Here is a 56,782-nt window from a genome sequence, read left to right on the forward strand (position 1 = left end):
CGTTCTCGGTGTTGAAGTCGGCGAGGTCGTCGTGCAGCCAGCAGGAGCGGGAGTCCTCGCCCTCCCAGTTGCCGATCCAGCAGGTGTGGTAGAGCGCCTTCGGGAACATTCCCGAAGTGGGGCTGGGCCACTGGCAGTTGTAGATGCGGTAGCCCTCCGGTGAGGTGTGCCCGGTGGGCGTGCCCCAGCCCACGCAGGTGTTGCCCGTCGGCTCGGCCGTGGACCACAGGTCGCCGTTGTAGTACGACTTCCCGGACTTGGGCTCGACGGTGAGGCCGTCGTACGTGAACCCGTCGTTCTTCTCGTCGTAGTACCAGCTCCACTGCGCGTCGCGCACCCCGTACGCCTTCGGGGTGAACAGGCCCTTGGCGCCCCACCGTGAGGAGTGGTTGTGGACGACGTCCTGGTAGATCTTCATGCCCTTGGCGTGGGCCGCGTCGATGAGGTCCTGGTAGGAGGCTCCGGCGGACTCCAGCCTCGGGTCGACCTTGTAGAAGTCGTAGCCGTGGTAGCCGTGGTAGTCGTAGTCCGACCGGTTGAGCACGACCGGGGTGATCCAGACCGCGGAGAAGCCGAGCCCCTTGATGTAGTCGAGCTTCTGCACCAGCCCCTTGAAGTCCCCGCGGAACATGGGGTCGTCGTTGGCCGCGTTGCCGGACTTCTCGTGCTGGCGGCCGCCCCGGTTGTTCGTGGGGTCGCCGTCGTTGAAGCGGGCGGTGAGCACGAAGTAGATCGGGTCCTTGCGGGGATCGGTGCCCAGCGGAGTGCCCGTGGCCGGGGCAGTGGGCTTCTCGCCGGTGGTGGCGGAGGCCGGGGCTGACTCGGCCGAGACGTTTCCGGCGGCGTCGACGGCCCGGACGGTGTAGCGGTAGGCGGTCTTCGCTTCAAGTCCCGTGTCGGAGAAGACGGTCGAGGTCGTGTCGGTGACCACCGTGCCCTTCGTCCCACCGGTCCTGGCGACTTGGTACTTCGTCACTCCACTGTCATCCGTGGCGGGTTCCCAGGTGACCACGACCGCCACCCCGTCGGCGGTGGCTTTCACCGCGGTGGGCACGGACGGTGCCTCGGTGTCCGGTTCCTCGGCGGCGCACGGGTCCTTGGCCGAGGCCGTCACCTTACGGTCCTTCACCGTGGTGAGCCCGGCCGCCAGGGTGTAGTCGCTGCCGTTGTTGTTGTCCCAGACGCCGTTGCCGTTGTTGAACGCGGCCTGGAGCCCTGCGGCGCTCCCGAGGTCGACCGTGCGTTTCACCCAGCCCGTACAGACGGCTTCCATGCCGATGCCGGGGACGGCCGTCCACGCCCCGCCGTGCGGTCGGTAGTGGAGGTTGACGGTGGACCAGCCGACGGTGGAGGTCGCGTAGAAGACGGAGGCCGTGTTCGGCCCACTCGGCTCCTCCGGCTCCTCGGGACCCGTACCCGCGCACGGGTCGCTGTGCGCCACGACCCCGTCCTGGACCGTGATGTTCCCGGTGCCCAGGTCGTAGTTCCTGCCCGCGTTGTTGTCCCAGGTGCCCGAGCCGTTGGTGAAGGTCGCTTTCAGCCCGCCCGCGCTCCCGAGCGGGACTGTCAGCTTGACCCAGTCGGCGCAGGCGGCCTGCATCCGGGTGCCGGGGACGGTGGTCCAGGAGCCGCCGTCGGGGGAGTAATGCAGGTAGTACGCCGACCAGTTGCGGGTCTTCGTGGAGTAGAAGACGGTCGCCGTGTTCTCGGTGGCGGCCGAGGAGGCGACGGGTTCGCTCGCCGGGGCGGAACGCGCTTGCGGTACGGCGGTCAGAAGTCCCAGCAGCCCGGCCGCTGCCACGGCCGCCGCGAGCGGACGGCGCAGCAGCCGGTGAGGAGTGCGTCTCATGCGTGTCTCCAGGGGAGGGGAGAACCCTGACGCGCCTCGGGGTTCGGTTGAGTGAACACGATCCGACGGCAAGCTCTGCCGGAATGTTGCTGCAATTCCTTGCGGGGTGGAAGTTACCGGTGCATGACAGGTGCGTAAAGGGATCCGGCACCCCCGGTCCGCCCGGAATGGACGGCCGGGCCCGGTTGTTCGCACGGTCATGACCTTCTCCGTTGATGTGACCGTGCGCGGCTACGAGCTCGACACCCAGGGACACCTGAATCAGGCCGTCTACCTCCAGTACGCGGAGCACGCCCGCTGGGAGCTGCTGCGCGCCGCGGGACTGCCCCAGGAGAAGCTGCTGGCCGGCGGAATCGGCCCGGTGCAGCTGGAGGTGACGGTCAAGTACCGCCACGAGCTGCGCGGCGGCGAGCGCGTACGGGTCACCTGCCGGTTCGACTACGGCACGGGCAAGACGTTCACCATGGAGCAGCAGATCGTCAAGGAGGACGGCACGGTGGCCGCGGAGATCACCGGAGTCGCCGGCGTCCTCGACCTGACCGAACGCCGCCTCGTCCCGGACCCGCAGGGCCGCCTGGCCGCGCTGGCGGGCAACCCGGACCTTCTGACGGGCTGAGCGCGGGCAGGGAGGGCGGAGGCTGCTTCCCCCGCCCGCACGGGAAGGGAGGGCGTCCCGTCCATCACGGGCGGGACGCCCTCCACCAGTCCGTTATGGGTGTCCGGTCAGACCGGCGTACCGACGACCAGGTGGTCCCCGGGGATACCGGCCTTGCCCGGGGCGTAGTAGTCCTTGATCCCGGTGACCCAGGTCTCCACCCGGATCCGGTCGCCGTCCGTCGGCTCGAAGGCGTCGAAGAGCGCGTCGATGTTCCCGGGCTCGAACCCGATGGCCCGCATCAGCGCCATGAACAGCGGGCGCTCGATCAGACCGTCGCCGTCCGGGTCGCCCAGGGCGGCCAGCGCCTCGGCGAACACGGCGATGGTGGCGTCGAACCGCTCCGGCGACAGCACGCACGCCGTGAACTCCTCGAAGCTGATCTCGCCGTTCCCGTCGGCGTCCAGCTCGGTCAGCAGGGTCGTCCAGTACCGCCTGAACGCCGCGCGCATCGCGTCCTTCGCCTCTTGGTCCGACGCGTGCGCCTCGCGGACGACCCGCTCGGCCATGAGATCGAAGTCGTCCTGCTCCAGGACGCCGTTGGCATTGGCGTCGAACAGGGAGAAAACGAGCGCGACCCGCCTGGTGGCCTCAGTGCCCATGAATCCGTCACCCTTCTCCGCACGTCACGTTCCACCGGCCACGGCCCTGTTGCCGGGCCGGCCCACCCACTGTCCGGCCGGGCGAGGGCGTACGCGGCGAAAGAGGTGATCCCTTCACCTGAAGGACGTACCCGGGCCCGCGTAAACGTCGAGTCGAGGCAGACGGAGGGGCTCACGATTCCCGCACGCCCCCCGGTGGGTGCCGAACGGAAGGCTCTACCCTGGGCGGATGCGTCACCCGTCCGCCGCGAGCGGTTCCCGTACCGTCCAGGGCCGCCTCCCATGACCAGAAAGACCCGCACGCTGCCCGCGCTCGCGCCCGGCTCGGTGGAGACGCCGTTCGTCATCCAGGACTATGGCGAGGTCGTCTCCCACGACACGCACTGGGACGCGCACTCCCACCCCTTCCACGAACTGCTCTGGAACGAGCGCGGCGCCTCCACGGCGGTGGTCGGTGAACGCGTCTGGACGATCACCCCCACGCTCGGCCTCTGGATGCCCGCGGGCACCCTGCACACCGGCGCGGCGACCGCCGGCACCTGGCTGCGCGCCAGCTTCTTCGGCTTCCGCACCACCGCGTCGATTTCCGACACCCCGGTCGCCGTCGAGATCACCCCGCTGCTGCGCCTGCTCCTCGAACGGCTCGGCGAACCCGGCCTCGCCGCGTCCTCGCGGGCCGCGACCGAGGCGCTGGTGCTCGACGTGCTCACCCCGTCGCCCCGCGAACTGCTCGTCCGGGTCCCGGTCTCCGACCTGCTGCGCCCGATCGCCGACGCGGTACGCGAGGACCCGGCCGACCAGCGGACGCTGAGCGACTGGGCGTCCGCCCTCGGCGTCAGCACCCGTACGGTCGCCCGGGCGTTCACCGCCGAGACCGACATGAACTTCGTCCGCTGGGTCGCTGCGGTCCGCGCCCAGCACGCGATCGGCCTGCTGGCCCGCGGATGTGATGTGGAGAGCGTGGCCGAACAGGTCGGCTACCGCTCGGCGAGCGCGTTCGGTGTCGCCTTCCGGCGTACGACGGGACTCACCCCGGGGACCTTCCGGCCGGCCTGACCGCCGACCTGGATGTCCGTATCGCTACAGCGGATGTCTCAAACGCTTGATTGCGACAGTCGGGCCCCTCTCATAAGGTTCCAAGGCAAGCCTTACCTAAGCCAGCGAGGATCGCGTCAGCCACTGACGTACGCGTCCCGCCGCGGCCCCGACATCCGGAAAGCCGGGTACACACCCATGTCTTCACACCGCCTTCGCCTGCTCGTCGTGGCGGCCGCCCTCGTCGGCGTGTCCGCCTGCGGCGGGTCCTCCGACGCCGGGAGCAAGGACGACGAGAGCCGCTCCGGCGGCGCGTTCCCCCTGACCGTCGAGCACGCCCTGGGCAAGACCACCATCCCCGCCAAGCCCAAGCGCGTCGCGACCGTCAACTGGGCCAACCACGAAGTGCCGCTCGCGCTCGGCGTCGTACCGGTCGGCATGGCCGCGGCAAACTTCGGCGACGACAACGGCGACGGTGTGCTGCCCTGGGTCGAGGAGAAGCTCGACGAGCTGAAGGCCAAGACGCCGGTGCTGTTCGACGAGACGGACGGCATCGACTTCGAGGCCGTCGCCGACACGAAGCCGGACGTCATCCTCGCCGCCTACTCGGGTCTGACCAAGAAGGACTACGAGACCCTCAGCGAGATCGCCCCCGTCGTCGCCTACCCGGACGCCGCCTGGGCGACGCCGTGGCGCGAGATCATCCGGACGAACAGCAAGGCGATCGGGCTCGCGGACGAGGGCGAGAAGCTGATCAAGAAGCTCGACGGCGACATAGCCAAGACCGCCGCCAAGTACCCGCAGCTCCAGGGCAAGTCGGCGATGTTCATGACGCACGTCGACCCCAACGACGTCAGCGAGGTCGGCTTCTACACCACGCACGACACCCGTACCCAGTTCTTCCAGGACCTAGGGATGAAGATCCCCGGCTCCATCGCGAAGGCGTCCGAGGGCACGGACAAGTTCGCCCTCACCAAGAGCGCCGAGCAGATCGACGCCTTCGACGACGTCGACATCATCACCGGCTACGGCGACGACACCGGTGAGCTGCTGAAGACCATCACCAAGGACCCGCTGCTCTCGAAGATCCCCGCCGTCGAGCGCGGCTCCACCTACCTCCTGCCCGGCAGCAGCCCGCTGGCCACCGCCGCCAACCCGACGCCGTTGTCGATCAGTTACGTGCTGGACGACTACGCCGCCGCCCTCGCCGAGGCCGCGGACAAGGTCAAGTGACCACGCTCGACACCCGCACCCCGCCGGACGCCGTCACCAGGCGTCCGGCGGGCGTGCGCCTGCTGTGGGTCCTGCTCTCCGTGCTCGCCCTGGCCGCCGTCATGGTCGCCTCCGTCGCCTTCGGCTCCCGCGACGTGCCGTGGTCCGACGTCGTCGCGGCGTTCGGCGGCTCGGACGACACCCTGGGGCAGGCGGCCGCGACCAAGCGCATCCCCCGTACGGTCCTCGCCGTCGTCATCGGCGCGGCGCTCGGCCTCGCGGGCGGCGTCATGCAGGGCGTGACCCGTAACCCGCTCGCCGACCCGGGCATCCTCGGCGTCAACATGGGGGCCTCCCTCGCCGTCGTCACGGCCGTCGCGTTCTTCGGGCTCACCTCGCCGACCGGCTACATCTGGGTCGCCATCGTGGGCGCCGCGCTGTCCGCCCTGTTCGTCTACACCGTCGGCACGCTCGGCAGGGGAGGGGCGACCCCGCTCAAGCTGGCGCTCGCCGGAGCCGCCACATCGGCCGCCTTCGCCTCGCTGGTCAGCGCGGTCATCCTGCCGCGCAACGACATCGCCGGAAGCTTCAAGCTCTGGCAGATCGGCGGCGTAGGCGGCGCGTCCTTCGAACGCATCGGCCAGGTCGCGCCGTTCCTCGCCGTCGGCTTCGTCGTCTGCCTGCTCTCCGCCCGGGCTCTCAACTCCCTGGCCCTCGGCGACGAGTTGGCCGCCGGTCTCGGTGAACGGGTCGCCGTGGCACGGGCGGTGGCCGCCCTCGGTGCCGTACTGCTCTGCGGAGCGGCCACCGCCGTCGCCGGGCCGATCGGCTTCGTCGGTCTCGTCGTCCCGCACACCTGCCGGCTCCTCGTCGGCGTCGACCACCGCTGGCTCCTGCCGCTCTCCACCGTGCTCGGCGGGGTCCTGCTCACCGCCGCCGACGTCGTCGGCCGGATCGTGGCACGACCCTCCGAGATCGACGTCGGCATCGTCACGGCCCTGATCGGGGCCCCGTTCTTCATCTACATCGTCCGCCGACAGAAGGTACGTGCCCTGTGAGCGCGCCCGTCCTCACCCGGCCCGCCTCCGTCGAGGCCGCCACCCGCCGCCGCGTCCGGGGCGCCTCGCGCCGCCGCCGCGTCGTCCTGGTGCTGGTCCTCCTCGTGGCCGCCGCGTTCGCCGTGACCCTGATGGCGGGCCGCACCTACTACCCGCCCGGCGACGTGCTCCGGGTGATCCTCGGCGAGCAGGTGCCCGGCGCGTCCTTCACCGTGGGCCGGCTGCGGCTGCCGCGCGCGGTCCTCGCCCTGGTCGCCGGATTCAGCTTCGGCCTGGCCGGCGTCACCTTCCAGACGATGCTCCGCAACCCGCTCGCCAGCCCCGACATCATCGGCATCAGCTCCGGGGCGAGCGCCGCGGCCGCCATCGCCATCGTCACCCTCTCCCTCGGCGAGGTGCAGGTCTCCGTCCTCGCCATCGCCGCCGGACTCGGCGTCGCCCTGCTGGTGTACTCGCTGGCGTTCAAGGGCGGAGTCGCCGGCACCCGGCTCATCCTCATCGGCATCGGGATCTCCGCGATGCTCGACAGCATCACCTCCTACGTCCTGTCCCAGGCCGCCGAATGGGACCTCCAGGAGGCCATGCGATGGCTGACCGGCAGCCTCAACGGCGCCACCTGGGACCAGGTGATCCCCGCCCTCGCCGCGGCCGCCGTCCTCACCCCGCTGCTGCTGGGGCAGGCCCGTAACCTCTCCGCGCTCCAGCTCGGCGACGACACCGCCTCCGCCCTCGGCGTACGCGTGGAACGCACCCGGATCACCGTGATCGTCGCCGCCGTCGGGCTGATCGCCTTCGCCACGGCGGCGGCCGGACCCATCGCGTTCGTGGCGTTCCTCTCCGGGCCCATCGCCGCCCGCATCGTCGGGGCGGGCGGCTCGCTGCTCGTGCCCGCCGGGCTCGTCGGCTCGCTGCTCGTCCTCGTCGCCGACTTCACCGGCCAGTTCGCCTTCGGCGAGCGCTACCCCGTCGGCGTCGTCACCGGCGTCCTCGGAGCCCCCTACCTCGTCTACCTGATCATCCGCACCAACCGGGCGGGAGGCTCGCTATGACCACGCACCACCGACTGACCGCCGAAGGACTCACCCTCGGCTACGGCGACCGCACGGTCGTCGACTCCCTCGACCTCGCCGTACCGCCCGGCCGGATCACCGTCATCGTCGGCGCCAACGCCTGCGGCAAGTCGACCCTCCTGCGCTCCATGTCCCGGCTGCTCGCCCCCAGGGCGGGCCGCGTCGTCCTGGACGGCAAGGAGGTGCACCGGCTGCCCGCCAAGGAACTGGCCCGCACCCTCGGACTGCTCCCGCAGTCGCCGATCGCACCCGAGGGCATCACCGTCTCCGACCTCGTCGGCCGCGGCCGCCACCCGCATCAGGGGATCTTCTCCCGCTGGAACGAGAAGGACGACGCCGCCGTCGCCGCCGCACTGGAGGCCACGCACACCGAACCGCTCGCCGAACGGGCCGTGGACGAACTCTCCGGCGGCCAGCGCCAGCGCGTATGGATCGCCATGGCGCTCGCCCAGCAGACCGACCTGCTGCTCCTCGACGAGCCGACCACCTTCCTCGACGCAAGCCACCAGATCGAGGTCCTCGACCTCCTCACCGACCTGAACCGCTCGCGCGGCACCACCATCGTGATGGTCCTGCACGACCTCAACCTCGCCGCCCGGTACGCGGACCACCTGATCGCCCTCGCCGACGGCGGCCTCCACGCCTCCGGCACCCCGGCCGAGGTGCTGACCGAGGAGACCGTCCGGGCGGTGTTCGACCTCGACAGCCGCATCATCGATGACCCCGTGTCCGGGCGGCCCCTGATGCTCCCGATCGGCCGCCACCACGTGCTCGACGGCGCGGACCTGGCCGCGTCACCGGTCCCTCAGGAACCGAGCAGCGCCGAGCCGTACCAGTCCGAGGCGTCGGCCACCCCCGGCAGCACGAGGAAGTAGCCGCCGCCCGTCGTGGTGCTGAAGTCCGCGAACCGCTCGCCCTCGAGCCGCTTCTGCACCGTCGCGAACTGCCGGTCGACATCCCGCTGGTAGCAGCAGAAGACCAGCCCCACATCGAGCGTCCCGTCGGGCGCGAGGCCCCGGTCCACGTTGTAGCTGCGGCGCAGCAGGACCGAGTCCTCGCTCCCGGGGGTACGGGGGTTGGCCCGGCGGATGTGGGAGTCCAGCGGTGTCACCCGGCCCTGCGGATCGCGCCCGTAGTCGAGCGGGTCGCTCTCCTTCTTCCCGTCGAGCGGCGCGCCGGTCGACTTGCGCCGGCCGAAGATCCGCTCCTGCTCGCCCAACGGGACCCGGTCCCACGCCTCGGCCCCCAACCGGATCGTCCGCAGCACCTGGTAGCTCCCGCCCCGCGCCCAGTCCGGCCCCTCCGGCCCGACCCAGACCAGCCGGTCCATCTCCCGCGCCGACGTCGTGTCCGGGTGCGCGGTGCCGTCCTTGAAGCCGGTGAACGACCGGGGGCTGCCCTCGGGGCGCGGCGGGTTCACGAACCCGTCGGCCCGCCACCGGGCCTGCAGCAGCCCCGAGGTCTCCCGCGCCAGATCCCGTACGACATGGAGGACGGCGTCCGGGTGCTGCGCGCAGACCTGCACCGAGAGATCTCCGTGGCAGGCTTCCGGTTCGAGTTGGTCTCCGGGGAAGCGCGGCATCCGGGTGAGGCCGGGCGGCCGCGCCCCGGCCAGCCCGAAACGCCCGTCGAACAGCGAGGCACCCACCCCGACGGTGATGGTCAGCCGGTCCTCCGGGCCCCGCACCGCCGCCACGTCCGGATCCTTCGGGGTGACCCCGGCGGTGAGGACACGGGACCGCACGGTCAGCTTCCGGAAGAGCGCCGCCAGCTCCTTCCGGTCCCGTGCGAGCACGTCGAAGGCGGCGAAACCGCCGAACCGCTGCTGCGGGGTCAGGATCCCCGCCTGGTGCGCGCCGTGGAACGGCACCCGGTCCTCGTCCGAAGCCACTGCGGGGGCACCGGCAGCGGCGCCCGCCGACACCGTGCCGATCAGTCCCGCGCCCCCCACCACACTCGCGGCACCCCGCACGAAGGTTCGTCGGCCGAGACGCGCGTCCCGGTATTGGTCACTTTCCGTCATGGCCGTTCTCTTTTCGCGAGGCGGACGGACTGCTCTGTCCCTCTCACCCCTACCGCACGGAGCACCAGCTCAGCGCCGCTTCCTCCGTGCGGGGCGGTTCGCCTGGGCCGGGAGGCCGAGCGCCGGGGCGTGCGCCCCCCTGATCGGCTGACTGCGAACAGTGAGTGACATGTTTCGCGGCGCGGCGGGGCACACAGGGGAGGTCTGTTCCCGGGCCTGGCACCGGGATGTCCTGAACACCCCGAACCGGCCATGGGGAGAACCTCGGTGGAGAACACCTCGGTGCAGCACAAGGAAACCGTACGGACCTGCCCGTTCGACTACGCGCAGCAGCTCGAGTTCGACCCCCAGCTCAGGCAATTGCTGACCGAGGAGCCGGTCTCCCGCATCCGGATGGCGTACGGCGAGGGCGAGGCCTGGCTCGTCACCCGCTACGAGGACGTCCGGACGGTCACCACCGACCGGCGGTTCAGCCGCAGCGCCGTCCTCGGCCGTGACTTCCCCCGGATGACCCCGGAGCCGATCGTCCAGGCCGAGTCCATCAACCTCATGGACCCGCCCGCCAGCAGCCGGCTGCGCAGCCTGGTCGCCAAGAGCTTCACCCCCCGCCGCGTCGAGCAGATGCGCGGCGGGACCCAGCGGGTGGTGGACCGGCTGCTGGACGAGATGGCGGAGGAGGGCGCACCGGCCGACTTCGTGGCCCGGGTCTCCTCGCCGCTGCCGCTGATCACCATCTGCGAGGCCCTCGACATCCCCGAGGCCGACCGCCCCTGGCTCCGCGCCCACGCCATGACCATGATGAACGTCGGGGCCGCCGGCAAGCAGGACGCCGTACGCGCCAAGGCGGAGCTGCGCGGCTACTTCCAGGAGCTGACCGCCGACCGGCGCCGCTCCCCGGGCGAGGACCTCATCAGCACCCTGGCCACCGCGCGGGACGGCGCCGAACTGCTGGACGACGACGAACTGGCCGTCATGGCGATGGTCCTGCTCATCACCGGCCAGGACACCACCACCTACCAGCTCGGCAACATCGCCTACACCCTGCTCACCCGCCCGGAACTCCTCCACTCCCTCCAGGCCGAACCGGCGCGGCTGCCCCGCACCCTGGAGGAGCTGCTGCGCCACATCCCCTTCCGCAAGGGCGTCGGCATCCCGCGCATCGCGTTGGAGGACGTGGAGCTCGGCGGTGTCCTCATCAAGGCCGGGGACGTGGTGCACGTGTCCTATCTGACGGCCAACCGGGACGCCGCCAAGTTCGACCGTCCCGACGAGCTGGACCCCGACCGCCCGTCCATCCCCCACATGACGTTCGGCTGGGGCGCCCACCACTGCCTGGGCGCGCCGCTCGCCACCATGGAGCTGGAAGTCGCCTTCTCCACGCTGCTGACCCGCTTCCCGGCCCTGCGTCTGGACGTGCCGCCCGAGGACATCGAGTGGAACACGACGTCCATCTGGCGTTACCCGCTCGCCCTGCCCGTCACGTGGTGACGAGAGCCTCCGCTCCGAGATACGAGGAGAACCCATGGCGACCCTGTGCAGACCCGCCATCGCTGTGCCCGAGCACGTCATCACGATGCAGCAGACCCTGGACCTGGCCCGCGAGACCCACGACGGGCACCCGCAGCGCGATCTCGTCCTGCGGCTCATCCAGAACACCGGCGTCCAGACCCGGCACCTCGTGCAGCCCATCGAGGAGACCCTGAAGCACCCCGGATTCGAGCTCCGCAACCGGGTGTACGAGGCCGAGGCCAAGAGGCGGGTGCCCGACGTCGTCCGGCAGGCCCTCGCCCACGCCGAGACCGACGCGTCCGAGATCGACCTGATCGTCTACGTCTCCTGCACGGGCTTCATGATGCCGTCGCTGACCGCGTGGCTCATCAACACCATGGGCTTCCGGCCCGGGACCCGCCAACTGCCCATCGCCCAGCTCGGCTGCGCGGCGGGCGGCGCGGCCATCAACCGCGCGCACGACTTCTGCGTGGCCTACCCCGAGGCCAACGTCCTCATCGTCTCCTGCGAGTTCTGCTCGCTGTGCTACCAGCCCACCGACATCGGCGTGGGCTCGCTGCTCTCCAACGGGCTGTTCGGGGACGCCCTCTCCGCCGCCGTCGTCCGGGGACAGGGCGGCACGGGGATGCGGCTGGAGCGCAACGGCTCGCACCTGGTGCCCGACACCGAGGACTGGATCTCCTACGCGGTCCGCGACACCGGATTCCACTTCCTGCTGGACAAGCGGGTCCCCGGCACCATGGAGATGCTCGCCCCGGTTCTCCAGGATCTGGTCGACCTGCACGGCTGGTCCGTCCCGGACATGGACTTCTTCATCGTGCACGCGGGCGGGCCGCGCATCCTGGACGACCTCTGCCACTTCCTGAAGCTGCCGCCGGAGATGTTCCGCTACAGCCGGGCCACCCTCACCGAACGCGGCAACATCGCCAGCTCCGTCGTCTTCGACGCGCTGGCCCGGCTCTTCGACGACGGCGGAGCCGCCGAGTCCGCGCAGGGCCTCATCGCCGGTTTCGGACCCGGCATCACCGCCGAGACGGCTCTGGGCACCTGGACCGTCGACGACCTCCGCCCGTCCGTCGCGTCCGGTCTCGACGAGCTGGAGCTCACCGCCGGCGTTGCGCTGTCCGGCTGAACCGGCTAAGGCGACCGGCGGGCGGGGACGAAGGAACGGGTGTTCGCGCTTCGCGGATGCACTCGCTCCGCGAACGGATCCCCATCCCGAGGAGAATGCATGCGCCTGCCCGCCCGATGGGCCACGGCCGCCCTGCTGCTGATCGCCCCGATGATCGCCATCCCTGCCCCGGCCTCGGCCGACAGCGGACCGGAAGGGGTCGTGGTGGAGCAGTCCACCCGGGCCGTACCCGGGCAGTACATCGTCACCCTGGAGCCCGAGCTCTCGCCGGACACCGTCCTGCGGGAGCTCGGGCTCGACCCGTTGTTCCGTTACGGGAACGTCCTGCACGGCTTCGCCGCCACGCTCACCGCCGCCGAACTCGAAGCGGTACGCACCGTTCCCGGCGTCCTCGCCGTCGAGGAGAACGCCGAGGTGGCGGTGGAGGCCCCCCGGGCGGGAAGCCTCTTCCGGGCTCCCGCGGCCGGCTGGGGCACCGACCGCATCGACCAGCGCGCCCTGCCGCTGGACGACACCTTCACCACCACGGCCACCGGCGACGGCGTGAAGGTCTACGTCGTCGACACCGGGATCGACGCCGCGCACAGCGAGTTCGGCGGCCGGGTCGTGAAGGGGTACGACGCCGTGGGCGACGGCCGCGACGGCATGGACTGCAACGGACACGGCACCCATGTCGCCGGCACCGCGGGCGGTGCGACCTCCGGCGTCGCCGAGGACGCCTCGCTGGTGAACGTACGCGTCCTGAACTGCGAGGGCCGGGGCACCTGGGCCGGCATCCTCGCCGGGTTCGACTGGGTCGCCAAGGACGCCGAGCGCACCAAGGCCCCCGGTGTGCTGAACGCCTCGCTCGGCGGGGCCCGCTCCAGCGCGGTCGACGCGGCGGTCGAGGCCGTCGCGGACGCGGGCGTGCTGCCCGTCGTGGCCGCCGGGAACGACGACCGGGACGCCTGCGACGTCTCCCCGGCCGCCGCCGACGGCGTGGTCACGGTCGGCGCGAGCGACCGGCAGGACCGGGAGACCTCCTTCAGCAACTGGGGCTCCTGCCTCGCGCTGTACGCCCCCGGGGCCGACATCGTCTCCGCCCGGCTCGGCGGCGGCACCGTCTCGCTGAACGGCACCTCCATGGCCAGCCCGCACGTCGCGGGCGTCGCCGCGCTCTACAAGGAGGAGAACCCCTCCGCCTCGCCTGCCGCCGTCGCGCGGTGGCTCAACGACACGGCCACTCCCGACGTGCTCTCCGGCCTCGGCCAGGGCTCGCCCGACCGGCTGCTGTACACCGGCGGCCTCTGACGATCCCTCAAACGGCCTGCCCGGCCCCCCGAAACCGGGCCGGGCAGGCCGTCTGGCTGTTGTCGGAACGGTGGACTGTCTCTCATTTCTCTGCAACTCTCTGACGGCACAACGCAAAACAGGCCGCAGCATACGCAGAATTCCGTGTTCCCTGGCTGCGGTCACAGAGCCGCGCCCTCGGCGCGCCCCGCGCCGAGGCCGAAGATCGGGGAGCTATGAGAGCCCAACACTGGAGATGGCGGGCGATATCCGCCGTCATCACGACCAGTCTTCTGATGATCGGCATACCGTCGTTCGCCGCCGCTGCGGCCGACGGACCCAACCTCGCCGCGGGCCGGGCCGCGGCCGCCAGCAGCGCCCACGCCGAGTACGGCGCGGCCAACATCACCGACGGCAACCGGTCGACGTACTGGGAGAGTGGCGGAGGCGGACTGCCCCAGTGGGTCCAGACCGACCTGGGCGCGGGCACCCGCGTCGACGAGGTGAAGCTGACCCTTCCGGCGGGCTGGGAGACCCGCACCCAGACCCTGTCCCTCCAGGGCAGCGCGGACGGCACCAGCTTCGCGACCCTGAAGAACTCCGCGACGTACAGCTTCGCCCCCGGAGCCGCGAACGAGGTCACCATCGCGTTCCCGGCCACCCTGACCCGCTTCGTACGCGTCAGCATCACCGCCAACACCGGCTGGCCGGCCGCCCAGCTCTCCGAGCTGGAGGTCCGGGGCGCCGGGGACTCCTCGGCAGACCTCGCCGCGGGCAAGACCCTCACCGCCAGCAGCAGCAACGGCTCACAGACCCCGGCCAACGCCAACGACGGCAACCGTGACAGCCACTGGGCGAGCCGCAACGACCAGTTCCCGCAGTGGATCCAGGCGGACCTGGGCGCGTCGCTGGGCGTGGACCGGGTGGTGCTGCGGCTGCCCGACGGCTGGGCGGCACGCAGCCAGACCCTGAAGCTTCAGGGCAGCGCCAACGGCACGGACTTCACGGACCTCACCGCGTCCAAGGCCTACCGCTTCGACGCGGCGGGCGGACAGTCGGCGACGATCAGCTTCGACGCCACGACGACGCGGTACGTCCGTGTCCTGTTCACCGCCAACACCGGTGCACAGGCCGCCCAGTTGGCCGAGCTGGAGATCTACGGTCCCACCACCGGGGACACGCAGGCCCCGACCGCGCCGGCGAACCTCGCCTTCACCGAGCCCGCCACCGGCCAGATCCGGCTGACCTGGAAGGCGTCGACGGACGACAAGGGCGTCACGGGCTATGACGTCTACGCGAACAACACCCTGCTCACCAGCGTGGGCGCTGACGTCACCACGTACACCGACACCCGGCCGGCCGGGCAGAGCGTCAGCTACTTCGTCCGCGCCAAGGACGCGGCGGGCAACGTCTCGGCCAACAGCAACACCGTCACCCGCGCGGGAGACTCCGGCGACACCCAGGCCCCCACCGCCCCCTCCGCGCTGGCGTTCACCGAACCGTCCGCCGGCTCGGTCAAGCTGACCTGGCAGGCGTCCACCGACAACAAGGGCGTGACCGGCTACGACGTCTACGCCAACAACGTGCTGCGCGGCAGTGTCGCGGGCAATGTGCTGACCTACACCGACACCCCGTCGGCGTCCACCACGGTCAGCTACTTCGTGCGTGCGAAGGACGCGGCGGGCAACGTCTCCGGCGACAGCAACACCGTCACCCGCAACGGGCAGAGCGGCTCCGCGTCCAACCTCGCCGTGAACAAGCCGATCACGGCCTCCTCCGTGGTCCACACCTACGTCGCCGAGAACGCCAACGACAACAGCACCTCCACCTACTGGGAGGGCGCGGGCGGCAGTTACCCCAACACGCTCACCGTGAAGCTCGGCTCCAACGCCGACACGGAGAACGTCGTCGTCAAGCTCAACCCCGACAGCAGCTGGGGACCGCGCACCCAGCGCATCGAGGTGCTCGGCCGGGAACAGAGCTCCTCCTCCTTCAACTCCCTCTCCGCAGCGAAGGATTACGCCTTCAGCCCGGCGTCCGGAAACACGGTGACCATCCCGGTCTCCGCCCGCGTCGCGGACGTCCAGCTGAAGTTCACCGCCAACAGCGGCTCCGGCGCCGGCCAGGTCGCCGAGTTCCAGGTCCTGGGCGCCCCGGCGGCCAACCCCGACCTCCAGGTCACCGGTATCACCGCTGCTCCCGCCGCCCCGGTCGAGACGGACGAGATCACCCTGACCGCGACCGTCCGCAACGCCGGAGCGCTCGCCGCCCCGGCGAGCAAGGTCGAGCTGCGGCTCGGCTCCACCAAGGTCGCCACCGCCTCGGTCGGCGCCCTGGCATCGGGCGCCTCCACCCAGGTCAGCGCGTCCATCGGGGCGCGGAACGCGGGCAGTTACCAACTGAGCGCGGTCGCCGACCCGGCGAATGAGGTCATCGAGCAGAACGAGACCAACAACACCTGGACCAGCGCCTCCCCGCTGGTCGTGAAGCCGGTCTCCAGCTCCGACCTGGTGGCCGCCGCGGTCACCACCTCGCCCTCGGCCGCCTCCGCCGGCGACACGGTCACCTTCTCCGTCGCCCTCAAGAACCAGGGCACGGTGGCTTCGGCGAGCGGTGCGCACGGCATCACGCTGACCCTCGTCGACAGCAAGGGCGCCACGGTGAAGACCCTGACCGGCGCCCACAACGGGGCCATCGCGGCGGGCGCCACCACCACACCCGTCTCGCTGGGCACCTGGACCGCGGCCAACGGCTCGTACACCGTACGGACCGTGATCGCGGCCGACGCCAACGAACTCCCGGTCAAGCGCGAGAACAACACCTCCACCCAGGCCCTCTTCGTCGGGCGCGGCGCCAACATGCCGTACGACATGTACGAGGCGGAGGACGGGACGACCGGCGGCGGCGCCCAGGTCGTCGGCCCCAACCGGACCGTCGGCGACATCGCGGGCGAAGCTTCCGGCCGCAAGGCCGTCACCCTCAACAACAACGGGAACTACGTCGAGTTCACCACCCGGGCCTCCACCAACACGCTGGTGACCCGGTTCTCCATCCCCGACGCCCCGGGCGGCGGCGGTATCGACTCCACGCTGAACGTCTACGTCGACGGTGTCTTCCTCAAGGCGATCGACCTCACCTCGAAGTACGCCTGGCTGTACGGGAACGAGACCGCTCCCGGCAACTCCCCGGGCTCCGGGGCGCCCCGTCACATCTACGACGAGGCGAACGTGATGCTGGGCAAGACCGTCCCGGCGGGCTCGAAGATCCGGCTCCAGAAGGACAGCGCCAACACCTCGACGTACGCGATCGACTTCATCAACCTGGAGCAGGTCGCCCCGGTCGCCAACCCGAACCCGGCGACGTACACCGTGCCGGCCGGCTTCACCCACCAGGACGTCCAGAACGCCCTGGACAAGGTCCGCATGGACACCACCGGCACCCTGGTGGGCGTCTACCTCCCGGCGGGCGAGTACAGCACGGCCAGCAAGTTCCAGGTCTACGGCAAGGCCGTGAGGGTGATCGGGGCCGGGCCCTGGTACACCCGCTTCAACGCACCGGCCACGCAGGACAACACCGACGTCGGCTTCCGGGCCGAGGCCAGTGCCAAGGGGTCGTCGTTCGCGAACTTCGCGTACTTCGGCAACTACACGTCCCGGATCGACGGGCCGGGCAAGGTCTTCGACTTCTCGAACGTCTCGGACATCGTGATCGACAACATCTGGAACGAGCACATGGTGTGCCTCTACTGGGGCGCGAACACCGACAACATCACCATCAAGAACTCCCGTATCCGCAACATGTTCGCCGACGGCGTCAACATGACCAACGGGTCCACCGACAACCTCGTGACCAACAACGAGGCGCGGGCCACCGGAGACGACAGCTTCGCGCTGTTCTCGGCGATCGACGCCGGGGGAGCGGACATGAAGAACAACGTCTACGAGAACCTGACCTCGATCCTCACCTGGCGTGCGGCGGGCATCGCCGTCTACGGCGGGTACGACAACACCTTCCGCAACATCCACATCGCCGACACCCTCGTGTACTCCGGGATCACGGTCAGCTCGCTGGACTTCGGCTACCCGATGAACGGATTCGGGACCGCACCGACGACGATCGAGAACGTCTCGATCGTGCGCGCGGGCGGTCACTTCTGGGGATCGCAGACCTTCCCCGGCATCTGGCTGTTCTCGGCGTCGAAGGTGTTCCAGGGGATCCGCATCAACAACGTGGACATCGTCGATCCCACCTACAGCGGGATCATGTTCCAGACGAACTACGTCGGCGGACAGCCCCAGTTCCCGATCAAGGACACCGTGCTCAGCGACATCTCCATCTCGGGGGCGCGCAAGAGCGGTGACGCGTTCGACGCCAAGTCCGGCTTCGGACTGTGGGCCAACGAGATGCCGGAGGCCGGACAGGGCCCGGCCTCCGGCGAAGTCACCTTCAACGGGGTGAAGTTCAGCGGCAACGCCCAGGACATCAAGAACACCACGCCCGGCTTCAAGATCAACATCAACCCGTAGGTGAGGAGAGGGGTCGCGGAGTGATCGCAAGGGGGCGCTTCCCGATGGCTGGGAAGTGCCCCCTGTGCGTGCAATCCTTGCGTTGATAAGTCAAGTCTTTGCGCTACTTGCGCTAACCTTGCGGCATGACGCGACGACTTGCTCAGGTTGCCAAGAAGGTTGGGGTCAGCGAGGCCACGGTGAGCCGGGTGCTCAACGGAAAGCCCGGGGTGTCCCGGGCCACCCGGCAGTCCGTGCTGACGGCCCTGGACGTCCTCGGCTACGAGCGCCCCACCCAACTGCGGGGCGAGCGCGCCCGGCTCGTCGGCCTCGTCCTGCCCGAACTGCAGAACCCGATCTTCCCCGCCTTCGCCGAGGTGATCGGCGGCGCCCTCGCCCAGCAGGGGCTCACCCCCGTCCTCTGCACCCAGACCAAGGGCGGGGTGTCCGAGGCGGACTACGTGGACCTTCTGCTCCAGCAGCAGGTCTCGGGGGTGGTCTTCGCCGGCGGCCTGTTCGCCCAGGCCGACGAGGCCCACGAGCACTACCACCGGCTCGCCGAGCGCCGTATCCCCGTCGTACTGATCAACGCCCCCATAGAGGGGCTGGACTTCCCCTGTGTCTCCTGCGACGACGCCGTCGCGATCGAGCGCGCCTGGCGCCATCTGGCCTCCCTCGGCCATGAGCGCATCGGCGTGGTGATGGGCCCCTCCGACCACGTTCCCTCCCGCCGCAAGCTCGCCGCGGCCCGGTCCGTCGCGTCGGCCACCGGCGGTGAGCTGACCGAGGCGCACGTCGAGCGCTCGATGTTCTCCCTGGAGGGCGGCCAGGCGGCGGCCTCCCGGCTGCTTGAGCGAGGCGTCACCGGCATCATCTGCGCCAGCGACCCCCTCGCCCTCGGCGCCGTCCGCGCGGCCCGCAGGCGCGGCCTCGGCGTGCCGTCCGACGTCTCCGTCGTCGGCTACGACGACTCGGCGTTCATGAACTGCACCGAACCCCCGCTCACCACCATCCGCCAGCCCATCGAGGCCATGGGCCGGGCCGCCGTCGAACTGCTCTGCGCCGGCATCCAGGGCGGATCGCTCCCGCCGGACGAGCTGCTGTTCGAGCCGGAGCTGGTGGTCCGGGGCTCCACCGCGCAGGCGCCCCGCTGAGCCCGGAGCACCGGTCCATCCACCGCCGACGGGGCACGCCAGGATCGCGGGGTGCGTGCGGCTGCGGCACAGTGGGGCACATGGACGACCTCAACGCACTCGCCGAGGAACACCTGACCGCCGCCCGCGCCTCCGCACACGGCCGCAGCGCCCACCTCGTGCTCCAGGAGCCCCCCTTGCGGCAGACGGTGATCGCCCTCACCGAGGGGACCGCGCTCGACGAGCACAACGCGCCGCCCGCCGCCTCGCTCCTCGTCCTGCGCGGCGGCGTCCGCCTCACCGCCGCGTCCGGCGACGCGGAACTGCCCGCCGGAACCCTGCACCCGATCCCGCAGGAACGGCACGGGCTGCTGGCGCTCAGCGACGCCGTGGTCCTCCTCACCGCCGTCAACGACTGACCGGACACCGATCGCCGGACACCCCCAGGTGTGTCCCGGCCACGACGTGGCAGGAGAGGATCGAGCGGGGTCGGCACGTCCGGGAACGGGCAGGTCACCCCGGTCACCACAGCCACCCACGTCCCCGGAGTACCAGCTTGCCCACCCAGACCGCGTCCGCCGCGGACAGCACCGCCCCCGCCGACGGGCACGCCTCCCCGCCCCGCTCCTGGCTCACCGCTCTGCGCCGTACCCCGGTCTCGCTGTGGAACGACGACATCACCGACTGGGCCGCGGCCCTCACGTACTACGCCATCCTCGCCCTGCTCCCGGCGCTCCTGGTCACCGTGTCCGTGATCGGCCTCGCCAATCCCGACGCGACCAGCGCCCTGATCTCCGACATCACCGCGTTCGCGCCCGCCGAGTCGGGGGAGGCGCTGCGCAGGCCGCTGGAAGCGGCGACCGAGCAGCGCTCCGCCGTCTGGCTGCTCGTCGCGACCGGGTCCGTGAGCGCCGTCTGGTCCGCGTGCAGCTACCTCGCGGTCTTCCGCCGCGCGATGCACGCGATGCACGGCGTCCGGGACAACCGCCCGCCCCTGCGCCAGGCGCACATCATCGTCGTCTCGGCGATCGGCCTGCTCCTCCTGCTGATGACCAGCGCCTTCGCCCTCGTCATGACCGGCCCGCTGGCCCGCTGGCTCGGACGTCGCGTCGGCCTGCCGCACGAGGGGGAGACCCTGTGGGCGGCGCTGAAGTGGCCGCTGCTGGTCCTCCTCGTCGCCTGCCTGATCATGGTCCTGTTCAGCACCGGCCCCCGCTCCGCACGGGGTGTCCGCCGGGGCCTGCCCGGCGGGATACTGGCCGCGCTCTGCTGGCTCACCGCATCGGCGCTGTTTGCCCTCTACGCGACCCAGGTCGGCAGCTACAGCCGGCTGTACGGATCGCTCGCCGGGCTCGTCGTCTTCCTGATCTGGGTCTGGTTCGCCAACCTCTCCCTGCTGGCCGGAGCCCAGTTCAACGTCGAGCTGCGGCGTCCCGAACCGCAGCCGGATCCCGGCACGGACGCGGACGGGTCCGCCCCGGCCGCAGGCTGAGCCGGGCCGGGCGCGTTCCCCGGCTCACCCCTTGGTGCGGTACCCGGCGACGACCGGCATGGTCTCGCGCAGCACCCGTACGCCGTCGTTGTCCGCGTCGCCCAGCCGGTGGCCCTGCCACGTCCCCGTCGCGCTGGAGAACCGGCTGATACGGCGGCAGTGGTCCCCGCACGCGGAGCGGTACGCCATGATCGTGTAGTGGGTGCCGTCCGCGGTGACCCAGCCGGTGTTGTACGGGCGGTTCCGGCTCACGCTCATCGAGCCGTCCGGGTTGCCCGCCAGCGTCGTACGGTCGTGGGCGAGGCCGAGGTTGTGGCCGATCTCGTGGCTCGCCGAGTCCAGGTCGATCCCGTCGACGTCGACGACCGCGTAGGCGTACTCGTCCGTGGAGCTGTCGAGGGCGGGCGTGTAGTCGGCCGTGCCGCCGCCCCGCTCCGGCCGGTCGACGACCAGCGTGACCAGATCGGCGCCGTACCGCGCCCGCTGCTCGTGCGCCTCGCGTCCGACCCCCGCCGACGTGTGGTCCTTGAGGAGGGCGTGCGCGGCACGGAACTCCTCCGACCCCTCGTAACCGGTCACCGTGTGCGGGTGGACGACGCGGATGATGCCGCAGAGCCCGCCACCCGCCAGGGACCGGTTCATCCGTGTCGCGATCCGCTGGGCCGAGGCGGGCACCCGGTGCTCGCCGCCCACCTGCCGCGCGGCCTTCGGTGTGTAGAGGACCAGCACGTCGACCACGGGGCAGGGGGCGGCCCGCGGCGCTTCCGCCGCGGCGCGCCCGGTGGCGGAGGCCGCGCAGAGCGACGCACCGATGCCGACGGCCAGAACTGCCTTCACGAGGTTCGCGCGCATGGGGAGTCGACTCCGTCCGTGAGGGGCGCCGCCCGATAGCTGAAAGTGACTCACTTTTAACACTCCGTGACGTTGCGCGCCTGTTGGGCCCGCCCCCGGCGACGGGCCGTTTATTCGCTGGCCAGAGGGGTGTGGCGGTGAGGAGGTGGGCAGGTACACGTGTACGAACTCGCACGAATGGAACGGCAGTCGGCGGCAGAGGGGCGTGTGTGACGTGACGGAACAGAGCGAATGGCGGTTCTCCGACGACCGGGGTCAGCAGTCGACGGCGCCCCGGCCGCCCGGGCGGGTGCTGGCCTACATCCAGGCGGGGGCGACCCTGTGGGACCTCGGGATCCGGCCGGTGGCCATCTTCGGCTCCGACCACGACGGACCCGACCCCGACACGGCGAAGACCGGCACCCTGCCGCTCACCGACGTCGAGTACGTGGGTGCGGGCAGCGCCCTGGGCGTCGAGCGGCTGCTGGGCGCCGAGCCGGACCTCGTGGTGGCCGTCAGCTACGGCGGCGGCCATGTCTACGGGCTGGCCCCCGAGACGGCCAAGCCCCTGGAGGAGCGGGTCCCGGTGGTCGTCCTCGACGTCAGCCAGGCCCGTACGTTCGGTGAGATCGGCGACCGGTTCGCCGAACTGGCCCGCTCGCTCGGCGCCACCGGGCGGCCGGACGCGGACCAGGACCTCGACGCCGCCCGGGAGCGGCTGCGCGCCGTCGTCGCCGCCACCTCCGCCGACGCGCCCCGGGTGCTCGCCCTCTCCCCGGCCGGCCCGGACCAGGCCCATGTCGCGCGCCCCAGGATGTGGCCCGAACTGCGGGTCCTCACCGAACTGGGCGTCCGGCTCGTGGAGCCCGCCGAAGGCCCGGGGGCCAATTGGTCCACGCTCGACCGCGCCGACACCTTCGCGCTGCGCCCCGAGGTGATCCTGACCGACATCCGCGCCCACGCCGCGCCCCTGGAAGAGCTGCGGGGGAGTGAGGGCACGCCGACGCCCGTCGTCCCGTGGAACCCCGAGCCCCTCTACGGGCCCCGCGACCACGCCCGCTTCCTGGACCTGGTCGCGGACGCCCTGGAGGCGGCGCGGGCGAGCTGAGCCGAGGCTCTACGGGGCGGGGACGAGGCCGTCGGCGACCAGTCCGGCGAGCACCGCCTCGCCCAGCGCCTGTACGGCGGAGGCGGGGCGGACCATCACGGTGAACTCCTTGATGCGTCCGTCCTCGTCCAGATGCACCAGGTCGATGCCGTGGATCTCCTTGCCCGCGACCGTCGCCCGGAAGAGCAGGACCGCCGACGGGGCCTCGGTCCCGTCGGCGCTCGTCTGCGAGGAGCCCGCGAACTCGCCGACGTAACGGAAGTCCTCGAAGGTGCGCAGCAGGACGCCGAACAGTCCCAGGACCGCCGCCCGGCCCTCGAACGGCGTGAACTTCACCGGGCTGTAGAGCCGGATGTCCTCGGTGAACAGATCGTCCAGGGCGCCGAGGTCGCGGTTGTCGACGGCGGCACGGAAACGGTCCACTGCGGTGGTCATGTGTCCTCCTCATAGTCAAGAAAGTGACTAGTCAGTTTCTTGACTATCATGAGGGCCGGTGTTCCGGACAGGGGTGGACGGGGATCTGTCCCGGCCCGGTGGAGAGGGAGGCGGTCCGATGGCGTTGCGCCATGCGGTGCTGGCGGCGCTGCTCGACGAGGAGCTGAGCGGCTACCAGGTGACGAAGGCCTTCGCGGCGGGCGTCGCGAACTTCTGGCACGCCCTGCCGCAGCAGGTCTACGCGGAGTTGGCCAGGCTGGAGAAGGAGGGCCTGGTCGCCGGGCGCGAGGTCGTCCAGGAGGGGCGTCCCAACAAGCGGCTGTTCCGCGTGACCGGCGAGGGGCTGGCCGAGCTGGAGGGCTTCGCGTCCGCCGCCGCCAAGCCCGCGTTCCTGCGGGAGGACCTGCTGGTCCAGGTCCAGGCGGCCGATCATCTCGACGCCGACGTGCTGATCGAGCGGCTCACCGAGCGGTACGCGTTCGCCGAGGCCAAGGCCGCGCTGTTCGAGGAGCAGCTGCGCAGGATGCGCGGCGGCCTGGGCGAGGCGGAGTTCCTGCTCCGCGGGGCGCGCGTCGGTCCGTATCTCACCTGCCGCCGCGGGCGGGATTTCGAACGCGCCAACCGCGACTGGTGCCGGGATGTGATGGAGGTGCTGCGGGCGCGGCGAGCGGCCGGAGGGGAGGTCTGACGACCGACTCCCCAACTTTCCCAAAAATATTCTGCAAAAACTCTTTGGGAAAGTGCTTCCGTCAGCCTACGCTGCTGCCATGGACAGCGAAGACAGCGGTCGCGTACTCGATCCGGCGCAGGACGGGGCCGCCCTCAAGGCCCTCACCCACCCCCTGCGCCTCACCCTGCTCGGACTGCTGCGCCAGCACGGCCCGGCCACCGCCAGCGAGCTCGCGGTCAGGACGGGGGAGTCCTCGGCGTCCACCAGCTACCACCTGCGGGTGCTCGCCAAGTACGCGTTCGTCGCCGAGGCCGACCACCGAGACAGCAGGGAACGCCGCTGGAAGTCCGTGCACGACGTCACCTCGTGGAGCAACGAGGCGATGCACGCCAGCCCCGGCGGCAGCGTGATCCTGAGCGTCCTGCACCGCCGACAGATCGAGCACCTCCAGCAGTCCCTGGACCGCCACGAGGCGGACCTGGACAGCGGCCGGCTGGGTGAGGAATGGCAGGAGCCGTCGGGGCTCAGCGACCTGATGCCCCGGCTGACCCCGGAGTCCCTCGCCGAGCTGTGGGAGGTGTTCCGCGCGAAGACGGCCGAGCTGACCGCCCGTGACGCCCAGGATCCCCGCGCCGAACAGGTCGTCCTGTTCACGGCAGGGCTTCCGCTGGCCCCGGAGGCCACGGATGCCGGAGAAGGCTCATGACCGGCCGGCCGGTCCCCGCCGCCGTCTCCCCGGGCCACGGCGGCCTGGACGGCGCGACCGCGCGCCGCCGTTACGTCACGGTCTCCTTCCTCTTCTGGCTCCCCATCGGCATGTCCATCGCGACGGGCGTGCTCCTCTTCACCGAACGCGGCATGGGTCTCGCGGCCATCGCCGGCTTCTACGCCGTGCACTCCCTCACGGCCGCCGCGATGGAGCTGCCCACCGGCGGCCTCTCCGACGTCATCGGGCGGCGCCCCGTCCTGGCCATCGCCGGGCTGCTCAACCTCACCGCCTTCACCCTCATCGGCCTCGGCGCGGCGGGCTGGGCCATCGCGCTCGGCATGGGCCTGATGGGTCTCGCCCGCGCCCTGTCCAGCGGACCCGCCGAGGCCTGGTACGTCGACACCGTCCACACCCACGCCGGACCCGACGCCGACCTGCGTACGGGCCTGGCGCGCGGCAGTTCCGCCACCTCGGCCGCCCTCGCGCTCGGCACCCTCCTCGGCGGCGGGCTGCCCTGGCTGCTCGGCCTCGCCCCCGGCCCGGGGGAGTGGCTGGCCGACACGACCGTCGGCCTGGTCATCCCGCTCTCCCTGCCCGCCCTGCTCGGCGCCCTGGTCGAAGGCGTCTTCGTGCTCTACGTGCTGAGCGCCCTGCCCGAACCTCCCCGGCCCCGGACGACCCTGCGCCGGGTCATGGGCGGTGTGCCCGCTGCCATCGCCGCCGGGCTCCGGCTCGGCGCCCGGGACGCCCTGATCCGCCGCATCCTGCTCACCGCGAGCGCCGCCGGGGCCGCCCTCGCCGCCGTCGAACTCCTCACCCCCGGCCGGGCCGCCGCCCTCATGGGCACCGCCGAATCCGGCGCGCTGGTCTTCGCCGGGCTCGCCTGCGCCGGGTTCCTCTGTTCCGCCCTCGGCAGCCAACTCGCCCCGCTCGTAGCCCGGTTCACCGGAAGCAGCGAGCGCGCGGTGCTCGCGAGCCTCGGGCTGGTGGCGCTGGGGCTGACCCTGCTCGGCCTCACCACGCACACGATGAGCCCCCTCGCCACGACGGTCGCCGTCACCGGCTACGGACTCGTCTACCTGGGCCTCGGAGCCGCGGGCCCCAACGAGAACGATCTGCTGCACCGCCGCGTCGACGCCTCGGGCCGCGCCACCGCCCTCTCCGTCCAGTCGCTCTCCCTGCAACTGGTCGCCGCCGGCGCCGGACTGGGCGCGGGCGCCCTGCCCCCGGGCCCGCTGCCCTGGCTGCTGGCCGCCACGGCCGTACTGGCGGGCGCGCTGCTCTGGGTCAGGCGCGCCGCCCCGGCCCCGCCCCACCACGGCCCCTCGGCGACCGGGGGCCCGGTCGCCGCCCCTGTTCCCGCCGGGCCGCTCCACGACACCGCACCCGAGGAGATCCACCCCCATGCCCGACCGACTTGAGCCGCTGGTCATCGGCGAATGCGTCGCCGACATCGTCCGGCAGCCGGACCGGGCCGACCGGGTCCACCCCGGCGGCAGCCCCGCGAACGTCGCGTACGGACTGGCCAGGCTCGGCCACCACCCCACTCTGCACACCCAGTTGGGCGCCGACGGCCACGGGCGGCTCATCCGTGACCATCTGACCGCCGCCGGGGTCGAGGTCCGTACCGACGACGCCACCGGGCCGACCCCCTCGGCCGTGGTCACCCTGGACGGCCAGGGGCACGCCACGTACGCCTTCGACGTCGGCTGGACCCTGGGTCCCGTCCCGCTCGACCGGGTGCCGGGGCATGTGCACACCGGTTCCATCGCGGCCGTCGTCGAACCCGGGGCGGCGACGGTCCTGGCCGCCCTGGAGTCGCTGCGGGCCGCCGCCACCGTCAGCTACGACCCCAACGTGCGGCCCGAGTTGATGGGCGAGCGCGCCCGGGCCGTGGATCGCGTCGAGCGCTGCGTCGCGCTGAGCGACGTCGTCAAGGCCAGCGACGAGGACCTGCGGTGGCTGCACCCGGACGAGGAGCCGGAGCGGATCGCCGGGCGGTGGCTCGCCGCCGGACCCGCCCTCGTCCTCGTCACCCGGGGCGAGGCGGGCGCGTCCGCCCTGTTCCGCGGCGGCCGGATCACCGTCAAGGCCCCGGCGGTCGAGGTCGCCGACACCGTAGGCGCGGGCGACGCCTTCATGTCGGGGACCCTCCACGCCCTCGCCGCGCACGGGCTCCTGGGCCCGGACGCCCGGGACCGGCTGCACGCCGTGGACCGGGGCACCGTCGCCGACGTCCTGCGCCACGCGGTCGCCTCCGCCGCCGTGACCGTCTCCCGGGCCGGGGCCAACCCGCCGGGGCCCGACGAGCTCCGCGAGGCGCTCGGCGTCAACTGACGCCACGTCATGACCCGTTCGGCGCAGTCGAACGCACCCTCGTGAGACGTTCCACCGTTCGTCAACCCGATGCAGTACGACAACGGGATCGGGGCGACGGGTGGCAACGGGGCGACGGGTGGCGAGGAGCGGGACGGAGCCGGGGACGCGGGCGGGCGTCTTAGCGGCCGGGGCGCGCACGGCGGTGCTGCAGGGCGTGGCGGGCTGGGTGCCGGGGGAGCCGGTCGGCAACGAATGGCTGCCCGCCGACTGGGGCGTGGACGACGCCTGGGTCCGCCGCCGCACCGGCATCGGCAGCCGGCACCGTGCCGGAGAGGGCGTCGCCACCGGCGACCTCGCGTTCGAGGCGGCCGCCCGGCTGCTGGCCCGCGCCCCGGCGGCGGGTGAGGTGGACGCGGTGGTCCTCGCCACCGCGACCCCCGACCACCTGTGCCCCGGCACCGCCCCCGCGCTCGCGGCCCGGCTGGGGCTCGGCACCGTACCGGCGCTGGACATCGCCGCCGTGTGCAGCGGCTTCGTCTACGGACTCGCCGTCTGTCACGGTCTCGTCACCTCGGGCCTCTACGGGCGGATCCTGCTCGTCGGGGCCGACGTCTACTCGACCTGGCTCGACCCCGCCGACCGTTCGGCGGGTGTCGTCTTCGGTGACGGGGCGGGCGCCGCCCTGGTCGCGGCCGGGCGCCGCGGCGATCCCGGGGAGCTGCTCGCGTTCGACCTGGGCAGCGACGGTACGGGCTACGACCTGATCACCGTCCCGGGCGGCGGGGCCCGCGCGCGGGCGAACGGAAAGCCGGCGGGCCTGACCGACGGCTTCTTCCGGATGCAGGGCGGCACCGTCTACCAGCACGCCGTGGAGCGGATGACCGGCTCCTGCCGGACGCTCCTGGACCGGGTCGGCTGGGACCCGGCCGAGGTCGACCGCTTCGTGCCGCACCAGGCCAACGCCCGGATCCTGCGCGCCGTCGCCGAGCGGGTCGGCATCGCGCCCCAGCGCTGCGTGACCCATCTGGAGCGGGTCGGCAACACCGGCGCCGCCTCCATCCCGCTGGCCCTCGCCGACGCGGCCGACGACGGGCTTCTGCACCCCGGCGACCGGGTGCTGCTCACCGCCTTCGGGGGCGGACTGACCTGGGGTTCGGCGGCACTTCGCTGGCCCGGGACCCCGCAGACCATGTGCACGGAATCTATGGAAGGAACACAGCATGTCGCTCCCCGCTGATCAGGGCACCGAGGCCCGAGCCGGCACCGCCGTCGCGGTGACGGGGGTCGGCCTCGTGACACCCGCAGGGGCGGACGAGCACAGCTTCTGGGAGGGGCTGTGCTCCGGGCGGTCCACCGCCCGGCGGATCGAGGAACTCGCGGGCCTGCCAGTCGACTTCGCCTGCCCGGTCGACGGCATCGACCTGGACGCGGCGGTGGGCGGCCGGTCGGTGTGGCGGATGGCCCGGTTCGTGAAGCTGGCGCTGGTCGCCGCCCGGCAGGCCGTCGCCGACGCCGGCCTCGACCCGGCCCGATGGGACGGCACCCGGGTCGGCGTGGTGCTCGGCGTGGGCGTCGGCGGCGTCTCCGTACTCGTCGACAACGCGGCCAAGCTGGCCGCCTCGGGCCCCGAGGCGGTCTCCCCGCTCCTCGTGCCGATGATGATCCCCAACGCGGCGGCGGGCGAGGTCGCCATCGCGCTGAAGGCGGGCGGCCCGAGCCTCGCCCCCGCCACCGCCTGCGCCTCCGGGGCCACGGCCGTCGCCGTCGCCCGCGATCTGCTGCTCGGCGGCAGCTGCGACGTGGTGGTCGCGGGCGGCGCGGAGTCGGTGCTGACCCCACTGGTGGTGACCGCGTTCGCCCGGATGGGGGCGCTGTCCACCCGTACCGCCGAACCGGCCGCCGCCTCACGCCCGTTCGCCGCCGACCGGGACGGCTTCGTCATCGGCGAGGGCGCCGCCATGCTCGTCCTGGAGCGCGAGGAGGGGGTACGCGCCCGGGGCGGCAGGACGCGCGCCCTGCTCGCCGGGGCCGGCTCCAGCACCGACGCCCACCACCCCACCGCCCCGGCCCCCGACGGTCACGGCGCCGAGCGGGCGGTACAGGCGGCGCTCGACCAGGCGGGCTGGACGCCGGGCGATGTCGACCACATCAACGCCCACGGCACCTCCACCCCCCTCAACGACGCCATGGAGACCACCCTCATCTCCCGGCTCTTCCCGCACCGGCCGCCGGTCACCGCGCCCAAGGGCGTCACCGGACACACCCTGGCGGCGGCGGGCGCGATCGAGGCGGTGGCCACCGTCCTGACGCTGGAACGTTCCGCCGTCCCCCCGATCGCCAACCTGGACGCGCTCCCCGACGCTTTCCCCCTCGACTGTGTGACGAAGGAACCCCGTCTCCGGCGGGTCGAGACGGCGCTCAGTCACTCCTTCGGCTTCGGCGGCCACAACGTCGTACTGGCCTTCCAACGAGCCTGATATACGGGGGCATTTCGGGACGGCGGGGGTGTCCTCGCCGTTCCTTGATCGTTACTTTGTTGTGACCGTACCCACGAACGACGCGGCCTCGCCGTCCACGAACGATTTGCTCACCGCAGTGCTCTTCGGGCCGAACTTCCGCCAGGAGCACGGATTCTGGCGCGGCCTGCTGACAACAGAACCGTTTCGCCGCCCCGGCGGCGGCACCCCCGACGAACGACTCGCCCTCTCCTACCACCGGTTGCGCATCCTCAACAACGCGCTCGACAGCGGCGCGCGGCTGGCCGCCGACCCCCGGGCGCTGGCCGCCCTCCACGAGTGGCTCGGCCCCGCCGACCCGGCGCTGACCACCGTGGCGGGCATCCATTACAACCTCTTCCTCGGCAGCCTCCTCGACCACGACGCCGACACCCGGCGCGACTTGTCGGACTTCCTCGCCCTGCGGCGGGTGGGCACCTTCCTCTGTACGGAGGTGGCGCACGGCAACGACGCCGCGGCCATCGAGACGACCGCGACGTACGACCGCGAACGCGAGGGCTTCGTCCTGCACACCCCGCACGCCGGGGCACAGAAGTTCATGCCCAACACCAGCCCCGCCGGGGGTCCCAAGTCCGGTGTGGTGGCGGCCCGGTTGCTCGCCGACGGCGCCGACCACGGCGTCTTCCTCTTCCTCGCCCCGCTCACCGACGCCCACCGCGCCCTGCCCGGCGTCCGGGTGCGGCGGCTGCCCGCCCGGATGGGCTCCCCGGTCGACCACTGCCTGACCTCCTTCGACCGCTGCTTCGTCCCCCGCGATGCGCTCCTCGCCGGACAGCACGGGCGGATCGGCGACGACGGCCGGTTCCGCAGCGAAGTCCCTAACCGCAGAAGGCGGTTCCTCGCCTCCATCGGTAGGGTCACCCCCGGCAAGCTCTCCATGAGCGCCTGCGCGGTCGGCTCCGCCCGGGTCACCCTGGCCATCGCCGTCCGGTACGCCGGCCATCGGATGATCTCGGGATCGCGTGCCGCCCGGCGGATCCCGGTGTACGCGCACCGCACCCACCACGCCCCCCTGGCCGGAGCGATGGCCACCGTCTACGCGATGAGCCTGCTGCACCGCAGGGCCCTGGACGGCTGGGAGTCGGCCTCCGAGACCGACCGGGGCGAGGCGGAACGCCTGGTGGCCGTCGCCAAGGGGTGGATCACCTGGCAGGCCCGCGACGTCATCGTCGAATGCCGCGAACGGTGCGGAGCCCAGGGGTTGTTGGAGAACAACGGAATGACCGAGCTGATCACCGGCATCGAGGGCGCGATCACCGCCGAGGGCGACAACCTCGCCGTCCACGCCAAGGCCGCCGCCGAGATGCTCTTCAGCGCCACCGACCGGGACACGGCCGACGACGACGGCCCCGGCGACCTGGACGACCCCGCCTTCCTCGGCCGGCTGTTCGCGGCCGTCGAGGACCTCTGGTTCGACCGCGCCCGGACGCGGATGAGCGCCGCCCCGCCCGGCGACCCGCTCGGGCGCTGGAACGCCGCGTCGTCGGCCGCGCTGCGCGGCGTCGAGGCGTACGCCTACCGGCAGGCGGACGAAGCGTACGCCGAGGCGGTCGCCACCCTGCCCGGGGGCGCGGCGCGCGATCGGCTCACCGAGCTGCGCCGGCTCTTCGCCCTCCGGTGGATCGCCCGCAACAGCGGCGACCTGCTCGCCTCCGGACGGCTGACCGCCGATCAGGTCACCTTTCTGCCCGACGCGGTGGAGGAGGCGACCGTCGTCGTGGCCGGACACACCCCCGCCCTGGTGGCGACCTTCGCCCTGCCCGAGCGCCTGATGTCGGACTGGCCGATCGCCGGACCCCGGTACGCGGACGTCTACGACGACCCCGATGGGGCGTGGCACCGGAGCCGCAGGGCGGGAATCCGGGGGCGGGCGGCGGAGTTCCGGCGGCCCGTCTGCGGCAGCCGGAGGCGCCCACTGCGCGAGAAGGTCGCGGCGCTCGGCACCCGTGGGGTCCTCCTGGCGTACTGGGGAACCACATCGGTGCTCTCCCGATGGTTCGAGAAGCCGCAGGTGAGCGTAGATGAATCGGTTCGCCGGAAGGCGTAACCGGAAGATCGTCATCCAGTTATTTCGGGCGGTGGGCGGCACCGGTTTTCCCGCCGCTCGGACGATCTCGACGAACCCGATGAGAGGAATCGCCATGAAGACCATTCACCCCAAGATCACCGAGGTGCTGACCGGGACGTTCAAGGTGCCCGCCCACGAGGTCCTGCCGGAGTCCACCATGGACAGCCTGGAGATGGACTCCCTCGCGGTCGCCGAGTTCGCCGTCATCATCAAGGAGACCCTGGGCGTCGACGCCGACTCCGAGAAGCTCTACAAGGACGCCACGCTGGCCGACATCTCCGCGTACATCGACGAGGCCGTCGGCAGCACGGCGGCCGAGGCGACGGTGCCGGTGAGCAACACCCGATGAAACGACCCGCCATCGCCGTGACGGGACTGGGGATGATCACCCCGGTCGGCCACACCACCGACACCACCTGGGACGGAGTCCGCGCCGGCGTCTCACCCGCCCGCACCGTCCCCGAACTGCAAGGCTGCGCCGTCGACTTCGCCTGTACGGTCTCCGGCATCGACCTCGACGACGCGGTCGGCGGCCGGTCCGCTTTCCGCATGGGCCGGTACGTCAAGTTCGCCCTCCTGGCCGCCCGGGAGGCGGTCGCCGACGCCGGGCTCGACCCGGCGCACTGGGACGGGGCCCGGGTCGCCGTCGTGGTCGGCACCAGCAGCGGAGGATCCGCCGGACTCACCGAACAGGCCGTCGCCCTGGAGCGGCGCGGCCCCGAGGCCACCTCGCCCTCGGGCATCCTGCTGACCATCCCGAACATGCCCGCGGCCGAGATCGCCATCGCGATGAAGGCCACCGGGCCGAGTCTGGCCCCGTGCACCGCCTGCTCGTCCGGGGTGACCGCGCTGTCGGTGGCCCGGGACATGCTCACGCTGGGCCAGTGCGACATCGCCATCGCCGGGGCCACCGAGTCGATCGTCTTCCCCGTCGCCATGACCGGCTTCGCCCGCTCCGGCGCCGCGGCACCGCGGGACGGCGACCCCGCCCGCCTCTGCCGCCCCTTCGCCGCCGACCGGACCGGGATCGTCATGGGCGAGGGCGCGGCGATCATGGTCCTGGAGCGGGCCGATGAGGCCCGCGCCCGAGGAGCCTCCGCCCGAGCGCTGATCGCGGGCGCCGGGGCCACCACCGACGCCCATCACCCCACCAGCCCGCACCCTTCGGGGGAGGTCGCGCGGGCGGCCGTCGACGCCGCGCTGCACGACGCGGGCTGGCGGGCCGAGGACGTCGACCACGTCAACGCGCACGGCACGTCGACCCCGCAGGGCGACGCCACCGAAGCCGCCCTCATCGGCCGGGCCTACCCGCACCGGCCGCCTGTCACCGCCCCCAAGGGCGTACTGGGCCACTGCATGGGGGCGGCCGGCGCCATCGAAGCCGGCCTGACGATCCTCACGATCCAGCACGGGGTGATCCCGCCGATCGCGAACCTGGACGCCCCCGAGCCCGGGTTCGCCATCGACTGTGTCACCAAGACCGCGCGCGAGGTCCCCGTACGACGGGCCGTCAGCCACTCCTTCGGTTTCGGCGGCCAGAACGCGGTGATCGCCCTCCAGACTCCGTAGGGCCTGTCCGAGCGGAATCCGCACAGCCGGTACGGCGGGCCGACCCCGCGCCGTACCGGCCCCGCGGCCGTGACCCGCCGCACCGCGCCCGAGCTGCGAGAAGACGCGTGATAGCTTGCCGGGGCCAGTCGAACCCCAGCGACGGGGTCAGGGAATCCGGTGCGAATCCGGAACTGACGCGCAGCGGTGAGGGGGACGGGCGGGGCCACGGCCACTGGAGCACACGCGTGCTCCGGGAAGGCGTCCCGCCCGGACGAACCCGAGTCCGAAGACCTGCTGGCACCCGCGCCCGCACCGGGGCACGGGAACCGTACGACGGGCTCCGCGGCTGGGCCCAGAGACACAGAGGTCCTTCGTGCTGTCCACGGCCACCCCCGCCCCGATACGTACCGCCGCCCTTCTCGCGGCCGGGCTCCTCCTGCTGACCGCCTGCGGCGAGAGCGGGAGCACCGGAGCCGCCGACGGGAAGAAGGCCGAGGGCTTCCCGCTCACGCTGAAGAACTGCGGGCGCACCGTCACGGTGAAGGCCCCGCCCCAGCAGGCCGTCTCCGTCGACCAGGGGTCCACCGAGATCCTCCTCTCGCTCGGCCTGGCCGACCGGCTCGCCGGGACCGCCACCTGGAGCGACCCGGTGATGAAGGGGCTGGAGAAGGCCAACGCGGGCGTCGAGCGGATATCGGAGAACCGGCCCTCTTCGGAGAAGGTCCTCGACAAGGAGCCCGACTTCCTCTCCGCCTCCTTCGCCTCGACCCTCGCCAAGGGCGGCGTCGCCCCGCGCGAACAGTTCGAGAAGCTCGGCGTCCCGACCTACGTCTCGCCCGCCGACTGCGTCGGCAAGGACAACAGCGGCGGCGGCGACGGAGCCCGCACCGCACCCCTGACGATGGACAGCGTCTACACCGAAGTACGCGAACTGGCCCAGGTGTTCGGCGTCCCCGAACGCGGCGACGCCCTGGTGAAGAAGCTCCGGGCCCGGGTGGACAAGGCCACCGACGGCATCGACGCCTCCCTCCTCTACTGGTTCTCCGACTCCAAGGCCCCCTACCTCGCGGGCTGCTGCGGCGCCCCCGGCGTCATCACCAGGGAACTCGGAGCGAAGAACGTCTTCGACGACACCCAGGACGAATGGCCCCAGATCAGCTGGGAGACCGTCGCCGACCGCAACCCCGACGTCCTGGTCATCGGCGACCTCAGCCGCACCATGCAGACCGCCGAGAGCGCCGAGAAGAAGATCGAGTTCCTGGAGTCCAACCCGGTCACGAAGACGATGGACGCGGTCAAGAACCGCCGCTACGTGCTGCTCAGCGGCCAGGCCATGAACCCCACCATCCGGACCGTCGAGGGACTGGAGCGTGTCGCGGCCGGACTGCGCGACTTCGGGCTCGCGGGGTGAGCACCGACAGCCGTACGGCCGCGAAGACGGCCGACGCGCCGCCTGCCGCCCGCCCGGACGTTCCCGCCCGGGTCGGCGCGCCGGTCACCGTGCTGCTGTGGGGCGGCGGACTGCTCCTCCTCCTGGCCTCCGTCGCGGTCGCCGTCACCATCGGGCCCGCCCGGATCTCCGTCCCCGACGTCTGGTCCACCGTCGCCGCTCACCTCGGGTTCGGCGCGAGTGACCTCAGCCCGATCCGGGACGGCATCATCTGGAACCTCCGCATGCCGCGTACCCTGCTCGCCGCCGTGTGCGGCGCGGGGCTCGCGGTGTGCGGCACGGTGATGCAGTCGCTGCTGCGCAACCCGCTCGCCGACCCCTTCGTCCTCGGCGTCTCCTCCGGCGCCTCCACCGGAGCGGTCGTCGTGGTCGTCCTCGGGGTCGGCGGGGGAGCGGTGTCGCTGTCGGCCGGGGCGTTCGTCGGGGCGCTCCTCTCCTTCGCCCTGGTGCTGCTGCTCAGCCACACCCTCGGCGGCTCCACCGACCGCGTCGTCCTCTCCGGCGTCGCCGCGATGCAGCTCTTCTCCGCCCTCACCTCCTTCGTCGTGATGACCTCCGCCGACGCCGAGCAGACCCGCGGGGTGCTGTTCTGGCTCCTCGGCTCGCTCAGCGGCGTCGGCTGGAGCGAGGTCGCCCTGTGCTCCGCCGTCCTCGCCGTCTGCCTGGTGGTCTGCCTGGCCCACGCCCGTACGCTGGACGCCTTCGCCTTCGGGCAGGACGCCGCCGCCGCGCTCGGCGTGAACGTCGCCCGAACCCGGATCGTGCTGCTGTGCACCACCGCCCTGCTGACCGCCGCCCTGGTCAGCGCTGCCGGGGCGATCGGCTTCGTCGGCCTGGTCCTGCCGCACGCCGCCCGCGCCCTCACCGGCTCCGGACACCGGCGGCTCCTCCCGGTCACCGCGCTCGCCGGGGCCATCTTCCTGGTCTGGGTCGACACCCTCGCCCGGACCGTCCTCGACCCGCAGGAAGTACCGGTCGGCGTGGTCACCGCGCTGATCGGCGTCCCCGCCTTCGTCCTCGTCCTGTACCGCACCCGGAGCACATCATGAGCGTTCCCACGGGCCTGCGCGCCGACCGTGTCGGCCGGGAGGCCGGCGGCCGGCTCATCCTCGACGGCGTCGCCATCACCCCGCCGCCCGGCTCGACCGTCGGGCTCCTCGGCCCCAACGGCTCCGGCAAATCCACCCTGCTGCGGATCCTCGCGGGCCTGCTCGCCCCGGACACCGGCGTCGTCACCCTGGACGGCGACCCCCTCGCCGGTCTCGGCCGCCGCACCGTCGCCCGCCGGATCGCCGTCGTCGACCAGCACGCGGTCACCCAGGTCGACCTCAGCGTCCTGGACGTCGTCCGCCTCGGCCGCATCCCGCACCGGCGCGCCTGGTCCGCCCCCGACCGCACCGACGAGGACGCCGTCTCCGACGCGCTGCGGCGCACCGGGCTCACGGACCGCGCCGGGCAGTCCTGGCACACCCTGTCCGGCGGCGAACGCCAACGCGTCCAGATCGCCCGTGCCCTGGCCCAGCAGCCCCGCGAACTCCTCCTGGACGAGCCGACGAACCACCTCGACATCCAGCACCAGCTGGATCTGCTCGCCCTGGTCGCCGACCTCCCCGTCACCAGCGTCGTAGCGCTGCACGACCTCAACCTGGCCGCGATGTTCTGCGACCGGATCACCGTGATGAAGGCCGGCCGCGTCGTCGCCGGAGGCACCCCGGCCGAGGTCATCACCGAGGAACTGATCAGGGACGTCTACGGAGTGCGGGCGGTCGTCACCCCGGAAGGTCCCGACGGCCGCCCCTCGGTACGTTTCCTGCCGCGCCGCTGACCGGACGGGCACACGGACAACGCCCCCGGACAGCCCGCCGGGCGGACTCGAAACTGCGAGCCCGCCCGGCGGCCGAGGACGTGGGAGCGGCCTTCCGGCCACCTGAGGTCGTGCGGGTCAGCGGCGTCGCCCCTGGCCGAACTCGCCACCGGCGTCCTTGCCGGTGCCCATGTCCTTGCCGTCCGCGTAGTCGATCTTCTCCTTGCGGATCTCGGCCGAGACTTCCTTCTGCTCGGTGACCCGGTTGGTCTCCAGCCGGACCCGCTCCACCGGCACGGCCTCCTTGCGTACGGTGGCGCGTTCCGCGTGCAGTGTGACCTCGACGTCCTGCTCGCCGAAGTCCGTGGTCCCGGTGGTCTTCTCGCCGGGCTGGAGCGGTTCACGGACCACCCGCACCTCTTCGTGGGAGACCGGCACCGTCCGGGTGACCTCCTCGGTCACCACGTACTTGTGCAGCCGTGCCTTGCCGCTCTCGTACTCCTCCTTGCCGACGTGCAGCTGCTCCTCGGAGCGGATCATCTCCTCCTTGCCGCTCATGTCGGCCGCCCGGGACGTGCCCGCACCGGCGCCCGCCAGCGGGCGTTCCGTGGTGGAGGCCTCCGTATCGCGGTGCCTGCCCTTACCGCTGCCTGCTCCTGCCATGCCCGCAGCTCCTGTCGTTCCCGCGCCGGCCATCCCGGCGCTCGTCCCGGCGGTGGTCGCCTTCCCGGTCGCCTTGGCGGTGGGGGGCGTTCCGGTGCCCCGGGCCGCGCCCGCGGCGCCTGCGGCACCCGCCGCGCCCATCGCGCCGGTCCCGGCGACGGTCGGCGCGTCCGTGCCGCCCGGCCGGTTGTCACCGAGGTTGCCGGACTTCCTGCTCAGGCCGTAGTGCCGGTACAGCTCCTCCTCCTCGGCCACGGAGAGGTGCGCGTCCGCGTCCACCCGGGGCGCGTCCTTGACGCTCTCCTTCGGATGGGCGACGTGCAGGTCGGAACCCACTCGACGGGCTCCGGCGAGCGGGACGAAGCTCTCCTTCATACCGAACATGCCGGTCTTGACCGTGATCCAGTCGGGCTTGCCGGTGTCGTCGTCGACGTACACCCGGCCCACGCTGCCGACCTTCTCGCCGTCGTTGTCGTACACGGTCAGACCGTCGAGTTCTCCGGAATCCGTGAAACCGTCAGCGGCTCCCATAACCGATTCCTCCTCTCGGGCACGCCCTGTGGTTGGCTCCACCGGAGGTGGCGCGTCCGGATTCCATCGCGCCTCACCCGCTTGGACGCTGCAACCGCCCGCCCGCCCCGATCGTGGCTCCGGCAAGCCCGGTGCGGGGCCCCGGCCCCGCGCGGCGGTACCGGGCCGCTCCGGATGGCGTTAGGCCAATCGGGTGAGCGGCCGGGGCTCGCATAGGATCGGCGGACCGTGGCGGCCGCAGGGCGGACCACCGCCGACCCGCCGAGCCACCAGGGGTGCGCCATCTCTTCCGTACGTCTCGGGCTGCCCGCGCAACGCGGCGAACTGCGCGACCGGCGCGAGGACGGGCACCACCTCCACCACCTCGTGTGGCGGCTGGGGCCGGGCGTGCGGGTGTGCAGCAGCGCGGTCCTCGGCGGGGGCATCGGCTCCCGGGCCTGGATCCTCAACGCCCAGGTCCCCGGCGGCTACCCGCGCCTCGACCCGGACCGTCACCTCGCCGAGATCGCCGCGGCGGAAGGGCTCTCGGGCCCGGGTGCCGGGCTGATGACCGCCGCCGACGTCGCCGCGTACACGACCGCCCGGGACGGCGGCGTCACGGCGACCGTCACGGCGGGCCTCGGCGTACGGGGATGGGCGGCGGCCCCCCACGGCGACCGGGCGCCCGCGTTCCGGCCCGGCACGGTCAACATCGTCGTCACCCTTCCCGCCGCGCTCTCCGACGCCGCCCTCGTCAACGCCGTCGCCACCGCCACCGAGGCCAAGGTCCAGGCCCTCCTGGACGCCGGACTCGACTGCTCGGGCACCCCGACCGACGCCGTGTGCGTCGCCGCCCCCGAACCGGGGCCCCACGGCGGCGAGCCCTTCGCCGGACCCCGCTCCACCTGGGGCGCGCGGATCGCCCGCGCCGTGCACGGCGCCGTACTGGCCGGAGCCCGCCCGGCCGCGTGACGGGGCCGGGTCCACCACCGAAGGGGTTCAGGTCACCGTCACCGGGTGCCGCACCACCGCGTCGAACAGATAGCCCTGGGTGTTGTGCGCGGTGGCCACCGGCTGCCTGCGCCCCGAACGGTCGGTCGCCCTCGCCAGCAGCACGGCGGGCCCCCGCTCCCTCGGCACCCAGTCGGCCGTCCACCGGACCCAGCTCCCGGCCCGCGGCTCGTCCCGCAGCCGGGCCGCCCGCCAGCGCGCACCCCCGTCGGTGCTGACCTCCACGGCCCGTACGGGCGCCCCGCCCGACCAGGAACGCCCGGTCAGCAGCGCACGCCGGTGGGCGGGGAATGCGGCCCCCGGGGCCAGCTCGAAGGCGCTCTTCAGCGACTGCCGGGTCAGCGGCGGGCTGCCCTCCGGCGGATGCCCGGGGCCGAACAGCCGGTAGAGGCCCGTGTTCCACGGGGTGAGCAGCGGCTCGGCGCTCACCTCGATGTCGCCGACCCACTTGATGTTGGCGATGCCGACCCACGACGGCACGATCAGCCGGACCGGACGACCGTGGTCGGGCGGCAGCGGTTCGCCGTTCATCTCGTACGCGAGCAGGACGTCGTCCAGCGCCTTGGCCACCGGCAGCGGGCGGCGCACCCGGCCCAGGTTCACCCCGTCGGTGACCACCTCGGCGTCGAGGCCGCGCGGCAGCACGTCCACCGCGTGCCGCCCGATGCCGGCCCGGCGCAGGACGTCCGCCAGCCGCACCCCGCGCCAGCGCGCCGTGCCGATCGCCCCGAGCGTCCACGCGGTGCCGCTGACCGTCTGTCCCTGCTGCGAGGTGAAGTAGCTGCGGCCGTTGCCCGCGCACTCCACGAACGCGGTACGGGTCACCTGCGGCAGGGCCAGCAGATCCGCGAACGTGAAGTCCACCGGGCCGCCCCGCAGCCCGTCGCCCCACACCGTCAGCTTCCAGTCCGCCCGGTCGATGCGTGGGGTGGCGGTGTGGTTGCGGACGAAGAACCGGTCGGCGGGGGTGAGGAGCCCGGTTTCGCGGAGGGCGGCGAAGTTCGTCTCGGCGTTGGTGCCGCGCAGCGTGAACAGCTCCGGCGGCAGCGGCTTGACCACGCCGGGCAGCCCGTCGGCCGCGCGGGCGGGTGCGGAGACCGAGGCCAGCGGCACGGCGGCGGAGGCCGCCGCCACGAGTTTCAGCAGGTCGCGGCGGTCGATCCCGGCCGAACGCGCCCGGCCGCGGGACCACTGCCGCATCCGTATCCGGTCGTAGACGTCCTCGGTCGGCACCGGGCTCATGGCAACTCCTTGTGGGTCAGGTCAGGGGTGATGTGGGGGTGGGGACGGGGGCGGTACGGGGCAGCGGGAGCGTCGCCAGCAACTCCCTTACGAGCGCGCCCACCTGCTCCGTCTCGATGAGGAAGCCGTCGTGCCCGTACGGCGAGGCGATGGTGTGCGCGGCGTCCGCCCCCGGCAGCAGCGCGGCAAGACGTTCCTGCTGCGCCAGGGGGTACAGCCGGTCCGAGTCGACGCCCGCGACCAGGGCGGGCAGCTCCGCGCGGGCCAGGGCGCGGGCGATGCCGCCCCGGCCCCGGCCGACATCGTGGCCGTTCATCGCCTCGGTGAGCGTCACATAGCTCCCGGCGTCGAACCGGCGCACCAGCTTGTCCGCGTGGTGGTCGAGATAGGACTCCACCCGGTAGCGGCCGCCGTGCGCGGGCTCCTCCCCGGGCTGCGCCTCGCCGCCGAAGCGGGAGTCCAGCTCGGGTGCGCTCCGGTAGGTGATGTGGGCGATGCGGCGCGCCTGCCCGAGGCCGCGGTGCGGTCCTTCGCCCGGCGGCGCGCGGTGGTAGTCGCCGCCCCGCCACCCCGGGTCGGAGCGGATCGCGCCGATCTGCGCCGAGCCCCAGGCGATCTGGTCGGCGGATGCGGCGGCCGGGGCGGCGAGGACGAACAGCGAACCGGTGCGCCCGGGTCTGCTCACCGCCCATTCAAGGGCCCGCATGCCGCCCATCGACCCGCCGATGACGGCCGCCCACCGGTCGATGCCCAGCACATCGGCGAGGGCCGCCTCCGCCGTCACCTGGTCCCGCACGCTCAGATAAGGGAACAGGGACCCCCACGGAGTGCCGTCGGGCCCGGGGGAGGAGGGGCCGGTACTGCCCTGGCAGCCGCCGAGAACGTTGGGGGCGACGACGAACCACCGGTCGGTGTCGAGCGCCCGGCCCGGACCGACCAGCGCGTCCCACCAGCCGGGCGTCGGATGCCCCGGACCGGTGGGACCGGCCACATGGCTGTCGCCCGTCAGCGCGTGCAGCACCAGCACGGCGTTGGACCCGTCCGCCGCCCGCTGCCCCCAGGTCTCGTACGCCAGGCGCACCCCCGGCAGCCTGATCCCGGACTCCAGGGGCAGCGGGTCCTCGATCGCCGCCCAGCGGCGACGACCGGGCGGATCCCCCTCCCGTCGGCCACCGGAGGCCGGCGGGAGGGGGCGTGCGCGGTGCGGGTCCTTCCGGTTCAGGACGCCGCCTTCGCCGCCCGGAAACCCGCCTCCAGGTCGGCCTTGAGGTCGTCGACGTTCTCCAGCCCCACCGACAGTCGCACGAGACCGGGCGTGGCGCCGGTGGCGATCAGCTGCTCCTCGGTGAGCTGGCTGTGCGTGGTGGAGGCCGGGTGGATGATCAGGCTGCGTACGTCACCGATGTTGGCGAGGTGGCTGAAGAGCTCGACCGCGTCCACGAACCGCCGGCCCGCATCGGCCCCGCCCTTCAGCTCGAAGGCCAGCACGGCCCCGGCCCCGCGCGGCAGATAGCGTTGCCCGGCCTCGTACCAGCGGTTCGACTCCAGGCCCGCGTAGTGCACGGCCGCCACCTCGTCGCGCCGCTCCAGCCAGCGGGCGAGCTCCAGCGCGTTGGAGGTGTGCCGCTCCAGCCGCAGGCTCAGCGTCTCGATGCCCTGGAGCAGCAGGAACGCCGAGTGCGGCGAGAGCGCGGGTCCCAGGTCGCGCAGCAGCTGCACCCGGAGCTTCACCGCGAACGCGCTCGGTCCGAGATCCGGCCAGTAGCGCAGCCCGTGATAGCTCGGGTCGGGCTCGTGAAACTCGGGGAAACGCCCGGCGTGCGCCCCGAAGTCGAACGTACCGGCGTCCACGACCACGCCGCCGATCGTCGTGCCGTGCCCGCCGAGGAACTTGGTCGCGGAGTGGACCACGATGTCCGCGCCGTGCTCGATCGGCCGGAGCAGATAGGGCGTGGGCACGGTGTTGTCGACGATGAGCGGCACCCCGGCCTCGTGCGCGGTGTCCGCGACGGCCCGCACGTCCAGCACGTCGCCGCGCGGATTGCCGAGCGTCTCGGCGAAGAACGCCTTCGTGTTGGGCCGGACCGCCGCCTGCCACGCCGCCAGGTCCTCCGGGTCCTCGACGAACGTCACCTCGACGCCGAAGCGGGGAAGCGTGTGGCGGAAGAGGTTGTAGGTGCCGCCGTAGAGGGACGAGGAGGAGACGACGTGGTCGCCCGCCCCGGCCAGGGTCAGGATCGCCAGCGTCTCCGCCGCCTGCCCGGAGGCCAGCGCGACGGCCGCGATCCCGCCTTCCAGCGCGGCGACGCGCTGCTCCAGGACGTCCTGGGTGGGATTGTGGATGCGGGTGTAGATGTTGCCCGGCTCGGCGAGCGAGAACAGGTCGGCGGCGTGCTTCGTGTCGCGGAAGACGAAGGACGTCGACTGGTAGATCGGCACCGCGCGGGCGCCGGTCGTCGGGTCCGGGGCCGCGCCGGAGTGGATCTGCTTGGTCTCGAACGACCAGGCGGCGCCGGGGTCCTGCCGGTCCTGGTCCTCGGGGGTGTGGCCTGCGGTGACGGAGTCGAGGGGCTGGCTCATGTGGTTCCTCGCACGGGGCGGTGACGGGCTGAATACGGACCGTAGGACGCACTCAGCACCCTCGGAAGCGTGTCGCCCGCTTGGCCACGAACCCGCAACGGCCCGTCATGGCCCGCAATACGGCGGCAACGCGCATGCCATGCCCCGGCCGTGGGGCGGGGGCAGGGCATGCGCGCGCGTTCAGCGGGCCGCCGGGACCTCGGCGATCGAACGGCCCGCCCACGCGGGCGCGGGCTCGACGAGCGAGGCCAGACGTTCCCGTACGGAGTCCGGGAACGGGGCGGTGCGGCCCGCCCGTTGGTCCACATGGAGTGCCAGCAGCTCGGTCGTCGCCACCGGTGCGGCCTCCGGCTCCGGTACGTCGTCGGGGGCGCCGACCACGTACAGCTCGTGGCAGAAGCGCGCCTTCTTCGCGTCCACGCCCAACAGCCGGGTGCGGACGGCGAGATGGGATCCCGCGGCCACCTCGCGGAGATAGCGCAGATGTGACTCGGCGGTGTAGAGCGAGCAGCCGGTGCTCTCCCGGTATCCGGCGTGCAGACCGGTCTCGATCATCATCGCGTCGGTGGCGTACCCGAAGACCAGGACGTAGAACGCCTCGCTCATATGGCCGTTGTAGTCGATCCACTCGGGCCGTACGGTCCGGTGGAACAGGGGGAGCGAGGTGCCGTCGTCGGCGGCCGCGGCGTTCTGCTCGGTCACGGCGTTCTGCTCGGTCACGGCCGTCTCCTCGTGCGCGGGCTGCTCGCTCATCGGGTCGCCTCCTCGGCGGAACGGGGCAGGCGGCCTGTCGCCCGCAGGATGTCGATGACGCCCCGGTCGCGTTCGGCGACCAGGTCCGCGATGCTCCGGCCGTCCGCGGCCTCGTCGCAGCCGGCCACCACCGCCTCGTACAGGGCCCGGTCGAGCTCGGGTGCTTCGAGCCGGGTCCAGGGCGACTTCAGCGACGGGCCGAAGTGGTCGAGCATGTGGGCCATCCCGCCCTCCCCGCCCGCGAGCGCGAAGGTGAGCATCGGCCCCATCACGGCCCAGCGGAGCCCGGGCCCCTCGGTGATCGACGCGTCGATCTCCGCCACCGTCGCCTCACCGTTGGCGACCATGTGCAGTGCCTCGCGCCACAGGGCCTCCTGGAGCCGGTTGGCTATGAAGCCGGGCACCTCGCGGTCCATGGTGATCACGGACTTGCCCGCGACCTCGTAGAAGCGCGAGGCCCACTCCACCGCCGCGGGGTCGGTCCGTTCACCGCCGACGACCTCGACCAGGGGGATCAGGTAGGGCGGGTTGAAGGGGTGCCCGACGACGAGCCGCCCGGGGTCGGCGGCCTCGGTCTGCATGTCCGTCATCGGGTAGCCGGAGGTCGACGAGGCGATCACCGTACCCGCCGGTGCGGCGGCGTCCAGGCGGGCCAGCAGATCGCGCTTGAGGTCCAGCTTCTCGGGGGCGCTCTCCTGGACGAACTGTGCCTCCGTCAGGGCCTCTTCGAGCGTCGCGGTGACGGTCAGGCGGTCCTGCGAGGCCCCGTCGGCCAGGCCGAGCTGTTCGAGCGCGGGCCAGGCCGCGGCGATGAGCCGACGCAGCCGGACTGCCGCGTCGGGGGCCGGGTCCCAGGCGGTGACGTCGTAACCGCGGGCGAGGAAGTGGGCGGCCCAGCCGCCGCCGATCACCCCGGCCCCGACGCACGCCACACGGCGTACGTCCTCCGGGGCACAGGGGGCGGGGGAACCGGGGGGCGGGGTGGGGGAGGGGATGACGGTCACGGGCGACACTCCGGAAAAGACGGTGAGGGGTGAGGGGGGAGGGGAGTCGGTAGAACGGGGGAATCAGGCGCGCGGGCGCAGGCCGAGCTTCTCGCGGGCCTCGTCGGGCGTGGCGACCCGGGAGCCCAGGGACTCGGTGATCCGCACGGCGCGCTCGACCAGCTGCCCGTTGGTGGCCTTGACGCCCTTGCCCAGATAGAGGTTGTCCTCCAGACCGACCCGGACGTGTCCGCCGAGCAGGATCGACTGGGCGACCCAGGGCATCTGCATCCGGCCGAGCGCGAAGCTCGCCCACTGCGCGCCCCGGGGAAGCATGTTGACCATCGACTGGAGGACCCCCGGGTCGGCGGGCGCGCCCCACGGGATGCCCATGCAGAGCTGGAAGACCGTGGGATCGTCGAGCAGCCCTTCGGCGAGGAGCTGCTTGGCGAACCACAGCTGCCCGGTGTCGAAGATCTCCAACTCGGGCCTGACACCGAGTTCCTGGATGCGCTTCGCACCGGTGCGCAGCATGTCGGGGGTGGAGACGTAGAGGTTGCTGCCGTCGCCGAAGTTGAGCGAACCGCAGTCGAGGGTGCAGATGTCCGGCAGCAGCTCCTCCACGTGCGGCAGCCGGTCGAGCCCGCTGACCAGGTCGGTGCCCGGGAGCTGACGGAGCGGGGCCTCCGGGTCGATGACCAGGTCCCCGCCCATGCCGGCGGTCAGGTTGATGACGACGTCGGTGCCGGTCTCCCGGATCCGCTCGACGACCTCCCGGTAGAGCCGGGGATCGCGGGAGGGGGCGCCGGTCTCCGGCTCGCGGACGTGGATGTGGACCACGGCCGCGCCGGCCCCGGCGGCCTCGACGGCGGAGGCGGCGATCTGCTCGGGCGTCACCGGGACATGGGGGCTGCGGCCGACGGTGTCGCCGGCTCCGGTGAGGGCGCAGGTGATGATGACGTCTTGGTTCACGGGCATGCGGAAACATCTCCTCCGGGGAGTTGTGGGGGACCTTCTCGTCGTTGTGTGGGGTCAGTCGGCCGTGGGAGCTGTCAGGCAGGCGTCCACATGGGCGGTCAGCGCGTCGTGCATGGCCTGCGCACCGGTGCCGGGGACTCCGTCGTCCCGGCCGCCCGGTTCGGTGGCCAGGACCTGGGAGGCCAGTCCGTCGATGAGTGCGGTGAGGGTGAGGGCCGCGCCGTTCGCGTCGACCGGGCGGAACACGCCCTGCTCGACGCCGCGCCGGATCACGTCGGCGACCGTTCCCTGCCACTGGCGGTAGTACTCCCCATGAAGCCGCCCGACCGTGGTGGACCGGGCGGCCTCGGCCCACAGGTCGAGCCAGACGCACCACTGCCGCCGTTGCTGCTCGGTGCGGGGCGTCTGGAGTTCGATCAGCAGGCGCAGTTCGTCCCCGGCGTGCCGCGTCCCTGCCGTGGCGTCGGCGCGGCGACGGGTGTCCTCGTCCATGCACCAGCGGACCGCGGCTTCGAGCAGTTCGTCACGGCCGGGGAAGTGGTAGTGGATCGCCGCCGTGCTGGTGCGGCAGGCCGCGGCGATGTCCGCGACCCGGACGGCATGGAAGCCGCGCTCGGCGATGAGCCGGACGGTTTCGCGCACGATCTGCAGGGGTCTGCCGCCCTCCGGCGAGGGCACCGGCGGGCGAGGGGCCGACGGAGAACGTACGGGCGACGCCGTCACGGCCGCACCGGCCGCCGTACGGCCCGCCGCGTCCGGGTCCGTGTCGGCGCCGGCTGCCGCACCGGCCGTCGAGCCGAGCAGCCAGCCGACGTCGACGGCGCCGATGTCCGCGATCCGGGCCAGTTCGGCGGCGGTGAACCGGCGGGTGTTGTTCAGGGAACGGGACAGCTTCGACGGATCGATGACGATCCGCCGCGCGAACTCGCGCGCGCTCACACCCGCCGCGTCGATCACCTGCCGGACCCGTGCGGCCACCTCGTCCTGCTGCATGGTCAGCCACCGTAACGACGTGATGAGAAAACCTCAACATGAGCGGGTGCAACACATGAAAGAGGAGGGGTGTTGCGGTTCTGACTGATGCATCAGTCAGAACCGCAACACCCCTCCTGCGCGCTGTTCGCCCCGGCGGCGGTCGTCACTCCTGGACGAGCATCCCGCTCCGCAGCTTGCCCAGCATCCGGCTCAGCAGCCGGGACACGTGCATCTGCGATATCCCGAGCTCAGCACCGATCTGCGCCTGGGTCATCTCCTGGCCGAAGCGCATGTCGATGATCCGGCGCTCCCGCTCGTCCAGCTCGTCCAGCAGGGGCGCGAGGGCGTGGAGGTTCTCCACGGCCTCCATGGCGGGGTCCGGATCGCCCAGCACATCGGCGAAGGTCCGCCCGGCACTCTGGCCGGGGCCGGCCTCCGACGTGTCGGTCGGCATGTCCAGGGAGCCCGCCGTATAGCCGTTGGAGGCGACGATCCCCTCCGTGACCTCGGACTCCTCGATCCCCAGGTATTCCGCCAGCTCCTTCGCCGTGGGGTCCCGGTCGAGGACGCCGGCCAGGGACTCCTTGGCCTTGGCGAGATCGACCCGCAGCTCCTGGAGGCGTCGCGGCACGTGCACGGCCCAGCTCGTGTCACGGAAGAACCGCTTGATCTCGCCGACGATGTACGGCACCGCGAACGATGTGAACTCGACCTCCCGGGAGAGGTCGAAGCGGTCGATCGCCTTGATCAGCCCGATGGTGCCGACCTGGATGATGTCCTCCATGTCGCCGCTGCCCCGGTTGCGGAAGCGGTTGGCGGCGAAGCGGACGAGGGACAGGTTCATCTCGATGAGGGTGTTGCGCGCGTACTGGTACTCGTGCGTGCCCTCCTCCAGGACCTGGAGGCGATCGAAGAAGAGACGCGAGAGCCGACGCGCGTCCAGCGGGGCGATCTTCCCGGCATCCTCGATCCACGGAAGCTCTTCGGTGGTGCCCGTCCGCTCCGCGCCGGCGGTCTGCGCGGTCTGTGCGGTGTGCACGGTCATGTCGCTTCACGCTCCCTGGTTCCTGGTTCGTAAGCCCTGAGGCCTGTTCGCCTTCCCGGCGGTGCGGCTCTCATGCGTCGCGGAGGGAGTTGATCTGGCCACACGGATCGAGTTGGCCGGAAACACGCCTGGTTCGGTCCTGAGGAACCGTCACGCCCGGCTGCCCGAGGGGCGCGAGTGACAGGCGCGCGTTGCGGACCGCGCGTGGGGGGCGTGAGCGTGGAGGTGCGAAGAACCGCCCCACCGGTACGGGGGAGCCCGGTGGGGCGGTCGCCACCAGAGTGCCACAGGCGGAGGGCCGTTGGGACCGCACCGGCACGTATTGGCCGAGGGATGAGTTGATTTCGCCGCTCGTCCGCGTGCGGGCACAGGCCGCGACGCCTCCTCACACCTCCCGCACGCCTCCCGATGATTGCGGCGCCATGAACAGATGTGCCTCGCGGAATACCCGCCGTATCCACTGGCCTTTCCTCCGGCGGGGCGCGCTGCTCCGCACGCCGGAGGCCCGCCGCCGAGGAAACCGCACGTTGTACGGAACGAGACCGAGGAGACCATGACCCAGAACGACACCCGGCCCCGGACCGATGCCCTTCCCCGGCTCCACCCGCTGGACAACCCCGCCCGGTCCTCCCTCACCGGTCCGCACGCCCACTTCGCCGAGAGCCGTGGGCGGGTTCTGCGCTATCCCGTCGACGTCTCCCCGTGGATCGCGCTCCCCGACGTCCCGGACGCCCGGGACTGGGCCGATCTCGCGGCGCTCGCCGGGCCGGGCGGCCCCGTCGCCCTGGCCGCGCTCCAGGCGCCGCCACCGCCGGACTGGGAGATCGTCTTCCGGGGCGCCGGCGTCCAGCTGGTCGACGCGGCGGTGGACGCCGCGTCCGACCCGGAGGCGGTCCCGCTCGGCCCGCTGGACGTGCCGGAGATGCTGGACCTGGTGGCGCGCACCCGCCCTGGCCCCTTCCTGCCGCGCACGGTCGAGCTGGGCACGTATCTGGGCATCCGGCGGGGCGGCGTCCTGGTGGCGATGGCGGGGGAGAGGCTGCACCCGCCCGGCTGGACCGAGATCAGCGGCGTCTGCACGGACGAGTCCGTACGGGGGCAGGGGCTGGCGAGCCGGCTCGTCCTGGCGGTCGCACACGGGATCCGGGAGCGCGGCGAGACGCCGTTCCTGCATGCGTCCGCCTCCAACACCGGCGCCATCCGGCTCTACGAGTCCCTCGGCTTCCGGCTCCGCCGGCGTACGGAATTCCTCTCCGCCCTCGTCCCCGCCGCCTTCCCCTCGGCCCACGGGACCTGAGGCACCCCCGGCCCGGGACGGAGGTCCCGGGCCGGAAGTCCCGAACGGGACCTTCGGCACCCCCTCGGGGTCCTATGGCCTCCTGTGCGCGGGCCCGCCTCCCGCTCAACTGGAAGGGACCGGCCGAAACTGCGGACGGCGCCGAGGCACCACCGGGAGGACAGGCCGTGCCCATGAGGTTGCTGGACATGGCACAGAAGCCACAGAAGCCGAAGAGGCGGAGCGATGTACGGCACCGGGACGGTGCCGCGCAGAGCCCGGACGCGAGCATCACGGTGGTGTCCCAGGGCCGCATCGGCAACTGGGCGCTGCTCGGCGGGCTGACCCTGCTGACCCTGCTGGTCGTCTTCCTCGACGCCAGCACGGGCAACGACCTGCGGGTCGTGCCCCTGCTGGTGGTCGTCCCGGCACTGGCCTCCGTCTACTGCAGCCTCCGCCAGACCATCTGGGTCGCGGTGTGGATCACCACGGTCGTCGTCGGCTTCCGGGCCGGCGCGGACGGCACCTTCTGGGACTTCGTCTTCGGCATCGGCTTCGCCGTACTGGCCTGCGCCCTCGGGGTCGCCGCCTGCGCGGCGCGTATCCGGCACGCCACCGAGATGGCGCGGCTGCGGTCCGCCGCCGTCACCCTGCAGCGCCAGATCCTGCGGCCGCTGCCCGTCGTGACCGACCACGTCTTCGCGTACGGGCTCTACGAGCCGATCGAGGAGGACCGCTTCGTCGGCGGAGACATCTACGAGGTCGTCGAGTCGCCGTACGGGACCCGGGTGATCATCGGGGATGTCCAGGGCAAGGGGCTCGCGGCCATCGGCGCCGGATTCGCGGCCATCGCCGCGTTCCGTGAGGCGGCCATCCGTGAACCCACGCTGACCGGAGTGGTCCAGGCGCTGGAGGACGCGGTCGTCCGGCACAACGAGTTCTCCGCCCAGACCGGCGAGGCCGAACGCTTCGTGACCGCGCTCGTGCTCGGGTTCGACGAGGGCGGCCGGGTGGAGGCCGTGAACTGCGGCCATCTGGCGCCGCGTCTGCTGCACGACGGCCGGACCTCGGCCGTCACGCTCCACCGGACCTCCGTCCCCCTCGGCCTCGCCGCACTCAGCCGGGAGGCCCGTTCGGCCGAGTCCTTCGACTTCCCGCGGGGCGCGACGCTGCTCGTCGTCACCGACGGGGTGACCGAGGCCCGTGACGCCACCGGCGCCTTCTACCCGCTGGACGAGCGCGTCGTGGCCTGGGCCGGGCACGGTCCGCGCGAGCTGCTCGACGCGCTCCACGGCGACCTGGAGGAGTTCTCCGGCGGTATCCGGCGCGACGACGTCGCCGCGCTGGCGCTGCGCCGCGCTCCCGCAGCCACCCCCTGACACGTCCCCCTGATGTCCCCACGAGACGAATGTCGCGTGGGGACATTTTCAGGTGTACGGTGCATGTATGACTCCGGAACGGAAGATCCCGGAACGGCGCAGCCGTAAGGCGCGCCGCACCCGCGACACCCTGGCGCAATCCGCGTTCGAGCTCGTGCTCGACCGGGGGCTGCGGAACGTGACGGTCGAGGAGATCGCGGAAGCCGCGGACGTCGACCGCCGTACGTTCAGCCGGTACTTCCCGAGCAAGGAGGCCGCCGCCCTCGACTCCCTGCGGGGCGACGGCGACCGCATCAACGCGGCCCTGCGCGCCCGCCCGGCCCCGGAACCCCCGCTCCTCGCCTACCGGCGGGCCGTCCTCGACTGGCTCGCCGACCCCGGGGCGGAGGCCTGGCACCGCCGCCCCCGGATCTTCGAGCTGCTGGTGGTCGCCGAGGAGGAACCGACGCTCTACGCCGTCTTCCACCACATCCGGGTGGACGCCCAGGAGGACTCGATCGCCATCGTCGCGGACCGGCTCGGCGTCGATCCCCGGCAGGACATCCGGCCCGCCGTGACCGTCGCCGCCGGAGCGGGCGCGCTCCTCGCGGCTCAGGCCGCCTGGGTGCGCGGGGGCCGTCCGGACGCCCTGCCCGAACGGGTCGCCGAGGCCTTCGACGCACTGGCGGAAACAGCCCGAGAAGCAGCAGAAGTAACAGAAGAAGCAGCGGAAACAGAGGCAACCTCATGAGCACCGAACACAGCTCCACCCTCGCGAACACGGGCACGCACACGAACGCGGCCGTGTCCTCCGCCGAGTTCGCGGGCCGCACGGCCCTCGTCACCGGCGGCGCCTCCGGCATCGGCCTCGCCCTGGCCCGGCGGCTCGCCGCCGGCGGTGCTGCGGTCGTCGTCGCCGACTACGACGAGGAGAACGCGCGCAAGGCCGCCGCCGAGCTGGAGAGCGCCGGAGCCAGGGCCGCCGCCGTCGCGATGGACGTCACCGACCCGGCCTCCGTGGAGGCGGGCGTGCGGTTCGCGGTGGACACCTTCGGCGCCCTCCACCTGGCCGTGAACAACGCCGGTATCGCGGGCCCCAGCAGCCCCACCGGTGAGTACCCGGTCGAGGACTGGAACCGCGTCGTCGCCACCAACCTCAGCGGCGTCTTCCACTCCATGCGCTACGAACTGCCCGCCATCGTCGCGGCGGGCGGAGGCGCGATCGTCAACATGTCGTCCATCCTCGGCACCAACGGCTTCGCGGGCTCGCCCGCCTACGTCGCGGCCAAGCACGGCGTCGTCGGCCTCACCAAGACCGCGGCGCTCGAATACGCCGCGAGGAACGTCCGGATCAACGCGGTCGGCCCCGGCTTCATCGACACCCCGCTCCTGCGGAACGCCGACCCGGCGGCCCGCGAGCACCTGATCTCCCTGCACCCGGCCGGACGTCTCGGGACCGCCGAGGAGGTCGCCGAACTCGCCGCCTTCCTGCTTTCCGACAGGGCCTCCTTCATCCACGGCAGCTACCACCTGGTGGACGGCGGCTACTCCGCCCCGTGACCGAGGGCCCGAGTGGCGGGCGGGGGGCACGAGGGCGACAAAGGAACACGGGGGCGGCGAGGACGAACAAGAAGCAAGGAAGAAGCGAGGAGATCCATGAAAGCCGTTCAGTACCGAGCCGTCGGCGCCGCCCCCGAGGTGGTCACGGTCCCGGATCCCGAGCCCGGCCCCGGCCAGGTCTTGCTGAAGGTCACCGCCGCCGGCGTCTGCCACTCCGACATCGCCGTGATGAGCTGGCCCGCCGACCAGATCCCCTTCCCCCTGCCGCTCACCCTGGGCCACGAGGGCGTCGGCACGGTCGCCGCGCTCGGTGACGGCGTCGACGGCTTCGCGGTCGGCGACTCCGTCGCGGTGTACGGCCCCTGGGGCTGCGGCACCTGTGTGAACTGCGCCGAGGGCAAGGAGAACTACTGCCTGCGCGCCAAGGAGCTCGGCATCATGCCGCCCGGCCTCGGCGCCCCGGGCGCGATGGCCGAGTACATGATCGTCGACGACCCCCGCCACCTCGTTCCGATCGGTGACCTCGACCCCGTGAAGACGGTGCCCCTCACTGACGCCGGACTCACCCCGTACCACGCGATCGTGCGCTCCCTGGCGAAGCTCGTGCCCGGTTCCACCGCCGTCGTCATCGGCACCGGCGGTCTCGGCCACGTCGCGATCCAGTTGCTGCGCGCCATGACGGCCGCCCGGGTGATCGCCCTCGACGTCACCGAGGACAAGCTCGCCCTGGCGAGGACCGTCGGTGCGCACGAAGCGGTCCTCTCGGACGAGAAGGCGGCCGCCCGCGTCAGGGAACTGACCGGCGGACTCGGCGCCCACGTGGTCCTCGACTTCGTCGGAGCGCCGCCCACCGTGCAGACCGCCGGGGCCGTCGCCCGCGTGGACGGCGACGTCACCATCGTGGGCATCGGCGGCGGCGCGCTCCCGGTCGGCTTCGGGACGCTCCCGTACGGGGCGAACGTCTGCGCTCCCTACTGGGGCTCGCGCAAGGAACTGGCCGAGGTCCTCGACCTGGCCCACGCCGGAGCGGTGGACGTCCACGTGGAGACGTACTCCCTCGACGAGGCCCCGCTGGCGTACGAGCGCCTCCACGACGGCAGGATCAACGGCCGGGCCGTCATCCTGCCCAACGGCTGACCTCCCGCCGTCGCCGGTCCCCGCCCCCGCCCCCGGGCGGGGGCGGCCGGAAAATCCCGGCACGGGGTGGCCGCCCGCGGCTAGACTGACCGGTATGGGTTCGTACCGCTTCTACTTCTTCCGCTGATTCCCGGCCCGGACGGCCGCAGCGCGCCGCACCGCGTGTCCTTCTGAGACGCCCCGGTGCCAAGGTCCTCGTGACGACGTTCTCTCGTGACGATGTTCTGGTGACGTCGACGTCACCCCCCGCGCCCGCCGCCGTCCCTCCGCCGTCCGGCATCCACGCCCCGCTCCCGCCGCGCTTCGGCGCGCGCCGTCGCGGGCCGTCACTCAGGGAAAAGGCACCCATGCACCCCCAGCGCGACCGCGCTCAACTGGCCATGAAGGACGTCTCCAAGGCGTACGGGGACCGCTCCGTACTCGACCAGGTGACCCTCACCGTCCGGCCCGGTGAGAAGACCGCCGTCATCGGCGAGAACGGCTCCGGAAAGTCCACCCTGCTCCGCCTGCTGGCCGGGGCCGAAGCCCCGGACACCGGTGAGATCACCGTCCGGTTCCCCGGCTCCACCGGCTACCTCGCCCAGACGCTCGACCTCGACCCGGCCGACACCGTGCAGGACGCCGTCGACGCGGCCCTCGCCGAACTGCGCGCCCTCGAACACCGGATCCGCGAGGCGGAGGCGGGCCTGTCGGAACGGAAGCCCGGCGACCCGGGGCCGACCGACGCGGAACTCGCCGCGTACGGGGACCTCCTCACCGCCTACGAGGACCGCGACGGCTACCGGGCGGACTCCCGTACCGAAGCGGCTCTGCACGGCCTCGGCCTCGCCCACCTCACCCGCGACCGCCCGCTCGGCACGCTGTCCGGCGGCGAGCAGTCCCGGCTCGCACTCGCCTGCGTGCTGGCCGCCGCCCCCGAACTGCTGCTGCTCGACGAGCCGACCAACCACCTCGACGCCCGCGCCGTCGGCTGGCTGGAGGACCACCTGCGCGCCCACCGGGGGACCCTTGTGGCGATCACCCACGACCGGGCGTTCCTGGAGCGGGTCACCTCGGTGATCCTGGAGGTCGACCGGGACCTGCGTACGGTCACCCGGTACGGGGACGGCTGGGACGGCTACCGCACCGCCAAGGCCGCCGCCCGCCGCCGCTGGGCCCAGGAGCACGAGGAGTACCTCGCGGACCTGGCCCGCACCGAGGAACTGGTCGAGGCGGCGGGCGTACGGCTCGCGGCCACCGGGGGCGACCCGAAACAGGGCTTCGGCAAGCACCGCCGTTCCAGCGAGGCCAAGCTGTCCGGCCGGGTCAGGGCCGCCCGGACCCGCCTGGACGCCCTGCTCAGGTCTCCCGTGCCGCCCCCGCCCCGCCCGCTCGCCTTCACGGGCCGCCCGTCGGTGGCCGAGGAGACGGGCGGAGCGGACCACGCCGGGACCACAGCCGCGAGCGGACCCGCGGGCCGTACCGCCGGGACCACCGGCACGACCGGCACGACAGGTGGCCCCGCGAGCCGGGCGAGGCCCCTCGTGGAGCTGGACTCCGTCTCCGTCGGGGACCGGCTCCATCTCCCTTCCCTGCGCGTGACCTCGGGAGCCCGGCTCCTGGTGACCGGTGAGAACGGGGCCGGGAAGACCACCCTGTTGCGGGTCCTCGCGGGCGACCTGGCCCCCGACACGGGAACGGTCACCCGCCATGCCCGCATCGGTTACCTCCCGCAGGAACTGCCCGCGCGCCCGACCCGGCGTACCCTGCTCGCCACCTTCGCGGCGGGCCGGCCCGGCTTCCCCGACGAGTACGCCGACGACCTCCTGGCCCTCGGCCTGTTCCGCCCCGAGGACCTCGACGTACCCGTCGCGTCCCTCTCCGTCGGCCAGCAACGCAGGCTGGCCCTGGCGCGTCTGGTGACCCGGCCGGCCGATCTGCTGGTGCTGGACGAGCCGACGAACCACATCGCGCTGAGCCTGGTCGAGGAGCTGGAGCAGGCCCTCGACCAGTACCGGGGCGCGGTCGTCGTCGTCTCGCACGACCGCAGCTTCCGGGCCCGCTTCACCGGCGACGTCCTGGAACTGCGGTCAGGCCGCCAGGTGGGCGAGGAGCCGGCCCCGGCCCCGGTCTACGCGTCGGGGGAGGTGGCCGCCCCGCGTACCTGAGCGCGCAGCCGGTCGACGAACACCCGCTGACCGGCGATCAGCCGCTCGGCGGCCTGCTCCGGCGTGCACCAGGCGAACCGGTCCATCTCCGGGAACTCCTGCTGCACGCCGGACCCGCGCGGCCACTCCATCGTGAACGTCCCGGGCACGACGGACGCGAGGTCCAGCTCGGCCTCCAGGGCCCACACGGTCACCGTCTTGCCGCTGCGCTGCCGCGCCTCGCCCAGCGCGATCCACTCACCCGGCGGGACGGGCACCCCCAGCTCTTCCGTGAATTCGCGGCGGGCGGCCGCCTCCGCACCTTCCTCCGCCCCGTACTCGCCCTTCGGCACCGACCAGGCGGCCGCCTCCCGCCCCGCCCAGAACGGCCCGCCCATATGCCCGATCAGTACCTCGACATCCCGCTCGCCCGCGTCCTCGTCCTCCGTGACCCGGAAGAGAAGGAGCCCCGCACTGCGCCTGCCTGTCGACATGTCGTCAAGTCTGCGGCGACGGAGTGCGGGGCGCCACGCGGGGGCGTTGAGCCCGGGGGGCTGGACCCTCTACGTCTTGCGGTAGCCGTACGCCTCCGAGGCCGCCGCCTCCACGGCCGCGAGGTCACCACCGGCCGAGGCCGTCACCACGGCGGCCACCGCGCCCTCGACGAACGGCGCGTCCACGAGCCGGGTGTCCTCGGGCAGCTCGTCGCCCTCGGCGAGCATGGACTTCACCGTGAGGACCGCGCTCCCCAGGTCCACCAGGACCGCGACGCCGGCACCCCGGTCCACGGAGGCGGCGGCCCGCCCGATCAGCTCCGCGCTCGTCCCGAGCCCGCCGTTGGGCAGCCCGCCGGCCGGGGCGACCGGCGCGGTCACCCCTCCGGCGGCAAGCCCCCGGGCCAGCTCGGCGACCGACTCGGCGACCGGACCGCTGTGGGAGACCAGCACGATGCCCACCTGCTGCTCGTCGCTCACGCATCCACTCCGTCCGTCGCCGTCGCTGTCGCCGCCAGGGCCTCGACCAGCAGCGCCGCCGAGGTCGCGCCCGGGTCCTGATGTCCGATGCTGCGCTCGCCGAGATAGCTGGCCCGGCCCTTGCGCGCCTGCATCGGCACCGTCGCCACGGCACCCGCACGGGCCGCTTCGGCGGCTCCCTCGAACGAGGTGGCCAGGGCCTCCGCCGCAGGCAGCAGCGCGTCGAGCATCGTCTTGTCCCCGGCCTGGGCCCCGCCCAGCTGCCCCACCGCGGCCACCCCCGCCGCGAACGCCTGGGCGAACTGTGTCTGCGTCACCTCGTCGTCGTCGCCGAGCGCCTTGCCCGTACGGCGCAGCAGCGTCCCGTACAGCGGGCCCGAGGCCCCGCCGACGGTGGAGATGAGCTGCCGTCCCGCCAGGGTGAGGACCGCACCGGGGGTGGCGGGGGCGTCCTTCTCCAGCACCTCCGTCACCGCCGAGAAGCCGCGCTGGAGGTTGCTGCCGTGATCGGCGTCCCCGATCGCCGAGTCCAGCTCGGTCAGATCGTTCGCCTCACGCTCCACGGACGCCGCGGCAGCGGTCATCCAGCGGCGGAAGAAGTCGGTGTCGAGCACATGATCTCCTGTTCCTCTACCGGTCCCTGGCCCCGTCGGCGGTTCAGCAGCCCCAGCGGAGCGCGGCCGTCCGCACGGGCGCGTCCCACAGGCGCAGCAGTTCCTCGTCGACCTGGCACAGCGTCACCGAGCAGCCTGCCATGTCGAGCGACGTCACGTAGTTCCCCACGAGCGTACGAGCCACCGGGACACCTCGCTGGGACAGCACACGATGGACCTCGGCATTGAAGCCGTACAGCTCCAGCAGCGGTGTCGCCCCCATGCCGTTGACCAGCGCCAGCACCGGGCCGGTGGGCCGCAGGTCCTCCAGGATCGCGTTCACGGCGAAGTCGGCGATCTCCCCGGACGTCATCATCGGGCGCCGCTCACGCCCCGGCTCACCGTGGATGCCGATGCCCAACTCCAGCTCGCCGGCGGGCAGGTCGAAGGTGGGGCTGCCCTTGGCCGGTGTGGTGACGGCGCCGAGTGCCACCCCGAAGCTGCGCGAGGCCCCGTTCACCTGCCGCGCGACCGCGGCCACCCGGTCCAGCGGGGCGCCCTCGTCCGCCAGCGCTCCGGCGATCTTCTCGACGAAGAGCGTCGCTCCCGTACCGCGCCGCCCGGCGGTGAACGTACTGTCGCTCACAGCCACGTCGTCGTCCACCACCACCTGGGCGACCTGGACCCCCTCGTCCTCGGCGAGCTCGGCGGCCATCTCGAAGTTCAGCACGTCACCCGTGTAGTTCTTGACGACGAACAGCACCCCCGCCCCACTGTCGACGGCCGCGGCCGCCCGCACCATCTGGTCCGGCACGGGTGAGGTGAACACCTCCCCGGGACAGGCGGCCGACAGCATCCCGGGCCCGACGAACCCGGCATGCAGCGGCTCATGCCCGGAACCGCCCCCGGAGACGAGCCCCACTTTCCCCGCCACGGGCGCGTCCCGCCGGGCGACGACCCGGTTCTCCACATCGACGGTGAGCTCGGGATGCGCGGCCGCGATGCCCCGCAGA

Annotated in this window: 51 protein-coding genes and 1 riboswitch (2 of these 52 cut by a window edge); of the genes, 33 read left to right on the top strand and 18 right to left on the bottom strand. The window is 72.4% G+C overall.

The features are described from left to right. Positions 1-1,849, bottom strand: the 5' portion of a protein-coding gene (locus IE134_RS23460; protein WP_189431600.1) for a carbohydrate binding domain-containing protein. It extends 1,181 nt beyond the left edge of the window; only the first 1,849 of its 3,030 coding nucleotides appear in the window; it begins with the start codon at positions 1,847-1,849; the stop codon falls past the left edge of the window. A gap of 199 nt (positions 1,850-2,048) precedes the next feature. Between IE134_RS23460 and IE134_RS23465 the strand changes: the two genes are divergently transcribed. Further along, complete coding sequence (locus tag IE134_RS23465; protein WP_189431602.1) at positions 2,049-2,465, top strand: acyl-CoA thioesterase; 417 nt, start codon at positions 2,049-2,051, stop codon at positions 2,463-2,465. Positions 2,466-2,572: 107 nt separating this feature from the next. Here the strand turns inward: IE134_RS23465 and IE134_RS23470 are convergent, their stop codons facing one another. Next, positions 2,573-3,106 (bottom strand): EF-hand domain-containing protein, encoded by a 534-nt coding sequence (locus tag IE134_RS23470; protein WP_030712927.1) that lies wholly within the window; start codon positions 3,104-3,106, stop codon positions 2,573-2,575. A gap of 282 nt (positions 3,107-3,388) precedes the next feature. Here IE134_RS23470 and IE134_RS23475 point away from each other — a divergent pair, with 282 nt between their 5' ends. The 5 genes from IE134_RS23475 to IE134_RS23495 all read left to right on the top strand — a co-directional run bounded on the left by IE134_RS23475 (position 3,389) and on the right by IE134_RS23495 (position 8,356). Beyond that, entirely contained in the window at positions 3,389-4,162 is a 774-nt protein-coding gene (locus IE134_RS23475; RefSeq protein WP_126932447.1) for a helix-turn-helix domain-containing protein, read from the top strand. 177 nt (positions 4,163-4,339) lie between these two features. Next, entirely contained in the window at positions 4,340-5,374 is a 1,035-nt protein-coding gene (locus IE134_RS23480; protein WP_189431605.1) for an iron-siderophore ABC transporter substrate-binding protein, read from the top strand. Continuing rightward, positions 5,371-6,411, top strand: a complete 1,041-nt coding sequence (locus tag IE134_RS23485; RefSeq protein ID WP_030712932.1) for a FecCD family ABC transporter permease — start codon at positions 5,371-5,373, stop codon at positions 6,409-6,411. Before IE134_RS23480 ends, IE134_RS23485 begins: the two co-directional genes overlap by 4 nt. Next, positions 6,408-7,460, top strand: coding sequence for a FecCD family ABC transporter permease (locus IE134_RS23490; RefSeq protein ID WP_097947321.1), 1,053 nt, complete (start codon positions 6,408-6,410; stop codon positions 7,458-7,460). Before IE134_RS23485 ends, IE134_RS23490 begins: the two co-directional genes overlap by 4 nt. Next, positions 7,457-8,356 (top strand): ABC transporter ATP-binding protein, encoded by a 900-nt coding sequence (locus IE134_RS23495; protein ID WP_098018523.1) that lies wholly within the window; start codon positions 7,457-7,459, stop codon positions 8,354-8,356. Before IE134_RS23490 ends, IE134_RS23495 begins: the two co-directional genes overlap by 4 nt. On the opposite strand, the gene IE134_RS23500 is transcribed toward IE134_RS23495, so the two are convergent. Next, positions 8,287-9,504, bottom strand: a complete 1,218-nt coding sequence (locus IE134_RS23500; RefSeq protein WP_050513671.1) for a Dyp-type peroxidase — start codon at positions 9,502-9,504, stop codon at positions 8,287-8,289. The two genes, IE134_RS23495 and IE134_RS23500, sit on opposite strands and share 70 nt — an antisense overlap. 252 nt (positions 9,505-9,756) lie before the next feature. Here IE134_RS23500 and IE134_RS23505 point away from each other — a divergent pair, with 252 nt between their 5' ends. The 7 genes from IE134_RS23505 to IE134_RS23535 all read left to right on the top strand — a co-directional run bounded on the left by IE134_RS23505 (position 9,757) and on the right by IE134_RS23535 (position 20,544). Continuing rightward, positions 9,757-10,992, top strand: a complete 1,236-nt coding sequence (locus IE134_RS23505) for a cytochrome P450 (RefSeq protein WP_030712939.1) — start codon at positions 9,757-9,759, stop codon at positions 10,990-10,992. A gap of 19 nt (positions 10,993-11,011) precedes the next feature. Continuing rightward, entirely contained in the window at positions 11,012-12,145 is a 1,134-nt protein-coding gene (locus IE134_RS23510; protein WP_373296780.1) for a type III polyketide synthase, read from the top strand. A 99-nt stretch (positions 12,146-12,244) separates the two neighbouring features. Further along, positions 12,245-13,435 carry a S8 family peptidase gene (locus IE134_RS23515; protein WP_030712945.1) on the top strand — a complete coding sequence of 397 codons (1,191 nt, stop codon included), beginning with the start codon at positions 12,245-12,247 and terminating at the stop codon, positions 13,433-13,435. A gap of 215 nt (positions 13,436-13,650) precedes the next feature. Then, entirely contained in the window at positions 13,651-17,940 is a 4,290-nt protein-coding gene (locus IE134_RS23520; RefSeq protein WP_189431607.1) for a discoidin domain-containing protein, read from the top strand. A gap of 125 nt (positions 17,941-18,065) precedes the next feature. Then, entirely contained in the window at positions 18,066-19,073 is a 1,008-nt protein-coding gene (locus IE134_RS23525; protein WP_030712950.1) for a LacI family DNA-binding transcriptional regulator, read from the top strand. Between the two features lie 80 nt (positions 19,074-19,153). Continuing rightward, the gene (locus tag IE134_RS23530; RefSeq protein ID WP_029182394.1) at positions 19,154-19,471 is read left to right on the top strand and encodes a cupin domain-containing protein; all 318 of its coding nucleotides are present in this window, start codon (positions 19,154-19,156) and stop codon (positions 19,469-19,471) included. Between the two features lie 137 nt (positions 19,472-19,608). Continuing rightward, a complete protein-coding gene (locus tag IE134_RS23535; protein ID WP_030712952.1) occupies positions 19,609-20,544 on the top strand; it encodes a YihY/virulence factor BrkB family protein in 936 nt (311 codons plus the stop codon). Between the two features lie 24 nt (positions 20,545-20,568). Here IE134_RS23535 and IE134_RS23540 read toward each other — a convergent pair whose 3' ends face one another. Further along, positions 20,569-21,396 (bottom strand): M12 family metallo-peptidase, encoded by an 828-nt coding sequence (locus IE134_RS23540; RefSeq protein ID WP_189431608.1) that lies wholly within the window; start codon positions 21,394-21,396, stop codon positions 20,569-20,571. Positions 21,397-21,610: 214 nt separating this feature from the next. Here IE134_RS23540 and IE134_RS23545 point away from each other — a divergent pair, with 214 nt between their 5' ends. Beyond that, complete coding sequence (locus IE134_RS23545) at positions 21,611-22,483, top strand: substrate-binding domain-containing protein (protein WP_189431610.1); 873 nt, start codon at positions 21,611-21,613, stop codon at positions 22,481-22,483. Positions 22,484-22,492: 9 nt separating this feature from the next. Here IE134_RS23545 and IE134_RS23550 read toward each other — a convergent pair whose 3' ends face one another. After that, positions 22,493-22,918, bottom strand: a complete 426-nt coding sequence (locus tag IE134_RS23550) for a nuclear transport factor 2 family protein (protein ID WP_030712959.1) — start codon at positions 22,916-22,918, stop codon at positions 22,493-22,495. Positions 22,919-23,036: 118 nt separating this feature from the next. On the opposite strand from IE134_RS23550, the gene IE134_RS23555 reads away from it, so the two are divergent. From IE134_RS23555 to IE134_RS23610, 12 genes are all read left to right on the top strand, one after another. After that, entirely contained in the window at positions 23,037-23,606 is a 570-nt protein-coding gene (locus IE134_RS23555; RefSeq protein ID WP_030712965.1) for a PadR family transcriptional regulator, read from the top strand. Positions 23,607-23,685: 79 nt separating this feature from the next. Then, positions 23,686-24,294 (top strand): helix-turn-helix domain-containing protein, encoded by a 609-nt coding sequence (locus IE134_RS23560; RefSeq protein ID WP_098894777.1) that lies wholly within the window; start codon positions 23,686-23,688, stop codon positions 24,292-24,294. Then, a complete protein-coding gene (locus IE134_RS23565) occupies positions 24,291-25,718 on the top strand; it encodes an MFS transporter (RefSeq protein ID WP_189431612.1) in 1,428 nt (475 codons plus the stop codon). Before IE134_RS23560 ends, IE134_RS23565 begins: the two co-directional genes overlap by 4 nt. Beyond that, positions 25,702-26,634, top strand: coding sequence for a carbohydrate kinase family protein (locus IE134_RS23570; RefSeq protein WP_189431614.1), 933 nt, complete (start codon positions 25,702-25,704; stop codon positions 26,632-26,634). The genes IE134_RS23565 and IE134_RS23570 overlap by 17 nt, the downstream gene beginning before the upstream one ends. Positions 26,635-26,818: 184 nt before the next feature. Beyond that, positions 26,819-27,853 (top strand): beta-ketoacyl-ACP synthase 3, encoded by a 1,035-nt coding sequence (locus IE134_RS23575; RefSeq protein ID WP_189431616.1) that lies wholly within the window; start codon positions 26,819-26,821, stop codon positions 27,851-27,853. Then, positions 27,837-29,093, top strand: coding sequence for a beta-ketoacyl-[acyl-carrier-protein] synthase family protein (locus IE134_RS23580; protein WP_098018546.1), 1,257 nt, complete (start codon positions 27,837-27,839; stop codon positions 29,091-29,093). Before IE134_RS23575 ends, IE134_RS23580 begins: the two co-directional genes overlap by 17 nt. Before the next feature lie 61 nt (positions 29,094-29,154). Further along, positions 29,155-31,179, top strand: coding sequence for an acyl-CoA dehydrogenase family protein (locus IE134_RS23585; protein WP_030712982.1), 2,025 nt, complete (start codon positions 29,155-29,157; stop codon positions 31,177-31,179). 94 nt (positions 31,180-31,273) lie between these two features. Continuing rightward, a complete protein-coding gene (locus IE134_RS23590) occupies positions 31,274-31,549 on the top strand; it encodes an acyl carrier protein (RefSeq protein WP_010061703.1) in 276 nt (91 codons plus the stop codon). After that, on the top strand, positions 31,546-32,769 hold the full coding sequence (locus tag IE134_RS23595; protein ID WP_126932456.1) for a beta-ketoacyl-[acyl-carrier-protein] synthase family protein: 1,224 nt from the start codon (positions 31,546-31,548) through the stop codon (positions 32,767-32,769). The genes IE134_RS23590 and IE134_RS23595 overlap by 4 nt, the downstream gene beginning before the upstream one ends. Before the next feature lie 108 nt (positions 32,770-32,877). Beyond that, a riboswitch (cobalamin riboswitch) is annotated at positions 32,878-33,064 on the top strand. 60 nt (positions 33,065-33,124) lie between these two features. Continuing rightward, positions 33,125-34,162, top strand: a complete 1,038-nt coding sequence (locus IE134_RS23600; RefSeq protein ID WP_189431618.1) for an ABC transporter substrate-binding protein — start codon at positions 33,125-33,127, stop codon at positions 34,160-34,162. Next, entirely contained in the window at positions 34,159-35,250 is a 1,092-nt protein-coding gene (locus tag IE134_RS23605; RefSeq protein ID WP_030712991.1) for a FecCD family ABC transporter permease, read from the top strand. The genes IE134_RS23600 and IE134_RS23605 overlap by 4 nt, the downstream gene beginning before the upstream one ends. Continuing rightward, positions 35,247-36,026, top strand: a complete 780-nt coding sequence (locus IE134_RS23610) for an ABC transporter ATP-binding protein (RefSeq protein WP_030712995.1) — start codon at positions 35,247-35,249, stop codon at positions 36,024-36,026. Before IE134_RS23605 ends, IE134_RS23610 begins: the two co-directional genes overlap by 4 nt. Positions 36,027-36,143: 117 nt before the next feature. Here the strand turns inward: IE134_RS23610 and IE134_RS23615 are convergent, their stop codons facing one another. Next, positions 36,144-37,199, bottom strand: coding sequence for a PRC and DUF2382 domain-containing protein (locus tag IE134_RS23615; protein WP_030712998.1), 1,056 nt, complete (start codon positions 37,197-37,199; stop codon positions 36,144-36,146). Positions 37,200-37,481: 282 nt separating this feature from the next. On the opposite strand from IE134_RS23615, the gene IE134_RS23620 reads away from it, so the two are divergent. Continuing rightward, positions 37,482-38,150, top strand: coding sequence for an adenosylcobinamide amidohydrolase (locus tag IE134_RS23620; RefSeq protein ID WP_229823718.1), 669 nt, complete (start codon positions 37,482-37,484; stop codon positions 38,148-38,150). A 27-nt stretch (positions 38,151-38,177) separates the two neighbouring features. Here IE134_RS23620 and IE134_RS23625 read toward each other — a convergent pair whose 3' ends face one another. The 8 genes from IE134_RS23625 to IE134_RS23660 form a co-directional block, all read right to left on the bottom strand. Further along, positions 38,178-39,431: a sulfite oxidase gene (locus IE134_RS23625; protein WP_098896158.1), complete on the bottom strand. Its 1,254-nt coding sequence runs from the start codon at positions 39,429-39,431 to the stop codon at positions 38,178-38,180. 16 nt (positions 39,432-39,447) lie between these two features. After that, positions 39,448-40,653, bottom strand: coding sequence for a homoserine O-acetyltransferase MetX (metX, locus tag IE134_RS23630; RefSeq protein WP_189431663.1), 1,206 nt, complete (start codon positions 40,651-40,653; stop codon positions 39,448-39,450). Next, a complete protein-coding gene (locus IE134_RS23635; RefSeq protein ID WP_078614386.1) occupies positions 40,650-42,011 on the bottom strand; it encodes a bifunctional o-acetylhomoserine/o-acetylserine sulfhydrylase in 1,362 nt (453 codons plus the stop codon). Before IE134_RS23635 ends, metX begins: the two co-directional genes overlap by 4 nt. 180 nt (positions 42,012-42,191) lie before the next feature. Further along, positions 42,192-42,764, bottom strand: a complete 573-nt coding sequence (locus IE134_RS23640) for a thioesterase family protein (protein WP_229823709.1) — start codon at positions 42,762-42,764, stop codon at positions 42,192-42,194. Further along, the gene (locus IE134_RS23645) at positions 42,761-43,768 is read right to left on the bottom strand and encodes a 3-hydroxyacyl-CoA dehydrogenase NAD-binding domain-containing protein (protein ID WP_229823710.1); all 1,008 of its coding nucleotides are present in this window, start codon (positions 43,766-43,768) and stop codon (positions 42,761-42,763) included. The genes IE134_RS23640 and IE134_RS23645 overlap by 4 nt, the downstream gene beginning before the upstream one ends. Before the next feature lie 63 nt (positions 43,769-43,831). After that, entirely contained in the window at positions 43,832-44,725 is an 894-nt protein-coding gene (locus IE134_RS23650; protein WP_030713016.1) for a beta-keto acid cleavage family enzyme, read from the bottom strand. Positions 44,726-44,779: 54 nt separating this feature from the next. Further along, positions 44,780-45,718, bottom strand: coding sequence for a TetR/AcrR family transcriptional regulator (locus tag IE134_RS23655; RefSeq protein WP_189431620.1), 939 nt, complete (start codon positions 45,716-45,718; stop codon positions 44,780-44,782). A gap of 145 nt (positions 45,719-45,863) precedes the next feature. After that, positions 45,864-46,745 (bottom strand): RNA polymerase sigma factor SigF, encoded by an 882-nt coding sequence (locus tag IE134_RS23660; protein WP_030713022.1) that lies wholly within the window; start codon positions 46,743-46,745, stop codon positions 45,864-45,866. Positions 46,746-47,298: 553 nt separating this feature from the next. Here IE134_RS23660 and IE134_RS23665 point away from each other — a divergent pair. From IE134_RS23665 to IE134_RS23690, 6 genes are all read left to right on the top strand, one after another. Next, positions 47,299-48,042 carry a GNAT family N-acetyltransferase gene (locus IE134_RS23665; protein ID WP_030713025.1) on the top strand — a complete coding sequence of 248 codons (744 nt, stop codon included), beginning with the start codon at positions 47,299-47,301 and terminating at the stop codon, positions 48,040-48,042. A gap of 188 nt (positions 48,043-48,230) precedes the next feature. Then, the gene (locus IE134_RS23670; RefSeq protein WP_189431622.1) at positions 48,231-49,400 is read left to right on the top strand and encodes a PP2C family protein-serine/threonine phosphatase; all 1,170 of its coding nucleotides are present in this window, start codon (positions 48,231-48,233) and stop codon (positions 49,398-49,400) included. A 67-nt stretch (positions 49,401-49,467) separates the two neighbouring features. Then, the gene (locus tag IE134_RS23675) at positions 49,468-50,130 is read left to right on the top strand and encodes a TetR family transcriptional regulator (protein ID WP_032768531.1); all 663 of its coding nucleotides are present in this window, start codon (positions 49,468-49,470) and stop codon (positions 50,128-50,130) included. Then, complete coding sequence (locus IE134_RS23680) at positions 50,127-50,939, top strand: SDR family NAD(P)-dependent oxidoreductase (protein WP_030713033.1); 813 nt, start codon at positions 50,127-50,129, stop codon at positions 50,937-50,939. The genes IE134_RS23675 and IE134_RS23680 overlap by 4 nt, the downstream gene beginning before the upstream one ends. 96 nt (positions 50,940-51,035) lie before the next feature. Further along, positions 51,036-52,076, top strand: coding sequence for an NAD(P)-dependent alcohol dehydrogenase (locus tag IE134_RS23685; protein ID WP_030713036.1), 1,041 nt, complete (start codon positions 51,036-51,038; stop codon positions 52,074-52,076). 347 nt (positions 52,077-52,423) lie between these two features. Beyond that, a complete protein-coding gene (locus IE134_RS23690) occupies positions 52,424-54,223 on the top strand; it encodes an ABC-F family ATP-binding cassette domain-containing protein (RefSeq protein ID WP_189431624.1) in 1,800 nt (599 codons plus the stop codon). Here the strand turns inward: IE134_RS23690 and IE134_RS23695 are convergent. The 4 genes from IE134_RS23695 to dhaK all read right to left on the bottom strand — a co-directional run. Beyond that, complete coding sequence (locus IE134_RS23695; RefSeq protein WP_030713042.1) at positions 54,187-54,696, bottom strand: NUDIX hydrolase; 510 nt, start codon at positions 54,694-54,696, stop codon at positions 54,187-54,189. The two genes, IE134_RS23690 and IE134_RS23695, sit on opposite strands and share 37 nt — an antisense overlap. A gap of 69 nt (positions 54,697-54,765) precedes the next feature. Beyond that, positions 54,766-55,176 (bottom strand): PTS-dependent dihydroxyacetone kinase phosphotransferase subunit DhaM, encoded by a 411-nt coding sequence (locus IE134_RS23700; protein WP_030713045.1) that lies wholly within the window; start codon positions 55,174-55,176, stop codon positions 54,766-54,768. Continuing rightward, positions 55,173-55,790, bottom strand: a complete 618-nt coding sequence (gene dhaL, locus IE134_RS23705) for a dihydroxyacetone kinase subunit DhaL (RefSeq protein WP_030713048.1) — start codon at positions 55,788-55,790, stop codon at positions 55,173-55,175. Before dhaL ends, IE134_RS23700 begins: the two co-directional genes overlap by 4 nt. Before the next feature lie 43 nt (positions 55,791-55,833). Further along, a protein-coding gene (gene dhaK, locus IE134_RS23710) for a dihydroxyacetone kinase subunit DhaK (RefSeq protein ID WP_030713051.1) crosses the window boundary here: on the bottom strand, positions 55,834-56,782 show its 3' portion. Its footprint extends 44 nt past the window's final position; the window shows 949 of its 993 coding nt (coding positions 45-993); its start codon lies beyond the right edge, outside the window; the stop codon is at positions 55,834-55,836.

Origin of the sequence: Streptomyces rubiginosohelvolus, assembly GCF_014649875.1 — a bacterium.
Lineage (GTDB): Bacteria > Actinomycetota > Actinomycetes > Streptomycetales > Streptomycetaceae > Streptomyces > Streptomyces rubiginosohelvolus.

What these genes read in the sequence shown, in the direction of transcription:
- IE134_RS23530 (WP_029182394.1), top strand. Translation starts at nt 19,154, where the DNA reads ATGGACGACCTCAACGCACTCGCCGAGGAACACCTGACCGCCGCCCGC.
- IE134_RS23635 (WP_078614386.1), bottom strand. Translation starts at nt 42,011, where the DNA reads ATGAGCCAGCCCCTCGACTCCGTCACCGCAGGCCACACCCCCGAGGAC.
- IE134_RS23540 (WP_189431608.1), bottom strand. Translation starts at nt 21,396, where the DNA reads ATGCGCGCGAACCTCGTGAAGGCAGTTCTGGCCGTCGGCATCGGTGCG.
- IE134_RS23685 (WP_030713036.1), top strand. Translation starts at nt 51,036, where the DNA reads ATGAAAGCCGTTCAGTACCGAGCCGTCGGCGCCGCCCCCGAGGTGGTC.
- IE134_RS23670 (WP_189431622.1), top strand. Translation starts at nt 48,231, where the DNA reads ATGGCACAGAAGCCACAGAAGCCGAAGAGGCGGAGCGATGTACGGCAC.
- IE134_RS23610 (WP_030712995.1), top strand. Translation starts at nt 35,247, where the DNA reads ATGAGCGTTCCCACGGGCCTGCGCGCCGACCGTGTCGGCCGGGAGGCC.
- IE134_RS23515 (WP_030712945.1), top strand. Translation starts at nt 12,245, where the DNA reads ATGCGCCTGCCCGCCCGATGGGCCACGGCCGCCCTGCTGCTGATCGCC.
- IE134_RS23595 (WP_126932456.1), top strand. Translation starts at nt 31,546, where the DNA reads ATGAAACGACCCGCCATCGCCGTGACGGGACTGGGGATGATCACCCCG.
- IE134_RS23655 (WP_189431620.1), bottom strand. Translation starts at nt 45,718, where the DNA reads ATGCAGCAGGACGAGGTGGCCGCACGGGTCCGGCAGGTGATCGACGCG.
- IE134_RS23465 (WP_189431602.1), top strand. Translation starts at nt 2,049, where the DNA reads ATGACCTTCTCCGTTGATGTGACCGTGCGCGGCTACGAGCTCGACACC.
- IE134_RS23550 (WP_030712959.1), bottom strand. Translation starts at nt 22,918, where the DNA reads ATGACCACCGCAGTGGACCGTTTCCGTGCCGCCGTCGACAACCGCGAC.
- IE134_RS23525 (WP_030712950.1), top strand. Translation starts at nt 18,066, where the DNA reads ATGACGCGACGACTTGCTCAGGTTGCCAAGAAGGTTGGGGTCAGCGAG.
- IE134_RS23495 (WP_098018523.1), top strand. Translation starts at nt 7,457, where the DNA reads ATGACCACGCACCACCGACTGACCGCCGAAGGACTCACCCTCGGCTAC.
- IE134_RS23555 (WP_030712965.1), top strand. Translation starts at nt 23,037, where the DNA reads ATGGCGTTGCGCCATGCGGTGCTGGCGGCGCTGCTCGACGAGGAGCTG.
- IE134_RS23625 (WP_098896158.1), bottom strand. Translation starts at nt 39,431, where the DNA reads ATGAGCCCGGTGCCGACCGAGGACGTCTACGACCGGATACGGATGCGG.
- IE134_RS23560 (WP_098894777.1), top strand. Translation starts at nt 23,686, where the DNA reads ATGGACAGCGAAGACAGCGGTCGCGTACTCGATCCGGCGCAGGACGGG.
- IE134_RS23665 (WP_030713025.1), top strand. Translation starts at nt 47,299, where the DNA reads ATGACCCAGAACGACACCCGGCCCCGGACCGATGCCCTTCCCCGGCTC.
- IE134_RS23690 (WP_189431624.1), top strand. Translation starts at nt 52,424, where the DNA reads ATGCACCCCCAGCGCGACCGCGCTCAACTGGCCATGAAGGACGTCTCC.
- IE134_RS23590 (WP_010061703.1), top strand. Translation starts at nt 31,274, where the DNA reads ATGAAGACCATTCACCCCAAGATCACCGAGGTGCTGACCGGGACGTTC.
- IE134_RS23570 (WP_189431614.1), top strand. Translation starts at nt 25,702, where the DNA reads ATGCCCGACCGACTTGAGCCGCTGGTCATCGGCGAATGCGTCGCCGAC.
- IE134_RS23640 (WP_229823709.1), bottom strand. Translation starts at nt 42,764, where the DNA reads ATGAGCGAGCAGCCCGCGCACGAGGAGACGGCCGTGACCGAGCAGAAC.
- IE134_RS23695 (WP_030713042.1), bottom strand. Translation starts at nt 54,696, where the DNA reads ATGTCGACAGGCAGGCGCAGTGCGGGGCTCCTTCTCTTCCGGGTCACG.
- IE134_RS23565 (WP_189431612.1), top strand. Translation starts at nt 24,291, where the DNA reads ATGACCGGCCGGCCGGTCCCCGCCGCCGTCTCCCCGGGCCACGGCGGC.
- IE134_RS23580 (WP_098018546.1), top strand. Translation starts at nt 27,837, where the DNA reads ATGTCGCTCCCCGCTGATCAGGGCACCGAGGCCCGAGCCGGCACCGCC.
- IE134_RS23505 (WP_030712939.1), top strand. Translation starts at nt 9,757, where the DNA reads ATGGGGAGAACCTCGGTGGAGAACACCTCGGTGCAGCACAAGGAAACC.
- IE134_RS23470 (WP_030712927.1), bottom strand. Translation starts at nt 3,106, where the DNA reads ATGGGCACTGAGGCCACCAGGCGGGTCGCGCTCGTTTTCTCCCTGTTC.
- IE134_RS23675 (WP_032768531.1), top strand. Translation starts at nt 49,468, where the DNA reads ATGACTCCGGAACGGAAGATCCCGGAACGGCGCAGCCGTAAGGCGCGC.
- IE134_RS23615 (WP_030712998.1), bottom strand. Translation starts at nt 37,199, where the DNA reads ATGGGAGCCGCTGACGGTTTCACGGATTCCGGAGAACTCGACGGTCTG.
- IE134_RS23650 (WP_030713016.1), bottom strand. Translation starts at nt 44,725, where the DNA reads ATGCCCGTGAACCAAGACGTCATCATCACCTGCGCCCTCACCGGAGCC.
- IE134_RS23660 (WP_030713022.1), bottom strand. Translation starts at nt 46,745, where the DNA reads ATGACCGTGCACACCGCACAGACCGCGCAGACCGCCGGCGCGGAGCGG.
- IE134_RS23680 (WP_030713033.1), top strand. Translation starts at nt 50,127, where the DNA reads ATGAGCACCGAACACAGCTCCACCCTCGCGAACACGGGCACGCACACG.
- IE134_RS23475 (WP_126932447.1), top strand. Translation starts at nt 3,389, where the DNA reads ATGACCAGAAAGACCCGCACGCTGCCCGCGCTCGCGCCCGGCTCGGTG.
- IE134_RS23480 (WP_189431605.1), top strand. Translation starts at nt 4,340, where the DNA reads ATGTCTTCACACCGCCTTCGCCTGCTCGTCGTGGCGGCCGCCCTCGTC.
- IE134_RS23520 (WP_189431607.1), top strand. Translation starts at nt 13,651, where the DNA reads ATGAGAGCCCAACACTGGAGATGGCGGGCGATATCCGCCGTCATCACG.
- IE134_RS23500 (WP_050513671.1), bottom strand. Translation starts at nt 9,504, where the DNA reads ATGACGGAAAGTGACCAATACCGGGACGCGCGTCTCGGCCGACGAACC.